Source organism: Bradyrhizobium sp. Unk1 (assembly GCF_059512345.1).
Genome location: NZ_JCAMOP010000038.1, coordinates 1 through 57,671, shown reverse-complemented (window position 1 = coordinate 57,671; position 57,671 = coordinate 1). Strand labels below are relative to the sequence as shown.

Below are 57,671 nucleotides of genomic sequence, written 5' to 3'. Positions count from 1 at the left end.
TCACACTGACGTATACCTTCCCCATGAGGATAGCGTCATTGCCGACACGATCAGATCAGATCGACCAGCTAGCTTCACGCTTCAAAACGGCCTGCAGGTGGTCGTGATCCCGGATCATCGCACACCCGTTGTGACTCAGATGATCTGGTATAAGGTCGGTTCCGCCGATGAGCCGCCTGGCAAATCGGGGCTTGCGCATTTCCTCGAACACCTGATGTTCAAGGGCACCTCCAAACATCCGGCGAACGAATTCTCCGAGGCCGTGCTGCGCGCGGGCGGCAATCAGAACGCCTTCACCGGATTCGACTACACCAGCTACTTCCAGCACGTGCCGCGCGAGCACCTTGGCAAGATGATGGAATTTGAAGCCGACCGCATAACCGGCCTCAGTCTCAAAGATGAGAACGGGCTGTCCGAGCGGGACGTCGTGCTGGAGGAATTCAACAAGCGCGTCGCCAACCATCCAGGCGAACGGCTCGCTGAGCAGATGATGGCGGCGCTTTAGCTTAACCACCCTACGGTCGCCCCCATTCTCGGGTGGCGCCAGGAAATCGAAAAGCTTACCCGGGAGGACGCGCTTACCTTCTACCAGCGCTTCTATGCACCGAACAACGCGATCCTGATTGTCGCTGGCGACATCGCCTCCAAGGAAGTCTGCTCGATGGTCAAGGAGACGTTTGGCGGCATCCCCAGGCAACCATCGATTCCCCTGGAACGCCTGCGGCCGCAGGTTGGCCGATTCCCGCGTCGAGCAGCCAGCCCTGCACCGCTATTATCTCGTACCGTCGGCTCGCACCGCGGCCGCAGGCGAGGGTCCAGTGCTTGACGTGCTCGAGCAGTTGATGGGCGGCGGCGTCAACTCATATCTCTATCGCTCGCTGGTGGTCGAAAACCAGCTCGCGGTCACTGCCAGAGCGCGCTACCACTCTGCCGCGCTCGATCCCTCGCTATTCGAGATTTCTGCCATACCAAAACCTGGCGTCAAACTCAGCCAGATCGAGCGCTCCATCGACGGGGTAATCGCCGACCTTGCGCGTAACCCCGCGAGCGACGAAGATCTCGCGCGGGTCAAGACGCGGTTGATCGCGCAGGTAACCTACGACCAGGACGATCAGGAGATGCTCGCGCGCTGGTATGGCCGCGGCCTGACAACGGGACTATGCATCGACGATATTCGAGGCTGGTCGGACGGCATCCGCGCGATCGGTGCACAGCAGGTGCACGGGGCCGTGCGGAAATGGCTCGACAAGAAACGATCGGTGACCGGCTATCTCATCAGAGAGTCTACGCCAAAAGACGGGGAGAAGCCCTAGTGATCCATCCTTGCACACGACGTGGGATCCTCCTCGGGGGCGCTTCGCTCTCAATCGCGATGCTCGCTTAGCCAAATTCGCTTGCGGCCATGAGGACGCTTGCGCGGACCAGGATCACGCGCCTGGTTTCGCCTTGCGGTATCGAAGCCTGGTTCGTGCAGGATTCCACTGTCCCGTTGATCGCGATGGAATTTGCCTTCACTGGCGGCGCGACTCGGGATCCCCCTCAAAAACCTGGCGTAGGCCACATGGTTGCTGGCCTGCTCAGGGAAGGTTCCGGCGACCTTGACTTCAGACCTTTCATGAGCGGCTCGACCGTCGTGCCATTGAGCTGCGTTTTCGCTCGACCCATGATCACTTCCGCGGTGCCTTGCGCACGCTCGAGGACAATGCGGACGAGGCCTTCGACCTTTTACGGATGGCGCTAACCTCGCCGCGTTTCGACGCGGCCGATGTCGAACGGACCCGTGCCAAGTGCTTGCGCGCCTTCGGCACGACTCGACCGATCCTTCGTCTCTGGCCCATCGCAAGTTCCTCGAAGGCGCCTTTAGCGATCATCCTTATGCTCGCCCAGCCGGCGGCTCGCTCGAAGATCGAGGCCGCGGATCTCAAGGGTTATGTTCGACGCGTGATCGCAAAAGACACGCTCAAGATCGCGGTGGTCGGCGACGTCGATCCAGGGGTGCTCTGCAAACTGCTCGACAAGTCCTTTGGCAGCCTGCCGACCAAAGCGGAAGCGACGTCGGTTCCCGAAGTCGTGGCAGCAAAGCCGCCGCAGCGGGTCTTTATTCCGCTCGACGTGCCGCAGACAGTTGTGACTTTTGGCGGTCCAGTCGTCCGTCGCAGCGAGCCCGATTTCATGGCCGCTTATGTCGTCAACCACATCCTCGGCGGCGCCGGCCTGACGTCGCGCCTGTTCCGCGAAGTCCGCGAGAAGCGCGGACTGGCCTATTCCGTCCGTGAGCACCTGGTCTGGTTGGATCATTCAGCCATGTTTCTCGGCAATAGCGGCACCTGCGCCGATCGTGCCGGCCAAACGGTCGAAGAAATCGAGAAGCAGGTCCCCACATCGCCGAGGAAGGACCGACTCAGCAGGAACTCGATGATGCAAAGTCCTACCTGAAGGGCTTGCAAGTGCTGGCTCTGAACACATCATCAAAGCTTGCGCGAACGCTGCTGCAGCTTCAGCTTGACAAGCTGCCCATCGACTATGTCGAAAAGCACAACGCCGTGGTCGATGGGGTGACGTTGGAGGACGCCAAGAGAGCAGCGCGGCGGCTGTGGGGCGAGGGTCTGCTCACAATTATCGTCGGCCGCTCCCCCAAAAGGACGCAGCGCAGCCGACCACCATGCCATCGGGGACCACACCCGCGCCAGGCGCCGAGCAGCTAGACGCCGCCCTGACGGCGCCACCCAATTAACCTTCTAGCAGCCCGGGCGCTTAGCAAGCGCCTCCCTGTTGCGCGCAGAGTGCGTCTAGCCACCCGCCTTGAGCGCGGAGATATTCGCTCGTCGGGCAGTTACCATCCCGCCGCTCGAGTGCCGCTTTTGCTCAATCGCGTTGCCAAAAAGGCGGCAGTCCGGCTTGATGTCTTCAGGGTAGCGATATGCAAGTAGCGATATCACCAAGAAAACGGCCCTAGCGAGGGCTACGCTGAGGCCGAGCTTCCACTGTGGTCGTGCCATTAGGGAATGGCTCAGACGTAGAGATAACCGCTTACCAAATGGCTTGGTCCTCATTCTTTTCCGTTCCGGCTTAACCAGCGATGCCCGGATCGGAGCTCTTCGCAGTCCCAGGGGATCGCTACTTTCGGCGGCCTTCAACGGCAGCTATGAGGTTGATGCTTCCTGTTTCCACGCCTCCCTTCATTTGCAGTAAGTATCCGCCTTAGTCGCGTTCAGTTGTGCTCGAGCTGCCTTGCCCTGGTAGGCTGGCGCTCTGTACCGTGGCGCCAGCGGGATCGACGCCTACAGCACAAACTCAAGGGGGCGCCTGGCACGCTTCGGTGATTGTCCGATATGAAAGCGAGCGTGATGTCGCTTTATGCCGAGGCCGAATATGCAGACCAATTATCTTAAAGCGCGACCGACCAGAAGAACGAGAACTGGACGCGCACCTAGCAACCCAGTTCAGGCGGGCTTGCCTAGTAGTGGTGATCAGAGTGGGCGCTTTAAAAATGTACACCGCCCCCCAAGGAAGCGGCGCAGCGAGAGCCGCACATGCGCCAACCCATCGTTCATCCCCTAAAGGTTCTTCTGAACCCGCACCACGCAGCGTCATCGGCGAAATCTGCGCCCAAGACAAAGATTACCGGTTCCGGTCGCACGACGCCGGCTTCTTTTGACGGAGCGTCCTCGATATCTCTCGCCACCGATGTTGAGCCGGCCGACGCCCCCCCTCACCCTTCGATCTTGTTCTCCATGACACTTTAACTTCGCCTCGGCGCGAGCAGACGCATGCCTTCTATTTGCGTCACCAGCCCGCTTCAGCGCCCGCATATCTCGATATTCTTCAGCAGAGTGAGAGCTCGTCGTTCAGGGTCATCTCTCGGTAATTGACCAGCCACTTCGCTATCTGCCGAAACGACGATCTGATCCAGCAGACCTTTGATGATCTCCCAAGCCATAGCCGAACCGCGTAGCACCGCCTCGATTGCGCTTCCACCAGCTCGCAGTCTGACGCTACGTAAGATTTGGTCGCTTCATACCAATCTAGATAGCGGCAGCGATATATAACCTTTGGCAATCGCAACGACCACCACAGGCACATAGTTGATTCTTGGTGGTGCGCATTTTCAGCTGCCCACAAACCTCACGTAGATCACCAGTACAAGTGATTTACTCCCACTCTCAGCCTGCATCGTCGTTTCGATCCAACGACGTCACTCGCTTGATGTTGATAAAGTTCATCGGTTGCAGAGCTCTCGCATCGAAGGTTCATTGCCCCTTCTTTCTGCCATGTTCGCACCCAAAGCAGAGACGCGCCGGTTGCGCACTTTGCGCGCGGCAACAGCGAGTATCTCAGGAGATTTCCATGGTGAAGCCAGTTGTAATTGTGGTCGGTGCGGACAAGGGAGGAGTCGGCAAGACGACCGTATCACGAACGCTACTGGACTACTTCAGCGTCAACAACGTGCAAATACGCGCATTCGACACGGAGTCGCCGCGGGGAACGCTGAAGCGCTTTTATCCCGAGATTACCGAGATCGTCGACATGACGACGACGGCGGATCAGATGAAGATCTTCGATACCCTGAACTCAGGGCTATCCGTCACTGTCATCGATGCTCGTGCAGGATTACTGTCCTCTGCGCTGGCTTCCTTGCGCGACATCGGATTTCTGGACTCGGCACGGTCTGGCCAGATCACGTTTGCCGTATTCCATATCCTGGGATCATCCATCGCTTCGCTAGACGAGATCGCGGAAACCGCGACCTTCATGAGCGGCGCAAAGTACTACCTAGTCAAGAACTTCATCAACGACACTCAATTCTTCCAGTGGGATCAAGCGACCTATAATTCCTATTTTCACCGCATCAAACATGCGACTGAGTTGGTCATACCGAAGCTTAACGAGATGGCTTATGAGCAGGTGGAAGTCGCATCCGTCCCATTCGTAGACTTTGTCGCAAACAAGGGGCGGAACGATGAACCCACGAACAACTCGTTCGTGCTGCGCGGCTATGTCCGGCACTGGCTGGCAAACGTCTGGAGCGAGTTTGATCGCATCAACTTGACGGAATTGGCCGGCGCCAAGTCCGCAACCCGGGCCGGCGAAAAGTAGTCGCATATTCGGCGGGCTCAGGTTGGGCCCACGTACAAACAAAATTGATCTGCTGGCTATGTTAGCGACCCCCATCTACATCATCTGCTCTCCTAGCCCGCAGGTCGGTAAAACTCTCATCGCTCGGGCCATGAGCGAGTTCTTGTTGCTGAAAAACGGCGCAGCGCTGTCGTTTGATGTCAACTTGAAAGAGCCGTCATTGCTCGACTACCTCCCCAATATCACGGAGACCGCGGATGTGATCGACACTTACGGAAAGATGCAGCTGATGGACCCTCTTATCATCCACGATCGGGTACCCAAGGTAATCGATCTCGGCTTTCACGCCTTCGACGAATTCTTCAAAATGTGCGAGGAGATCGGCTTCATGAAGGAGACGGCCCGCTGCTATGTCGCTCCTATCATCCTCTTCGTCGCGGGCGCTGACCGCATCTCCTTTCGCGGTTATGAAATGCTGCGGCGGCGAATTCCGCCGGCGTCGCTGGTCACCGTCCACAATGAATTCGTGCTGCGCGGCGAATTACCTGAAGCGATGGATGGCGAGCGGGTACTTCGGATTCCCGCGCTTCCGCTGTTCCTCAAAAGATATATAGACCGGCTTAGCTTTTCCTTCACTGGATATCTGCGCAACGAGAAGGACTGGTCCACCGAGCTGCATCAATGGATCCGACGGAACTACAGCATCTTTCGCGATCTGGATACGAGTGTGATGCTGCGAAACGCCTATCGATCTCGGGGCACGGATATCGACAGCCTACGTTGCACAAGGGCTACTTGAGATTCCGATCTGCTTGCCAGCTATTCGTCCGGCTATGAGCAGTCTTCAATAGCGTTCTCAACGGGACGCGAACGCATGAATTGCGGTGTACGAATCTGCAGTGGATTGCCCATCTTTACCGTGATCGTCCGCACCGATCACGCGACCGGCAGGACGGCAGCTCATTGGCCGAATAGCTCATGCAGACACGCCCGTCCTCGAAAGGATCGATGACTGTCTTCACCTTGTGAGCGGCTAGGCGGATCGACGCGCCCTTCCATCAGAGGAGCTCATAGATCAAGGCCGAGTTTCCCGAGCACCCGGTGCATGACCGCGCTTTTGATCTCGCGGGCGATCTCGTTTCGGATCTGGGCTCCGAGCACCCGCTCAGCATCGGCATCGCCTGTCAAACCTTCCTCGGCCAGTCGGAGATTCAGACGGGTTTGAAACTCTTCGCCCATCGCGTCGACGAGCCGCTCCTGCATGGCAGCATAATCTTCGGGCGCGATGCGCCTTGTCACGCTTTCCCACGGTTGCCAGCGTGTTGCCAGATAATCGGCAAATCCCGCCGCTTCCTGATTCCGCACCGATGCCCCAGCGCTGGCTACATCATCCTCGGTCACGTGAGAGACGTTCATGAAGCGCATGTCGGGAGCGATGTGCCGCAGCTCGAGCTGGTCGCGCAGCTGGGTCTGGTAGGCAAGGTAGACCTCGATTTCATCGACGTCCGCGTCGGGATCGGCACGACGAAGCGAGTTGACCCTCTTGCGCGCGATTTCGTCTAGCGCTTCCAAGCGAAACATGACGCGGCCGTGCTGGAGCAGTTCGCCCAATCGCCCGTCATAGACGCCGTCCTCGACATCAGCGTTCAGGCGTGCGGTCTGCATGCCGTTCCAGCCCAAAGTAACGCGATCCTCGCAACTCGCGTTCGCTCCCGAAGCCAACTCGAAATATTGCTCGCGCAAACGCGGCCTGACGGCTGCCTGCCGCAAATCTTCGGCGACCGCCTGGCGGAACGCCTCGTTGCCATAATTCACGGTGCCACGGAGCCTGTCGAGGAAGCGTGCATAGTCCGCGGCCCCCGCTTCATGACCGAAGTGCTGCCAAGCGGCCATTGCCATGGGCTCGTCCTCGAGCCAGTCCGCGGCAACCTCTTGCAGGGACCGCGGCTGAACTTCCACCGCTCCATCCGCCGTCGAGAAGAAAACCTGCGGGCCGGCATAGTGTCCGGCATGCATCGCTGTTGCAAGGCCGGCCTGCACCCAATCGGCGAGCGGATTATTCTCCAGATCAACGCTCGAATCACGACTTAGCTGCGTCAGCAGGGTCTCGGGCACGCTGGTCAGCTGGTTGTTGCTGGCGCCGAGCCACAGCAGCTCGGGCGGGACCGTCTGAGGCAGGCTGGTCAGCCGGTTGTGGCTGGCGCTGAGCCATTCGAGCTCGGCCGGAAGAGGCTCGGGCAGGTCCGTCAGCTGATTGTAGTCGACGTTCAGACGCTGGAGCCCGGCTGGAAGCCCGGGCAGGTGGGTCAGGCGGTTGCCGCTGACGTCCAACTCCTGAAGCGTTGCTGGAAGGCGTTCAGGCAAGCTGGTCAGCTGATTGTTGTCGACATTCAGCCGCCGCAATCCCGGCGGCAGCTCTGCGGGCAGGCGCGTCAGCCCATTGCTGATGGCATAGAGCCGCCGCAGCCCAGGTGGAAGCTCGGGTAGGCTGGTCAGCCGATTATTGCTGGCGTAGAGCCGTTGGAGGCTCGCCGGAAGGGTCTCGGGCAGGCTGTTAAGCTGATTATCGTCGACATTCAGGCGGCGCAACCCGGCCGGAATGGACGCCGACAAGGCGGTCAGGGACAGAGACGACAGATCTAACGGCTCATTGAGATCACCCGCGCCCCGCCAAGCCCTCGTTACCGCCTGTTGCCGATCCTCATGTTGCCCCTGCCCGTTTTCGGCAGCCCAGTCCGTCAACATCTCGTCCTGCGAGGCAGCCGCCTCGGCAGCGGACGCCTGAACGTCCGTTAAGGCCTCTCCCCAATGCGATGCGGCCGGAGAGCCCGGTTCGGAGCTTTCCGAATCGGACGTTGCGGAAGGAGTACCAGCGCCGAGCTGTTCTGCATTCATCGATGTCGTCTCTTCGGTAGCAAAATGAAGCAAACGCGCCGGGGCGGCGCATCTTAGAACTGGTAACCGGCCATGGAGAGCGCTCCACCGGCTAACTGCAATGAGGTGCGATCACACAGCGGGGCCGTCACACACCGCTGGCGCGAATACGCTGCTGCGAGTGCTACCGAGTAACTTCAGACGGGGCAGCGAACCCAGGCGAAGTCTCGCTCGTGGATCAGTTGATATTGGAGTCTATCCCGGTGTCCCCTGCCAGATCTAGCCCTTTGAGAAGGCTCTGCCAGCGAGTAGCGATGTTCATGATACGACAGCCAGCTGTCGACAAGCTGACAGACCGCGGAGCGACGAAACTGGACGGCTCCCATCAATTACACAACCTTAGGCTCAGCGCTACGCAGATGAATTACTTCGAGCTGGGCCGACTGGTGCCGGGTGCCGGCACCCTGGCAGCGGGACGCTTAGGCCGGCAACTTTGCTGTCGCTTGCGGAGGCGGGCCCACTGCCCCCTGCGTTCAAACGCTTATGTTAAATAGCTGAGCTAAAAGCTTGCAGCCACATCGCGCCTAATGCGCTCGGCCTTCTACGAGACGCGGCGCGCACCCGATGTTAACAAACACGGGCTCGCTAAATTTCTCCGATGACGAGCTCCCAGCCATTGACATCGGCCACAAAGACCGCCCCTCCCCTCTCGGCTCACCGTCGCGGATCTCGACGGGCAAGCGCTGATGAGACGGCACTCGACCCGTACGCGATCGACTGAATGATCGAACAGCTGCATCCGCACTGGTGCGACTAAGAATTTCTGTATGCCGAGCTCAATTTAGTCGATCCGCGCCGCGATCAATGAACTTGAGCATCGACTGCGCCTCGTTGATCTCGCGTGAAACACGTTTCAATATCCGTATTGCCATCTCCTCCGTCGCGATCAGTTCCGCTCTCTCGCAGGCTAGCCCAAAATGATGCATCACCTGCTCGTCAGAGGGCGCGATACGGTTCTGCAATAAGCTGGTCGTCAATGACGAGAGCATGTGCTCGACGACGTCATTCTCCGCCTGGCTCAAGTCCGTGTCCTTCTGATTTTTTGGTCAGTTCTGTAATCTTTGGCCACCACATCGCGTTGCGGCGAAGGATAGTCATCTTCGAAACTGCAGCTTCATGCCCGTTGAACGCTGCTATCAGAGATTCATTTGGTCGGTTACCTCACTGCTTGGACCTCTTCTCCTCAGCACAGGCGCACGGCTTCAGATAGCGTGAGTTGCGCGATTATGATAGCTCCACAGCGACATTCCGCCCCTTTGGAGTGCCGATCGAATGATGCTGCAAATATGGAAAGGACCCCTAACTCCGACCTTCCCAATCAGAACGTCGTCAAGTTGCGACACACGAGAAGCTATTCTCTCGCAAACGTCCCGTCCGGCCTGACCTCCGGCCTTTCGGCTCAACGCATTGCATATCGTGGCGCAGCCCCACGATCGTCCGGCGCGGATGCTTTCCTCGAAACTCGGCAGGAATAGATTGAAGCTCAACCGCCGCCTTTTGCTGGAACACCGAATGGTCGACGTTGCGCAGCTTCTTCGCGCGTGACCACCACTATTGAGAATGCAACGATGTCGCTGGCGCGATCGATTTCGCCTAGCGCCCCCGTGAGGCTGGTTTGAGAGGACATAACGACCTTCCGAGCTTTCACCGCAGCGCTCTGTGCGGCCGTCAGTGCTGCCGGTCATCGCCTCTGACCGGATATGAACAGTCTATTCGTTGAAGTATTTGCCTGCGAGCGCGGGCTGTTCACCCAGCACGCTTTCGCTGGACCGGTAAAAACGCGAATACGGCTGGGGTCAGCCATATTCTGCTGCCTGTATCGTTCCACCATCTAGGCCATCTCGCGACTCCAACTGGTCAGTGTACTTTAGCCCGACGTCCCGTGCGGACGATGCAAATGGCTCCCTGGCCATCGCCCGCAAGCGAGAAAACTGGCAATCAGCGCGCCGTCCCCATCGGTCTCCACTTGCGATGCGCCATCAACGCCTGCCAAGTGGGCCTTTTATCTTTTACGCATCAGCAAGCCTACAACCTGTCGCAGCGTGAGATTCAAGCTATTAAATCGGTCTTTTGAGGCAGACTGTGCACAGCGGATGTCGATAGCAATACTGTCCATGGAATGCTCAGTTGGCTCGACACTGCGTCTAGCCGACATTTGCCTCGCCCCAATCCCGGCGCGTGCGTCTCTTTGATTGGATGGCGCGTGCCGGGGATCGCAGTCAGGCTGGCTCGCCTTCCTAGAGCAATCGTCCCCATGGCTTTCTCATATTGTTGATGTGGTCCACCTCGCTCATAAATTATTTATCGGGTAAGCGATTGCGAATGCCGGGTACCACCGCGGGACTGACCAGCATCAGAGAGGAGGCGTTCGCAAGAAGCCGCCGCTCTACGCCTCTTGGGCCGCTAGAGCCCGACATCGCTACGGTCCGACTCGAGAGCTGTGACCCAAGTCATGTCGCGCCCAGCGACTCAACAGGCAACAAAGCCGTCAAGCCCTTGCAAGTTCCGCCGCCATCGACCATGGGTTGTGCGTTAATAGTTCCTGCTTGAGCCGTCTGCGTGTCGGACATGAATTTAACTGCTCCGGTTCTCGGTTTTTCTTCGCGCACCAATCAATCCTGTGGAGCGCAGGAATTGTGCAAGGCACACGATCGCAGCGCCGTGAAAACGCGAGGATCTGCTTCGATTTCTCGTCGCGCGCGCGATGTAGGGTGATACTGATGATAAGAGTGGCAAACATCGAACTGCTCGCCGAAAGACGGGCGTGAAGTCGCAAGTCCTCGGATGCAGTTGTTCGGCAGGAGTGCGGAGCCAAGGAATGGCCGCTCGATGACGATCGCCATAATTGATACTCCAGGGACGAAAGTGAACTATATCTGTGATGACTTCAATTGATGATACATTGAGTGAGATCAGATGGCTGCGGAACGAAATCTGGCGCTGCCGTCGATTCCTTAAAAGGGACCTACCTGGCACGGAGCGCAAGGCCGTTGAGAAGCGTCTGCTTGAACAGCTTTCTGCCTTTGAACGGCTCTTGTCGACGGCGTTTCCTTTGGCCTTGAGCCCTAAAGTGTATTCGGCCAAGAGCACCACGATCGGGCGAAGCGACTCGCCTGAAGCGCCCATCGAGAACGCCGCAATGGCATCAAACGGTTCCTTCGAGAAGTCGATGGGCGGCTAGCAAAAGAAGTTTCCTAGATCTATCTGCACCTTGAGCCCGGCAGTCGAGACGAAACTAATCCCCAGCTGAGAAATCTGAAGACCGCGAACAAACCTCCAACGCTCACATTTCGCCGGTCTTTTGCAAGTTATAGCCGATTTGGCCACCTGCCGGAAAATACTTGGTTGCCGACCACAACGCCGCAGATTGATGGGCAGCACGGGTTCCTGCAGATGTCCGGCTGTACCCACCACAGTTTACGCAGATGGTCATCTGGACCAGTTACAGCGGAGCCGATGGCAATCTCACGACGGCCTCAAAGTCGGCGGATGGCTGCAGCGGTGAACAAAGCAACTGCTGCAGTACGAAATCGAGGTTCAGAGCGCATTTCAACCTCGTAACACGCATAGGCGCACTATCGATCGCTGATTGAGGCCAATCGATCCACCGAGCTAGCCCACTGATAAATGAACTGCGGCTCGGCAGGCTGATGCTTCCAGCCCGACGACTTTCGGCCACCAAGCTGGCCAAACTCCGGCGCCCGTCAGTCTGAACACCTCACTGTCGCTCGATTTGTGCAACTGCCGCTCGGACGCCTCACTCTCGATGAAGGACGACCGGAAGCCTGTTGAGACGTCGTCTCGGTCCGTCGTTTCTGTCCGCCGCGGTTGGCACCATGCGGCGGCATTCGCCGCGCAAGTTCTTGAAATTGTCCCTAAGACAAAACATGGCTACGTCCACATCGCTACGCCCTGTAAAGCGGTCACAGAAGCGGATCACGTCTGGTCTGCACGACATCAAGACTTCCTCGGCCCGCCGATCTCGCGCGCGAGCGTGTCCTGTGCACCACGTCGCTGCGATCGCGATCGCGGCGAGGGCGGCTGCACAGCGATGCGCATTGCAAGTCCAGCCCATTCGTCGCTCTTGATTCACCAAACCTCTCTTAAGCCGCATATCCTTCACTATTGTTCTCTGCCCCGCGAGCATAACCTGTTTACCGGATTGGGCCGCCTCGGCAGCCACTGTCTCGCTGTTGGGGGGCCGACGCAATGATTACCGGCTTCCGAATCATTGCCCCGCCACGCGCAGCACGCTGATTGCGAAGACCGAAATACAGCAGAGATCGGCCGTTTAGCGCTCGTGTGGCGATGCTGGCTGCCAATACGGCGTTCTGCTTCGCAAGGCTACAACCTGACGCCACGGCTGATTCAAGCACTTTGAGCATCGTCAAGTGTGTGAATACGTTCTGAGACGGGCAGCATACCCACATTGGGGGCAGTAGGACGAACTCCCGACAACTGGACGCCTGACCGGCTGCCCCCGGGACGAACGTCCCCGATGTTGGTCGGTGACGCTCAGCCTGGTGTTGGGGTTGAGGGCGTCAAGGGCACGCATCGAGACGATCAGCGACAAGCTGCGTCGACGCAGCTCGCTTGTTCGCGGTCCCAACCAACTGACCTGCAGTGTCAAAGAGTTCCGTGCGATGGGTTTCCGAGAAGCACAGCCGTTTGGACCGACGGCCAGGATACCATGGCTGCATGGTGATTGTCGTAACTGTCACGTACGGTCGATTCCACGGCCTCCAGCCGCCTGCTGCTATTCACGGTGGGCAACTGCTCCAAACCAGCTCAGCGGCCTCGAGCCGCTGGCATGCCGGTTGCTACTAACACCGGCAGCGCGTCAGCCTGGGTGCAGCCTAGCCGGAACACGGAAGACACCATGCGTCGTCGACTGTTGCAGGTCTTTCGCGGACGGTCGCGGACCGCGCGTTACGTTCGCGATTCCACGATCTAGGACAAAAACGAGACATCACATGAGTAAATTAGCGGTACGCGAGCTTTCCTTGGCCGCCAGGTTAAGTGTTGTGGCCGCAGCTATTCTGGTTTCGCCAGCAGCAGGCGCCAATGAGGATTTGATGAGCGCAGCCAACCGGATTTTCAAACCGATTCCCTCAATCGTTCCAGCGGTGAAGGACAATCCTATCACCCATGAAAAGGTCACACTCGGCAAATCCTTGTTTTTCGATCCGAGGCTATCGGCGAGCGGGGTTATTAGCTGCAACACGTGTCATAATCTTGGGACGGGCGGGGTAGATGCCGGCCCGACGTCGATTGGTCATCGCTGGCAGCTGGGGTCACGTCGTGCGCCAACCGTCTATAACGCGGTCTTCAACGTGGCGCAGTTCTGGGATGGACGCGCGGCGGATCTTAAGGCGCAGGCCGCAGGCCCTGTCCAGTCCAGCGTCGAAATGAATGCGACGCCCGAACGCGTGCTCAGCACATTGAATTCAATGACCGACTATGTCGTTATGTTCAGTAAGGCTTTTCCCAATGATGCGGCGCCCGTGACGTTTGAAAATTTCGCCAAGGCCATCGAGGCTTTCGAGGCGACCTTGACTACTCCTGCCGCCCCCTTCGATCAGTATCTCGATGGCGACGGATATGCTCTCACTGATCAGCAGAAAGCCGGGCTGAAGCTATTCATCGAAAAGGGATGCTCCTCTTGCCACAACGGAATCAACGTCGGTGGACAGGATTACTTCCCGTTCGGCATGATTGAAAGGCCAGCCGAAAGCCTGCTTCCGAGGAAAGACAAGGGTCGTTTTTCCGTCACCAAGGATCTCGGCGACGAGTATGTTTTCCGCTCGGCGCCGTTGCGCAACGTCGCATTGCGCCCCCCCTACTTCCATTCTGGTCAGGTTTGGAGTCTTAAGCAAGCGGTTGGCGTGATGAGTGAGGTTCAGCTTGGCGCAAAGCTCAGCGATGAAGAAGCTGACGAGATTGTGGCCTTTCTGAATTCGCTCACAGGGCAGCTGCCAAAGATCGATTACCCTTTACTGCCCACGCGGACCATTGCAACCCCAAAGCCCTCCTTAGACAAATAGGCCTTCACGATAGCGACACGCTAGGTTGTGATTAACGAGGAAGATAGCGCTACCGCAACGAAATCAGGCGATGTCGCGGTCCAAGCTAGAGCATTCAACGGGCCCACATTGCGAGCCTCGAGCCCCAACCTGTTGGTCGCTGACGGAAGAATTCCTTAGAGGGCCTGTCAAATTATCCATCTTTGGAAGCTCAATCCTGGGTCACCTGGCATTGCAACGAAGGTCTGCGCGCCCTGAAATGCGCTCGCAATCGGTGCTGCTAGGAAGACGCTCTGCCGTAGCTCGCGGGCACCGCATATCATCTCACGTCAGCCCTTTTTCCAAGCGCCCGGCTGCCGACCTTCTCCTCCGCGCAGATCGGAAGGTGCCAAATCGGATGGCATGGACTTGTGCATCATTGACGAGTTTTACGGCCGCATATTCGCCAAAGCACCATCCCCAATCCAAGAGGCGATGGATCATCCTCAGCTTCCATCTGGTAGCTCCTGCATGTGCGGTTGCTGACGCGAGCGTCCAAAGTCCTACAATAAGATGCGGCGATTAAAGACGCTGGGTGGAGGCCGATACAAAGCCTCCCTTACCGCTAGGCGCGCAGAATCCTTGAAACGGCACGCGGATTGCTGGGCAGGGATCAACCAGTCGCCGCGAAGCAAGCCGTCGCGGCGAAACCGGAGTTCCAATGAGGTTTATCCGTTTCATCCTGATCGATCTGGCTTTGATGCTGCTCGCACCCGAGAATGCAGAGGCCATGACCATGGCTACCGGCGCAAACTTCAAATCGGCCACCAAAGCTGTGGGACCCTTGATGCGAATTTCCGGCTCCGAGCCAGTATTCAGCTCTGGCGCGAGCCGACATGTTTATCGCCAAACCTCTCAAGCCGCGCCATTTGGACATTCAGCAGAAGCCCTCCGCCCGGAGGAGCAGGCTGAGAACCTCGCGCTGCTGGACAGGCGCTTTGCCTCTCATTGGCAAGCGCACTGGGCAGCGTCCGATTGTCACGATCCTCGCGGCGCGGGGATACTCAACAAGCCTCTGGTCTTAACACCGATCTGCAGTCCGCCGCCGCACCTTATGCCCTCACGCGAGCAGAGACGCCGTTCTGGAGCGGCACAGGCTCGATTGTCGGAGGCATGGCCGTCATCTGCATTGCAGCGATTGTGCTCGTGACTTGGATAGGACGATACAGCACAGGCGCAGGTTCATGAGAGAAGCAAAAACGGGCTATATTGAGGTTGCCTTCAACGACTCTCTAGCAAACATCCCGCTTGATGCGCAATTCAGCCTGCCAGCCAAAGGCGTCACAGCGATTTTTGGTCCGCCCGGGTGCGGCAAGACCACACTCGCGCGCTGCATCGCTGGCGTGCAGCGTCTGCCCAGAGGATTTTGTGCGGTCGATGGAGAGATTTGGCAGGATGAGACGACGTTTCGACCGCCTCATCTGCGTCCCGTCGCATATGTATTCCAGCTATCAATTCTCCCTTCTCATTGGTCTGTACGGCGCACCCTCCTATACAAGGCGTCAAAATCGACACCGACACTGATCGATTTTGATGGTGTGGTCGAATTGCTCGCCTTGGCGCCACTGCTCGAGCGCTCCCCATCACATCTGTCCGCGGCCGAGCGACAGCGACTTGCCCTTGGCAGAGCGCTGTTAGGCCAGCCTCGGCTACTTTTGCTGGACGATCCACTCACTGTGCTCGACAGCTCCGCCAAATGCGAGATCCTGCCATTTCTCGAGCGCATGCGGGAACAGCTCCTATTGCCGATGATCTACATCAGTCATGATATCGCTGATATCGAGCGTTTTGCCGATCATCTTGTCATGATGAAAGATGGCTTCGTGACTGCGGCCGGGCCGCTCAATGTCGTTCAGAGCGATCCGGCGCTTGCCAGGCGCGGCGAAGCGGCAGTCTGTCTTGATACCTTGGTCGGCGGCTATGACGGACGCTATGGGCTGATCATGCTCCGCCTCAACGGGGCGCGGCTTCTGATACCTGGAGTGCCGCTTAGACCGGGCGCGCAGCTGCGGCTGCGCATCGCAGCCAGCGATGTCAGCATCGCGTGCGAGCCCCCACGTGCAAGCTCTATCCTCAATGTATTTCCGGCACGCATCAAAGCCTCTCTGCCGTTCGACGAGGCGGAGGTCACCTTGGTTCTGGCTCTTGAAACTGGCCGTTCTGGCATGCCGCTTTTGGCGCGCATCACGCGCCGCTCCTTTGATGCGCTACGGCTCAGCAATGGAGCGGACGTTTTTGCGGAGGTCGCGCGCGCCGTTCCGCTCGGGGCTGCCGAGCGGTGCTTGCAACGTCTGCCACGATCCGCATGAGAGCGTTCGACAGCTCTGCCCCGATACGAGAAACACATCAACAGGAACCCGGCCGTGATCGATAATCTGGATGAGATAGATCCGAATAGTGTGCGGGCTATTCTCTACCGTCCAAAAGACGATGTGGATAGGCTACTCGCCGATTTCGCTCAGGATATCGCGCAGCAAGGCGTACGCATCGGCGGCATCGTGCAGCGACACTCGAGGTGCGCAAATGGCACGCAGGTCATGCTCGCAGTCGACGTTGCGACAGGACAAGAGATCTCGATTTCCCAGCCACTCGGCAGCGGAGCTATGTCCTGTAATCTCGATACAAATGGGCTTGCCGAGGCCGCAGCCGTCGTTTCCCAGGCACTTCGCAACGAGATCGATCTTCTCGTGATCAACAAATTCGCCAAACAAGAAACCGCCGGCCGGGACCTGCGCGCCGAATTCGTTGACGCGATCACCCGAGGCGTACCAGTCCTGACAGCCGTTCCGAAGAAATGCCTTGCCGACTGGCGAACCTTCACCGCGCGCGTTGGCACGCTGCTGCCTTGTGATCGTCAATCCTTGGAGCAGTGGTGGCGCGAGATCTCAACGCGCGTGGCGCGCAGCGGGGCCTTCAGCCCCAGCTGCGGTTATTTGGGGACGACGATACCGGACCGCTTGATGACGACAGTGAGACTGTCGAGCACGTCGTCTCCGAAATCGCCCATCAAACTCTTTCACCGCCTGCGAAAACAGCCTTAGCTCTGGCGTCCGCTCCCACGCTCTGTGCCACGTGATGCCTCGCGAACGGCTGATTGCGGACCTTCAATGGCGAGACGTCGCAGTTCAACCAGCCGCACGCGCTAACCAGTTCAAGCCGACATCAACCCCTCAGTCGGTTGTGCAGTGCCCGCCGGTCGACTACGAGATTGCTAGGGTTCAGGTCTGGCTGTCGTCTCCCCGCCAACCGCCTGGCCAGCGCCCGCGTACCGTGGAGCACAAAGACACCGCAATCGTAGCCGTTCCTCTGATGGCGTATGGATGCGTTTTGCAGGTTGGCCCCCACGCGTTGTGCGAGCATTGCTGCAGGCCTATCATTGTGCCCCCTGGAGGAGTCGTCGTGGTAGGCAACGGGATTGTTGCGATCGCGGCGGTTCGCCAGCAGCAGCGACCAATGGGAGCCGCGGTGATTGAGGTCCGTAGCGCTGGCATCGTTCACCGGATGAACAGGAAGTCGGCTCTATCATTCTCATTCCGATCATCGACAATGCGATGGAATGCGCGGAGCGCGTCCGCCTCGGTACCCTGGTCCACCCGAAAGGCCATGAGAAGATCTACAAATCGTATCCGGCGGGCGAGTTGGAATTGCTTCCCCGCAACTCCTGCGACAGGAGCTCGTAGTCCCGCTGGATATGCTCGTCCCCCAGCCAGTCCCTGGCTCCGAGCACCCGCCCGCTGCGGTCGCCGGCAGAGGGACTCGCACTGGAAGCGGCGACCTGGGCATTAGGAACCGAGGATGGGCCAGGATGATGAATAAGCTGAGCGTCGCGGCGTTCTCGCAGACCCAATGTGATGGAGTAGGTCTGACCGTTGATGGAGACCGGCTGCGGTGCCATTCGCGAACTCGGCAATAGCATTTTATTGTCCAATACATCGAGCAGGAAATCCGGCACCGGCTGTGAGCCATGCTGCCAATCCTCGCCGACGAGATATCCTATATCCTCGAGCTCTTGCGGCATGCCTGACGGCCCGATGAAGAACGGGGGTCTGCCGGCAGGGTCAGCACCGGCCCTGACTGGGCAGCGTCACGCATGTCCTGCGGTGTGGACGGCAGGTCAACCAAAGAACCAAGACCGCGGTAGATATCTGAGGACCGAGCTGGCTCGCCCTTCGGCGTTGGAAAGTCGAAATAGGACGGCAGTTGCGGGGACCAAGTCGGGCTCGACCCAGCCTGCTCCCGCAAGCCGGCCTGACCAAACGGGCCTAACACCGGCGGCCACTCACTTTCGGACGGCGGCGTCGGCAAATCTCGCATCCAAGTCGGGGAACCTGCTCTTTGAGGAAAGGGTACACCCAGGGCTCTGTTTGCCTCGACGACTTGCACATACTGCCTGGGCTTATTGAGAGTCACGCCAGATTTCGCTTGGCCTCGGCGTAAGCCCGGTAGTCTGCATCCAGCGAGCGTTGCTGCTCATTATTGCCGTTGATTCGGCTCGCGATGCTCTCCTTGCCCTCTGTGCTGAGCCAATCACTGAACTTGCGTTGCGCCGAAGCAGTACTTTGAATGGTTTTTCTCCTATGCTGGGAACTCGGGTCGAGCTTGCTCAGCTCTTCGTTGGCAAGGCCGCGATGAGGCTGTCGTCGTCGTCGTAAGGACGAAATCCTTGTTGGGGCTCGAGACCTAGGTTCTCTAAAGGGATCGAGTGGGGCCGTCCGCTTTGTGGCTTTATTGAACGCCGCATAATCTGCGTTCAATGACGATTTCTACGAATTGCCGTCGATTCTGTCCATGATGCTTGGCCTGCCCTCCCTCTGAAGCCAATCACTAAAGGAGCGTAGCCGGGAAACCATCGTCGAAACGGCGGCTTTCTCTTGGTCGCATCAGATCCAAGCTTGGACAGAGCGTCGGTCAAAAAGTCATCGATGGTGGAGATGTCCTCCGGATGAGCCGACAATGTTTCGCGTCCCATCAGTCGGGCCCCGGCACCGACAGCTTGGAGCCCGTCAGCCCCGATCCTGCGCAGATGAGAAGTGCCGTGCTGGGGCGGTCACGATCATCGCCGCCAGCTTCGGCGTACTCGTCGATGTCGGCGGCGAGCGACCTTGGTTCATTGAACGCCCGAAGAGCCAATGGCCCCTTATGATGTGCTCGGAGCCAACGAGCAAACGTGTTGAGCGCCTGCACATTGGACTTGATCGTAGCAGCCGGGACCTTTCCATTCCCCCGGCCTCTGGTACCATCGGGAGCAATTCTGTAGTCTTTGACGTTTTCCACGAACTGGCGGATCATCCGCTCGTCCTGAGACTGTACAACCTGACGCTACGTAGAGTTCAAGCCCCAATCGCCGCCGACGGCGAGCTTGGTTGGCTTTCAAGCGTTTCAGGATCCGGCAAACCCTCGAGCCTGGTGATCTACCGCCGCTTCAAGCGCCTCAATGCGCGAAGCGCCGTAGCCTATGATTACTCGCACCTTGTTTGGCAACGGCGAGCAACTGGTCTTACTAGCGCAATCTGTCGTCTCGGTAATACAGCCGCTCTTGTTTGCGCCAGATGCTACGAACCTCGCCCTTCGTCAGGTTCAGTATTTCCATTAGATCTCGGCAGGCCGACAGTCATTTGGCACATTGATGGCGAGATGCGGCAGTTTGCTCTAAGGGACGCAGAAGGGGCTTTGACCAGACGCTTGCAGGCGAAGATCTCAGGCGGTCGCGCAAAGCAAGACTGTTTTCATGAGTTTTGGCAAGGAAGCGCTTGGCTGCACATTTTTCGCTGATCGACCACTCCTGAGAACGGATGGCATATAGCTTGCTTCAACAATGAAGTCACCTTCTACAGAAAGAAAATTTGTGAGGACAGCATGCTCGGAATTGGAAGTCAGTTGCCGCCGTTCGAAATCACAGGGGTGAAACCCGGTTTTCAAGCGCAGGAGGAAGGAGGACAGAGTGCATTCGAGACGCTGACCGAAGCGAGCTTTCCAGAACAATGGAAGATCATCTTCTTCTATCCCAAGGATTTTACCTTCGTATGCCCGACAGAGATCGCTGAGTTTGCCCGGCTGTCCAAGGAATTCGCCGACCGCGATGCGGTTGTACTGGGTGGTTCGACTGACAATGAGTTCTGCAAGCTCGCTTGGCGGCGCTCACATGTCGACCTGCACAATCTGCCAATCTGGCAGTTTGCCGACACAAAGGGAACGCTCGTCGATGGTCTTGGCGTGCGTTCACCCGAAGGGGTTGCCTATCGTTACACCTTTATTGTTGACCCCCAAAATACGATCCAGCACGTCTATGCGACCAATCTCAGTGTCGGGCGCAGTCCTAAGGACACGCTCCGCGTTCTGGACGCGCTGCAAACTGACGAGCTCTGTCCTTGCAGCCGCGAAATCGGCGGCGAAACCTTGAAGGTTGCTTGAGGCAGCATGTCGTCGATCGAACAACTAAGCGACAGGATTCCCGATTTCGCGAAGGATGTCAGGCTTAACTTGACCTCCTTGGTGGCCGATGAGACGCTTTCGCCGCAAAGAAAATACGGGCTGCTGCTGGCGAGCGCGATTGCCACCCGCAATGCAGCCCTGATTGCCGCCATGGAATCGGCTGCGTCCGCTGTGATGACATCTGTGGCGATCGCCGCAGCGAAAGCCGCAGCCTCCCTGATGCCAATGAACAACGTCTACTACCGCTTCGCTCACCTCGTTTCCAACCCGGAATACAAGACGATGCCGCCACGGCTGCGTATGAACGTGATCGGTAATCCCGGCGTGGACAAGTCCGATTTCGAGCTGTGGTCGCTTGCGGTCTCCGCCATAAACGGCTGCGGTGCCTGCATCGATGCCCATGAGAAGACACTGAGAGCCGCGGGCGTCAATTCCGAAGCGATCCAGACCGCCGTGCGGTTTGCCGCGATCATGCAGTCAGTGGCGATCGCAATCGAGGCCGCTGGGCCCAACCCCTCTCAGGCGAGGGGTTGATCCCTCCTCTGCCATCCGATCGACTGCGTTGTGGCGCCATTCAGTGACGCCACAACCAGTCCTTCGCGGCTCCCGAACGACATCTGCAAGTCATGTCTTGCGCAGCGTCCCCACGAAAGAGTGTCTTGCTCGAATTCCAGGTGCCGTGCAAGTGACGCGGAATGCGCCACAGATGCGGTGAGACCCTATCACCTACTCCGTCGCACCACGGCCCTGTTCCACCATCACCCAAACTTAAACTGCACTCCATATCCGCCGCGCGGATGGCTCCATTCGATGTCGCCGGTGGGCTCGGCGATCACGCGGCAGGTACCGCACTCGATGCAGCCGTCAACTGTTATCTCGACCTGGCCGTCGTCGTTGAGCTCGTAGCATCGCGCGGGGCAGGCTTTCAAAAGTGCAAGTAGCTGCGGCGATGGCGTCGTGTGCGCACGGACTTTGACGTGAGGGTGACCGATGTCGACAAGATAGCGGTTGTAATACAGCTTGTCTTCGACGCGCACTGGGGGTTCGACATTCATGCTTTGACCTTCCATTGTTGGGCTTCACACTGTCGCGGTCAGCGCCAGGCCCGGGCAAAACGACAAGCATCGCCGAACAGACCTGTCCATGACCGCGCCTTGACAAAGGATTTCAGAGTCGCCTTCTCCTTCTCAACCTTAGGCGTACCATCGACGCGCACAAAGTTTTGCATCGCCTTGGAGATGAGCTGCGGATAGGTGAGAAAGAAGTTTTGTGACTGGGTATGCATTAGGGGCGGCATATCCTTGTACTTCTTTAGATCTTTGATGACGAAGGAATCGTCTAGCATCTTCTTGTAGATCGACAGATTTGTTGCACTCATCGGCTCGCCGCGCGATTTCACCAGGCCTATCGCTTCGGCGGCGATGCGGCCGGAAGTCATCGCGAGATTGGAACCCTCACGATGAATGGCATTGTTGAGTTGTGCTGCATCGCCCACTACGACCCAGCCTTCCCCATAAAGCTGCGGGATCGACTTGTACCCGCCTTCAGGAATGAGATGCGCCGAATACTCCTTGACTTCCGACCCTGCTATCAGGGGCGCCACAGAGGGATGGCTCTTGAATTGATCGAGCAGGCCGTAGGGCGTCTGGCCCGTGCGCTGGAAGTCGGCGACGAGACAACCCATGCCGAGCGAAATGCACTCTTTGTTGGCATAGATGAAACCCATTCCGGTCATGCCGCGGGAAATGGTACCGGCCGCCTCGATCACGACGCCTTCATCGCCCTTGAGATTGAAGCGCGCCTCGATGGTCTCGCGAGGCAAGAAGTGCATCTCCTTCACCGCGAGCGCAACGTTATCGGGGCTCGGCCGCGCGCGCAGGCCCGCGCGCGTCCCGAGCAGGCCATTGACCCCCTCGGCCAGCACGACGACATCGGCATGTATTTCGCCGTCTCGGCGATCTGTACGAACACCGACGATCCTTTCACGCTCATCCCGTACGAGCTCCGTGACTGTCGTCTCGCACAGCAAGGTCGCGCCAGCCTCCCGCACCTTGGAAGAGAACCATTTGTCAAACTGGGCGCGTATAATCGTGTACCGGTTCGGCCGTTCCTCGTTGAAGTCGTCTGAACGGTAATGCATGCCGACATGGGAGCGATCGTCCATCATCCAGAAACGCTGCTCAATCAGGTGACGTTCGAGCGGCGCCTCCTCTCGAAACTCGGGGACCAGCTTTTCCATCATGTCGGCATAGAGGATGGCGCCCTGCACATTCTTCGATCCAGGATATTCGCCCCGCTCGAGCTGCAGCACCTTCATGCCGCGTTTAGCCATGGTCAATGCCGCCGCGTTGCCGGCCATACCGGCTCCGACCACGATCGCATCGAATCTCTCTTCAATCATCATCATCTCCTCTAGACCGCGATCCGGGCGCGCGAATTCGGCAAAAGCCGGGCGCGAAATGCGGTCGTCAGCGCCGGCAGCAATTGGATGGCGTCACTGACGATCGCGAGATGGGCAAAGTCGAAGATCGGAGCGTTCTTGTCAGTATTGACGGCGACGATCAGATCCGCGCCCTCCACGCCAACCCGGTGCTGGATCGCGCCGGAAATGCCGGCGGCGATATAAAGCTTTGGCCGGATGGTTTTCCCCGTCTGGCCGATTTGCCGGTCAGACGTAACCCACCCTTTTTGTACCAGAGGACGCGAGCAGCCATATTCAGCGCCAAGCAGAGTCGCGAGCTCGCGCACCAACCGAAAGTTCTCAGGCGATCCCAGTCCCAGGCCGCCCGCAACCACGACATCGGCATAGGCCAGATTGGACGTTTCTGCATCGCGGTCGGGTAGGAACGACAATACTTTTGTGACAATATCGTCTTCGACAAGGCCGAGCGGATGGACGATGATACGAGCGGCATCGCGTACGACGCGCTCAGGCATCGGCATGACCCGCGGGCGGATGGTTGCCATCTGCGGACGATAATTCAAGGTATAGATCGTGCAGAGCAGCGAGCCGCCAAAGGTCGGACGCGTCGCCGCAAGTGAACCATCGGCGTCGACGTCCAGCGCGGTGCAGTCGGCAGTGAGCCCCGTCGACAGGGTCGTCGCCACGGAACCTGCGAGATCGCGACCGAGCGTCGTCGCCCCCAACAGTAGGATCTCGGGCTTGTAGGTATTGACGAGTTCGGTTAGCGCTTTGGTATAGGATTCGTTGCGGTAATCCGACAAAACATTGTCGCTCACGAGATAGGCCAAATCGGCGCCGTAGCAAAAGGCGTCAAGCGCGGCGTTACGTGTGTGCTGCCCCTCCGGACCGATAACGACAGCGGCAAGATTTACCTTTAGCCTGTCGGCAAGCCTGCGCCCCGCACCCATGAGCTCCCATGAAACCGGATGCACCTGGCCACGCTCCAGCTCGACGAAGACCCAGACGTGCTTATACGCCTTGAAGTGCTCCGGCAGTTCTTTTTTGGCTGCTGCGCGCCCGGCCGGCGCCGACATGGCCGTTCTGGTGACATTGCTCATACTCTAAATTCCCCTCAAAGATAGGCGCGCCCGCGCCACAGGTTGCTTTGTAGCTTCCTTAACTGAAGATCACTTTTGGTCAGCAAGTGGCCGGCTGCTCTGCCCCATCTGCTTGGTCAGACCGGCCTCACAACAAGACGCGTCGTCGCGATAGACGTACCGGTCCGGCGGGATTTGGCTAGGTCTTCCACACTGAACGCTTGCGCGCCGCGTTTGACGAGCGCCACCGCGGTGGCCAGGGCGCCGCGGTGATTCTGACCGTTCGCTTCCATGCCTGAGTTGGCGATTCCGTTCGCTGCGCAATACCTGCGCCTCACTTTCGGCCCACCAGCTCCACATTGACTGTGACGACCAGCGCGATCCTGGCAACGCACCTGTCACGCGATCCATGCCGAGCCTCCAGCGCGGACAGCCCGTATGGGCCGACGTTGGCCCTCTTCCTGACGCATGTTGCTATCCGCCATGAGATGGATACAAATCTGAGCGGAATCCGGGGCCGATTTGATGCGGACGACGCTGTGCATACCCTCTCCAGGTGTAGCGCGAACGGGCGACTTATCCATTGACCACCATCTCACCGTCCATACGGAGCCTTGATCGCGTCAAAGACCGTTTCGAACGGACCTGGCGCGATCGTAAGCCACGAGATGATGGCGCAGGGCTCGGCAGGCACTAAAAGCAGCATAATGGGTCTTCCTTCAATCTCACCTCGGACGACTACCATCTGTCGGCATCGATGATCGGATCGGCAGGACAACAGCAAGTGTCGTACCAGTTGCAAAAAACACTGAAAGTCAGTCGAAAGTAATGGTTTCGCAGACACTTGAAATATCCGCTGATACCGTGGACACGACCACTCCAGACATGGGTCGGGAATACGACAGCCGCCGCTCGGGTGATAGCTGCAGAGAGTTGACCCGGATAAAGACGAAGGCCGCACATCGGGTTGCCACGGTGCTCCATCGGGCACACCTTGCCTGCAGTGGAACGCTAGATCACTTCAGCTCGCTCAATGGGACAAAGGCCGCCGCCTTCTTAGGGTCTGCGACCGCTTCCTTCAAAACCTTGAACACTCGCTGGTCGATCGGTGACGATGCCACGAAATCGGCATAGGCCTGCTCCAGCATCGCCTTGCACCGAGCTCTGATTTCCGGCTCTGCGGCACCAGCAAATTGCTCTTTTGCAAAATATTGTCCCATGCGCTTTAAGATGTGAAGGCGCGCGACATTCACGATTTTAGGGTCGTAATCGACGCCAAGTAGCGAAAAAAAGTCCTCCGCCGATGAGGCCTTGCTGAGCCGATCCAGGATACCGGCTGCCGGGGATGAGTTGATCATGGAAATTCTCCTTCGGATTAGCTCTGGACGGTAAATGAGATGAGATGGCGCCTGTTGACTGCTGGCGGGATCAATGGCCAAACCACGATCGAGGCTGACGCTCGTCAGGACGGTCGCCGGACCGGAACTCAGCGCGAGAAGACGCCGATTGGCAGTGCGGGGCGGCTCGCCATGGGGTAGGAGATGACAGCATGTATGCGGAACGGGAAGTAAGATCTGGAGGTGAGATCGCGCCAGGGGATCTGACGTGCGAAAGCTGGACACCGTTCGGGCCCATCAGCGATATCGGACGCCGTCCTTGCGGCGCGTCTGTTTACGTAAACGCTGCTGGACACGGCTTTTCACGCGGGGTGGGTTGCCAGGCATCCGCACACGTCGCGCCAGATCGCCGCCACGGTTTCGCGCTCGACCGGCCGCTTGTGCTCGATGGCATATTTGCGGACTTGCGACAGAATCTGTCTGGCTTGATCGGCGCTGGCGACGAGCTGCAGTTCATCGAGTAACGCGGTGATCGCCCCAAGTCCGGAATGCTTGCCGATCACAAAGCGGTTGCAGCGGCCAAACAAAACGGGATCAAGCGATTGATAGGTGCGTTGATCCTTCAAAAGGCCATCGACATGAATGCCGGATTCGTGCGTAAATACATGCTCTCCGACGATGGCCTTATTCATAGGAATCACACGTGCGGCCGCGGCTGCTACCACCGCAGCGACGTTCTCGAGCTCCGGGAGTATGATGCCGGTCTCGCGACCGTAGAGCTGCTTGAGTGCGACCGCGATTTCCTCGAGCGGGGCATTTCCGGCCCGCTCGCCCAGCCCGATGACGGTCACTGAGGCGTGGCTCACGCCGGCCTTGATAGCGGAGAGCGTGTTGGCGGTCGCGAGTCCGAGATCATCGTGACCGTGAAATTCGAGTTCGAGATCGGTGGTCGCGCGCAAATTCCTTACCAGCACGTAGGTTGCGTCGGGATCGAGCACACTGAGCGTATCTGCAATACGAAAGCGACGCGCGCCCGCGGCTTTTGCAGTTGCCATCAGTCTGATGAGAAAATCGATGTCGGCGCGAGAGGAGTCCTCACCACCGACGGCGACTTCAAGTCCGCGCGCACAGGCATAGCCTACCAATCGCTTCACCCGTTCCAGCGCCAGGTCGCGATGACCACCTAGCTTGGCCGCGATCTGGACATCGGAGGTCGGGATCGACATATTGATCATGGACACCTTTGCTTCGATCGCCGCGTCGACATCCGATTCCCGCATCCGGCACCAGCCTATGGTGGTCAGCGGAAGATCTGCTTCGACAATGGCGCGAATGGCGGCGATCTCCTCGTTGCCCATCGCCGGCGTTCCCGCCTCGATCTCCGTGACTCCGGCCCGTGCCAGCGCCTGCGCGATCGCTAGCTTTTCCTCTGCGGTGAACGCAACGCCGGGTGCCTGCTCGCCGTCGCGTAATGTCGTGTCGTTGAGCACGGTGGGCTTGGCGCGCACCTGGTCGGACCAAGACGACTTTGCGGCGGTGCTAGCGGCAATCACGCGAGAGCTCCTCATTGTTTGACCTACCTAAGCTTCAGCAAATGGATTGTCGTAAATGACGCCTTGCCTATTGCCCCGCCGAGTTCGAACTTTAATGCAGTTGCGGCGCGCCAGGAGGTGAGAATTGTTGCGGAGCACTTGAGCCCGCCGCCGCCTTGGACACATGGTCACTCGCTCGAAACGGCGTCAGCCGCGCCCTCAACCTTCCGCGCGGCTTACCAAATCCTGCGAGGCTTTCTCCGATGATGGTGCGATCGCGGACCCTTGTGGCAGTTCAGATGGCCAGTCGCCGGCAACGACCGGCCGAGCCGCCTGCAACAGAAAGTCGCGCCGGCGCTCGGCCATCCGGCTCTCACCGCTTTCTTCGCCGAAGCAGAGGTTGAAGTCGACACATTGCGTGCACACGGGTGTCGTGCACATCACGAGGCCTTCATCCTCGCAAAGCATGCGGTAGAAGAAGCGCTTCCAGCGCATATTGTTGACATTGCGCAAGGCGAGCGGCGCGAAATGGCGGCCCAGCAGCCGAGAGAGTTCGCCACGATTGCGCAAGCCGAGAGCTTCCCACAGATGGTCTGGCTCAATGGCGCGGCGCGCGATCATCGCAGCCAGCCATCGGCCGATATCCCCTTCAGTCGAGCGTTGCTTGAGCAAGAAATCGCGCAGCATTGCGATCTCGTCGTCCTCTTCGCACTTGAAAGCCGAGAGCTGCTCCGCGAGCTTGATCTCAAGGGAGGGAAAGTACTGCTCCAGCAAGGCCGCCAGTTCAAGGCCCGACAGGCCGGCCTTCTCGGGAAGGGAGCCACCATCCATTGTGGCAGCCGCAAGGATGGACGCCAGGACATGGCGATCGAGATTGCTGTCGACGGCAATATCGGCATCTGCTGGAGGCACACCGGTGAGCAGGCTGTAGATTGCAATTCCCCTGTGCATCTGACTGTTGGCATCAACGGCACAAGCAGCCATCAACGGAAGGAAGTGCGCTTCGGACATAATTTTACGAGTTTCCACAATGGTCAGGCTTGCGCTGCCGCATCCTGGTTTTGATCAGGGTCGATCGTCAGAATGCCGGCCTCCCGGGATGGGGGGTGAGGGAGACCGGCATTCGTCGCGCGCCTTCGCAAGGCCGCGACTCGCGACCTTTACGAGGCCGCGAGCTCGGCGGCGGTCTTGCCGACGATGGCTTCGTCCACGGGCTTCATAATGCCATGCTCCATCAGCATGTCCTCGAGCTCGTCCATGGAGATTGGAGTCGGGATGATGCCCTTGCCGCCATTTTTGTGAACCTTGGTCGCAAGATTGCGATAGTGATCGGCCTGCTTGGAATCGGGTGCATATTCGAGCACCGTCATGCGGCGTAACTCGGCATGCTGCACCACGTTGTCGCGCGGCACGAAGTAGATCAGTTGAGTGCCTAGCTTTTTGGCCAACGCTTCCGCCAGTTCCAGCTCCTTGTCGGTCTGCCGCTCATTGCAGATCAGACCGCCCAGCCGCACGCCGCCAGAGTTTGCGTACTTCAGGATTCCCTTCGAAATGTTGTTCGCGGCATACATCGCCATCATTTCACCAGACATCACGATATAGATTTCCTGCGCCTTGTTCTCGCGGATCGGCATCGCAAAGCCACCGCAAACGACGTCGCCGAGCACGTCGTATGAGACATAGTCAATGTTTTCGTAGGCACCGTTCTCCTCCAGGAAATTGATCGAGGTAATGACGCCGCGGCCGGCGCAGCCGACACCCGGCTCAGGACCACCGGACTCCACGCAGCGAATGTCCTTGTAGCCGACCTTCATTACGTCCTCGAGCTCGAGGTCCTCCACGCTGCCGGCGCTCGCTGCAAGGCTCAAGATCGTGTCTTGCGCCTTGGCGTGCAGAATCAGGCGGGTCGAGTCCGCTTTCGGGTCGCACCCTACAATCAGGATTTTCTGACCCATCTCGGCCAGCGCCGCCAGCGTGTTCTGCGAAGTGGTCGACTTGCCGATGCCGCCCTTCCCGTAGAACGCGATTTGTCTCAGTGAAGACATGTTGCTCTCCATCAACCGGTTTGCCAAAAGTTGCGCGCTTGTTGCGCGCGAGCTTGTTTCTCTCTCAGAAACGGACGCACACGGGTTCAAGGGAAGGAGCACATCGCTCGTCTTACGCGTCGGCGTGCACTCAGCCCTCACTCAGTGTTGCTGCCACTTATTAGCAACCGCCGTGCCAACGCTTGACCACGCTCCTTAAGCTTCTGATTACGTTTCTGAAAACCAACTAGCCGGTGAGCAAGGTACTGGCTGTTTTGGATCTAACAGGATCTGCGCGGCTGTCAGAAAGCTAACAAAGGACCACAACCATCAACGCGAAAAACCTGTTCCGATGCCTTCAGGTGTGGAATGGAACTTGCTCCGATTTGACGACCGTGAATATGCCGGTCGGGCCCGAAACCTGGCGCATCAGCGGCGAGGTTGCATACATTGGTACGGGGCTTGGGCTGACTTTGGAGATGATCGGCAAGAAATTGAACAGGCTCCCGAAGCAGCCGCGCCGTACGAATCGTTCAGCTCAGCGCGCCGACATAGGTATGTCGTGACGACAATCATCTTCTATCAGAAGCCCGGCTGCGCCACTAACGCGCGTCAGATTCAAGCGCTGAAGTCAGCCGGGCACGACGTGATCCCCCAAGACATCTTGAAGGAGCCATGGGATGCGGAGGAATTAAGCGGCTTCTTCGGCAATATGCCCGTCGGCTCCTGGTTCAACCGAGCTGCAGCACGTATCAAGTCAGGCGAAGTCAATCCCGACACTATCGACGCGGCAAGCGCACTCGCATTGATGGTGGGCGATCCGCTCCTGATACGACGACCGCTGATCGACGTAGACGGGGCACGATGTGCCGGACTCGATCATGAGCCCGTGCTGTCGCTGCTTGGCCGCAAGATGCAAGATGATCTCGAGGGATGCTTGCACGAAGCAAACCCCACGCCCTGTCCGCAGACCTGAGGAAACCAAGGAGCGTCCCCCAGCCCCATCAAACAAGCCAAAGATGACGTTTCCCACTTCCGGCTTCCTTAACGGGCAATAGGCGACGGCACCCTCGCTGAGACGGCGCGCGCGAGTGGCTGCTCCGTTCGCCTATGTTGCGCTCGAATGCCGCGCTTCTCGCCGTTGTGAGAGGCCGCGACAGTTCCCGCCCTTATCGCGCATCACGTCCGCGGCCTGGATCCGATCAGAGCACCAGGCCGAGAGGCGGTTTCTTGAAGAGACTCGGCGCTCTTGACTTGAATAACGATCAGAACAGATATCCAGGCTTCGCGGCCGTGATCCTTATGCAACTTAGCGGCATAATTTCGCTCTGCCCATTCCCATTTTGATCGGCATCAAATCCTCCGCCATTCCCCGTGTGTGACAGAGATCTCGCGCGGCTCTTCGCGCGACTTTTGGAATGGAGAATTCGATGAGAACAAGGACAGTTCTGACGAGGGCATCACTCCTCGCGTTAGCAACCTCGTTGGCCAGCATCCCGGCACAGGCTGCAGATCTGGGCCGGGCGCCGATCTACTATAAAGCGCCCCCGATCGAACCCTTCAATCCATGGATGATCCGCCTGCGCGTGCTTGGCGTTTTGCCGAATACTGCAGGCAGCTCAGTCAGCGTCGCCGGGGCGCCCTCGCTGTCCTCACCAAGTTCTGGGCTTTCCATCAGCGATCAAGCCATACCCGAGCTCGACATCACCTATTTCTTCACAAAAAACGTTGCCGCCGAACTCATTCTCGGCGTGACTAGCCATCACATCAGCGGCAATGGCGTGCTCACTGGCCTCGATATCGGCAACGCCTGGCTGTTGCCGCCAACACTGACCCTGCAATATCACTTCACCGATTTCGGCGCGCTCAAGCCCTATATCGGCGCGGGCATCAACTACACCGCATTCTTCAACCAATCGGCAGCCAATACGTCGCTCGCCGGGCTTGCCGTTACGGATTTGCGCATCAGCAACCAATTCGGCGCGGCGGTCCAATTCGGCTTCGATTACATGCTTGATCGTAACTGGGGCCTCAACTTTGACGTGAAGAAGCTATGGCTGCGGCCGGAGTACTCTGCGACCGTAAACAATGCGATTGCCGTCACCGGGCGCGCCAACATCGACCCATGGCTCGTCAGCGGCGGCGTCGCTTACAAGTTCTGACGCTAAAACAGGATCAGAAAGGGGACTCCGTTTCATCAACCCGGCCGCTGCGAGCTCATCGAGCGCGTACCATAACCTGAGTAGTGCAAGCAGAGCGAGATGACGCGTCAAGGACGCGTCATTTCGCAAGACGCGGGAAGCCATTCGCAGCACTGCTCTCGTTGTGAGCTACGGATCACGCAGCATGGAGTGCCGGTACACAAACAGATCGACCCAGCATATGTTCATATTATTATCTAGTCGCGCGTTGCAAAGGCGCCATTTGCCGACTGGGCCGAAGAAGAAAGGCGGCACGCCGCGCAAAGTCAATGACTCGCTATTCTCCCATCCGGGGCGTGATGGCTACGCACAACCTCAGACGATCTGAGCTCTGAGCGGCCAGCTCATCGCCGGACAAGCCGTCGATGCTTGCTAGTCCGGGTAAGTGGCCGCTAATCGAAGCCTCTAGCTTCGCTTTAGCACCATCACAAGGCGGTCGACACGTTTGCCTTGCTTGAGGTGGGAGTCTACGATTTCGTCAACATCCTCAGGCGTGGTCGCGCGATACCACACTCCGTCGGGATAGACGACCATCAAGGGACCAGAGTTACAAAAGCCAAGGCAGCCTGCCATCGTGAAGCCAATATCGTTGAGGCCTTGCGCTTCGATCGCCTTGGCCATTCGATCCCACAGGGCTTGCGCGCCGGCGGCGCCACAGCTGCCGTGCGGATGAGTTGGCGGACGCTGCGTGTTGCAGGCAAAGACATGATGCCTATAAAGTTGAGGAAGCTCGAATTCGGTTTCTGAGTTCATGCGCCTATCCTGTGATCAATGGAATTCAGCTGAGCAGAGACAAGATGCGAGCACATCGCCCCCACAATCTCTTACGATTAAACGCCGCATCGACCAATTGATGCTAATGATTCCCACTCGCGCTTGCCAAAGCAGGCGAAATGAGCGGGCGCCATAGTGATTGTCGTCGTTGAAGATCAGCGATAGATATCTTCGCGTCCAGAGCAGCCTCCTAGATCAATTCCAACCTCTTCTGCCCTCATCGCGATCTTTCTGCTCCCTCATCACTTCCTCACCATCCAACTTCTCCAAAGCAAGTTGCACACCAGATGCGTAACGTTCGTTTCTGCAACGATCCCTTGCTTTGCGCGACTCACAATTATTGCGAAGGTTGCGACAATGTCGTTCGCTTCTGTTTCGGACACGACAAACCTCGCATAGCGTTTGACCCTTCACCCTTCTGCAGTTCGTACGCAGACTAACGGAGAATCTCAGTTATTTTGCCCAGCTCTTGCGCTATCATATCTTGGAATGAGCAGTGATCTTCGTGGCACTCGAGCCGCCTAGTGAGGAGATCGAACGTGCGGTGAATCGAGCGCCGTGTTCTGCCATGGGTGATCGGCTGGCCGCATTGACCGGCGCGAGCCCACCGCATCTTCCTCGCCCTGAAGCTGGACGTTGCGTTCCGCCGCTGCCCATCTATCGTTTGCTCAAGAGATAGCGCTGTCGCGAGAGCCCAACGAGGCAGGGATGAATCGCCGAGCCACCTTTGAAGCTGCAGACCAAGCCGGTCGCAATCCCCGTCGGCAGCAACGTTAAACCGCAACACAGCGGCCCCAGATTGGGACCACGCTTCGCACGATACGCGTCAAGACGCGCTTGCAGCGGCAAATGCGGAACAAAGAACACGTGCCCATGAATGCATTTGCTCCTAACCGGCCCTAACTGACGATGGTGGCGCCATTCGGTAAGAGCCTAGCACGAACCGAGGTTTGGCATGGCAGTTGAAGCGGAGGCAATAACGCCAGCTGCGCCGGCCGGCCTTCTGACGCAGGATCATCATTCCTCCTGTCCAAACGGACCTGTCGGCCCTGGTCCCCATTCTCCAAGCCCAGACGATACCCTCGGCGAACTTCCTGCCGCCGGGGGCATTTCCCGCTCAAACATATCGCCGGGGTAGAAAGCATGTCCCGCCTGCCGGCTCGATTTGACGAGCCAGCGCAAGAGCAGCTTGTTGGTGCTGCGGAGGTCGCGGAGTACAAGGTCGCAATCCGACGAGGTGCCCGTTTTGTCTCACAAATCACACACTGTGACACGCATCCGCCAACGCTCACGAGTACAATGGCCTCATCCGAAGGCAAAGCGCCTCAGGCAGCTTGAGCACAACAAAGCGATAGGCCCGTTAGTCCGGATGGATCGTGATATCCATCATTTCGTCGCTGTCCCCGAAGGGGTCGGCAAACCGATCGTCCTCGAGCAGCTTGACGCCGCACAGGCAGACGTCACCTTCGATTACGGCGAGCGCTACCGGCTCAAGCGATTGTCCATCGCAAGGGCCGTCGATGCACATCCCAGTGTCGATCTCAAATCTTGCACCGTGCCGGCCGCATCTGAGAAAGGAGCGATCCGCCGAGAAAAACGCACCGGAGCCGATGTTGAGCCAGACGCTCTCATGCGGACAGCGATTGACGTAACCGAAATAGTCATTGCCGAAGGTGCGCACCACAATAATTGGAAACGGTCGGCTCTCGCCCCAATCATCAATCCGCAACAGGCTAAAGCCCATGGCCTCACTCCGCTCGATGGCATCGGCCGGACAGACGGCAAAAACCTCGATGTGACCGCTCATCAGGTTGCCGATTATAGGTTCGCTCATCCCGGCCTCGCAGTTTCCTGCTTGAAGGCTTGGATCGCAGTCCGGCTCAGCTGAAACATCCCACGGCCACGAGCGAGAGGTCGGTAAGCTGAGTTGGCACGGGTGTTGAGGACGTCAAACCACTGGTTCGGCGTGAGCTTCGCCGGACGCTCGCTGATTTGGATCACTCTTCCGTTCGGAGCGAAGCGGACGTGGATGATGACTTGTTGCGAGTTCATACCGATCCCCTGTTTTGGTAACTAAAGATCCTGAGCGACACCGAGAATCTCGACCGTGATGTGCTTGGTTTGGGGCACCTTGACGCGTAGGCTCTCAAGCCGCGCCTTGAACGCCCGCCTTCTCCGCTATCGAGTAGATCTTCTTCGCGCTCGCTTGGAGCATTTCTCTTGCGGCTTTAAGACGAGTGCATGCCGCCAGCGGCATCCGGGGCGCTCCAGCCATGTGGATCACGATGTCTCCGACGACGCAGCGACAAACGACGTATCCTCGGTCCGGTTGCTCATCTCTCGCGATGAGAAACACCACGCTCATCGCAATTCAATCCTCGTTCTTCCGCGTCGTGGATGACGAGCATCTCAGTAAATCGCGGCACCCGCTCCCACGTTTATCGACGCATCTTTCATGGTCTCGACGATGAACTCGATCTGCTTGTTCGTGAGATGGGTGTGAAACGGAAGGGCAAGAGCGCGATCTGCTATTTTTTCCGCAACCAGGAAATCGCCACGCCGATAGCCGAAGTCAAAGTAGTATCGTTGCAAGTGCAGGGGTTGGCTATAGGCGGCGGATTCAACCTGCGCGACGCGCAGATCATCGATAATGGCGTCGCGCCCCGATCGCGTGAAGCGTGTCCCCAGATGAACGAGATAAAGCAACCAGTTCACCTCGCTCACATTGGGGCCAACATAAGGCGGCTTGATGCCCTCAAATGATTGCATATGCGCGTTATAAAGCTGCTCGATGAACCGACGCCGCTCCAGGATTTCATCGAGACGCTTGAGCTGCGCTAGGCCCAAGGCAGCCGTGAGATCGCTCATGCCGGCCTGATAAGGCGCCGTGCTACCGACAACAACGGAAGAGCGCTCGTCCAGGCGATGGGCGCAATGGCGACGCAAGCCGAGCGCGATGTCGATATCGTCGGTCACCACCATTGCGCCTTCGCCACAGGTTAGGGCCACCGGCTGAGCAAAGTCGAACACCGCGAGGTCGCCAAACCGGCCGACGAGCTCACCCTTGTAGCTCGATCCGATCGCCTCGGTGGAATCCTCCAAAAGCAGCAGCTGATGGCGCCGCGCGACCGCGCGCAGCTCCGACCATGGCGCTGGATGACCGTTGGGATTGCCGGCGACAATCGCCCGCGTGTTGGCCGTGATGCGCTCTTCGGCCTTCGCTGGGACTAATGCTCCCGACCAATAGTCGACATCTGCAAATACCGCTCGTGCGCCTGCGAGACTGATGGCATGCGCGGTCTCACGAAAGGAGTATGGCGAGGCGATAACCTCATGCCCCGGGCCAATGCCGAGCGCCCTCAGCGCAAGGAGAAGCCCGATGGTACCACTCGAGACCGCAACAGCATATTTGCGGCCAAGATAGGCGGCGAAAGCGCGCTCAAACGCCTCAGTAATCCGCCCGTTGGAGATTTGCGGCGAACACAGCAGCGTTTCAACGGCAGAAAGCTCGGCGAAGGTGATATCGGGATCGGACAGTGGAATGAATGATGTATTCTCCTCCACAGTGAGCGCGCCATCAAGCCGATACTCTGCTAGTTCAGTGCTCACCGCCCAACATTCCTTTTGGCCAATACGATGCCGGTCGCCCGCGTCGGATCGGCCGTAATCTGCACGCAGTGATCCGATCGATCGATCAGATGAAGGTCGAAACGCGGAAACTGCCGGAACGGCTGATCCGCCACATCCGACGCATCACAGCGCACCCAAGCAAGCTGCGGAAAGCGGCGCCGCAGCTCGACAAACGGATCCATCTCGGCGACATCGGCTGCAAGCAGCCGCTCGATTTCGATCACTTCCTCCGCGGTGAGCGCCATCGTGGCTCCTCTATGACTGCTGAAAGGCGGGCCATCATTGCCAAAACAGACGCTCCGGATCCGCATTCAATTCGTCAATTGCAGAGGTCAGCCGATGGTAAAGGCTGTAAAATTCCCAGATCCCTCGCGCGTGGTTCTTGCGAAACAGCTTCCAGACTCCGCTCACGCCATCATAAAGAATCAGCGCGACATCGATGAGAGCGCCATCCTTGTTGATGTTGCGCGAGCAACATGGGCTCTCGACGAGATAGCCGCCCCTCACCGGCGTCACGTTCGGCGAGACGTAGAGATAGCACTTGCGCGAGCTCAAGCCGCGCTCGATCCGTTTGCGATCGAGCTCGTTGGGGTGAGGCACCAGCCCGGCCTTTATCTTTCTCATCAGCGCAGCATTCATGGCGAAAGCCTCCATTCAAAGTACTGCGATTTCATCTTCAAGACAGCCGATGAGCAGCTGCTTACCAAAATCCACAATGTAGATCGGCACGTTCGCTTCGGTATGGATCGCGACGTTGGTGATCTCACCGGTCGCTCCAGCGGCGAGCAAGACTCCTTCGGGCTCCGTATCAGGAAATGAGTCGTCGTTGATGAGGTCGACTGCGGTCTTGACCCGCTGGCCACGTCGATATTTCGGAAAGCCGGGCTGCGTCATGACTCCTCCGGCAGTGGCAGATCATCGATCTCCTCGCAGGCGTCCACCGGCTCTAGTTCCTTGCGCTTCATGCCAACGCGGTAGCCGCTTTCCAGATACTCGACGCCGTAGATGTAGAATTGCTGCAGGAACGTGCCGATCGATACGACGTAACCCACCTCTCCCTTCTTGACTAAAACGTCGCCAATCTCCTTGCCGCGATAGGTGCCATCATTGCGGATGGTGCGACTGGCTCGCACCTTTTGGCCAAAGCTGAAGATAGGCGGCTCGCTGAGCTCGATGACGTCGCTGTCGCGAACGATGCTGTTCATGTATCGCTCCTCATGGATCGCTCCTTTAGAGATGCGGGGAGCCGCCTCGCCCACCGCAGGCGAGATCCTGCATCACTTCATCCTCGCGCGGCATCGTCGGTCACATCGACGATGGCAGCGCTGCCGAAGGCCGCTTTCGGCATCGCGAAGCGCCTTTGGACCACCGCGCGGAATGCAATGCCCGCTAGGCCCGTGCTGCCGACCGGCTACAGCACGATCGCAGGGCAATCCAGCGCAGTCCTCGTCCGTGATGGAAGATCGCACGTCGGCGCCTGCGCCGCCGCCAACGCGCAGCACGAAGCTTATGACGCTTTCAGAACCAGCTCTTGTCATGCCACTCATGGGCCTCACGCTTTAGGTTGGCGCCTGGTAGCGAGGCAAGGATGTGTCAACCACGCAGGTATTGTCGACCGGACAGGCGGCGAGACATTGCGGCTCGTCGAAATGGCCAACACATTCAGTGCATTTCGCCGCCTCAATGACGAAGCTCGCCCCCTTCTCCGAGATGGCAACGTTCGGGCATAAGGATTCGCAGGCTGAGCAGCTCGTACACTGCGAGGCGATGATCTTGAATGGCACATATTTCCCCTTACGCTACGGAGATCAGAGATCCTTGCCGGACCGCGGCGTCGCCGCGCTGCACGTGCTGGATCTCCCCGCGTTTCACCTTGTCCAGATAGGATTTGAACCAGGCGATCGCCGACTTCTCAATGAACTCATGGGCGTATTGATCGACCGGCTCGATCCCCGCCCTGATCAGACTGCTTTTCGGACAGCCGCCGATCTTGGACACGAAGACCGCATGGCAGTCATGGATGCCACGCATGATGGCAGAAAGCCTGTCCTCCTCGCCATAACCGCCCTGGCAGTAAACGTCCACGCGGCGGTGGCCGACGAATTTGGCGCCAGATGTAGAAAGTTCGTACACCTGAAATTCCTTTGCATGCCCAAAGTGCTCGTTGATCAACCCCGAGCCCTTGGTTGCGACGGCAACTAAAAGAGTGATCGCGCTCATCTCTCCGGCAAATTCCGCAAGCTCCTTTTGGGTGGCCGCGACTTTGGCGGCACGCTCATCCTCTACCCTGTCCTGATAACCCTTGCGCATCTCTAAGTCATATTGGACGTCCATTTTCATGACCTGATCGGTGGTGAACTCTGCGCTGCGATCCTCTCCGAGTAGACCAACCGCATCGGCGCGGCACTGGCGGCAATGCCGCATCATTTTTATCTCCCCTTCACAAGCATCTTGCAGCGCCTTCAATTCCCACGCAGTCGGTCCGCGCTGACCGTTGAGGCCAAATGCCGTGCCGTGCTCGGGCGCGGAGATCAGTGGCATGATATTGTGAAGGAAGGCACCGCGCGACTTCACCGCCTTGTTGACCTCGACCAAGTGGCGGTCGTTGATGTTTGGGATCATCACCGAGTTGACCTTGCACAGGATGCCCCGTTCGCTAAGCATCTCGAGGCCTTGCAGCTGGCGATCGGTGAGTATCCTTGCCGCGTCCATGCCGGTGTAGCGCTTGTGGTTGAAGAAGATCCACGGGTAGATCTTGGCGCCGATTTCGGGATCGACCATGTTGATAGTGATGGTGACGTGGTCAATTTTCGACCTGGCGATGGTATCAACGTGGTCCGGCAGAGCCAGTCCATTGGTTGACAGGCACAGCTTGATGTCCGGAGCCGCCTTGGCGACCAGCTCGAACGTCTTGAACGTCTTTGCTGGATTGGCCAGGGGGTCGCCGGGGCCAGCGATGCCAAGGACCGTCATCTGCGGAATGGTGGTCGCGACCGCGAGCACTTTTCTTACCGCCTGCTCAGGCGTGAGCTTCTCGCTCACCACACCCGGACGCGATTCATTGGCGCAGTCGTATTTTCGGTTGCAGTAATTGCACTGGATGTTGCAGGCAGGCGCGACCGCGACATGCATTCGGGCGTAATGATGATGCGCTTCTTCGCTGTAGCAGGGATGGTTCTTGACCTTTTCCCAGATTTCGATCGGCAGATCGCCTTGCCCTGCCTGCGAGCCGCAGCTCGCCTGCCCGGTCTTGGCCGAAGCGCGGCAGCCCTTATGCTCGGCGGCGGGCTTCATCTTGCCGTTATCCCCTGCAGCTTTGACATATTTTCCGCGTCCGACGACCGCGTTCATTTTCATTTTTCCCTGCAGGCATCATCGGCCTCCCAGGACCATCCGTGAGCGAGCCTCAAGAAGCTGGGTAGCAACTTGCATGCCATGGCGGAGACGATGAAATTGCAGCCATACGCCAACGAGTTAGCGGAAACGATCGGCGCTAGCGCATGTAAGAACATGCAATGATGCGCTTGTTGACAATGCGACAGTTACGTCGTCATTCTCACGCAGCGCTCCATGGCTTGCGCATTCTTCTCGCGCTGCGCTCGCCGGAACCCGGCTCCATCTGAAGGGGTCTTCTCGCGTTGCGGCTCTCGCAAATAAGTCGATACAAGCTGGGGGATTCGGGCTTCACAAGGACGCTAATGGGTGATCAGTATCTCAACCGCGCAAGGGATCTCAATCGCAAGCGGTGTAAGGCCTTGCTCGAGTAGAAACCGGAGCTCGTTGCGAGAGAGCGCGTCTGGATCAACGATCGCATAGTGGGTGTCGGCCGAGCGCTTGATGATCTGCCGGGCATAGCTACGCAACAGCTGGTCATTGAAGCGACAGCCGATGAACAGAAAGGTCTGTCCGATTCGCCTTTCCTTGATGATGTCCGGAATTGGCGTCTGAATGTCGATTTCGGTCAACGCCTCGACATAGTCAGCGTCGGAGATAAGGAAGTTGTTGGCCGGCTGCACGCTGCCATGCGGCTTGTACAACACCGTCGCCCAGCTGCCGGCCACGGCACTGTCGACCTCTTGGCCAAGTGAATCGTAAAAGCGATACCAGCGATTCTCGCCAATGCCGATGCGGGTGATACCCTGCACTTCGCCCCATCCATCGCGCTTACCCAGCGCCGCGCGCATGGCGGCATCATACCAGGCGTCGACTATGACGGGCAGCGACAGGGACGCAAGATGATGGTGCAACCGCGTCGGCTCGACCGGCCGAGCGAAGGCCTGCGTCATCAATGCCGTCACGGAGGACCGGTGTTTGCTGATCTCGACATGCTGCGCCGACGCCCACGCATTGCCCCTAGCCCGCCGCGGCAGCGCAACCTTGCTCGCGAAGAAGCTGGCCAACGCCTCTGGCGTGGTCGGCATATCGGATCTGCACAATTCGGCGAGGCCAGGACCGAGATAGGGAATGACGCTCGCGGCCCTCAGGCCGGCAGCGATGTCCACGAGCGTCGCCTTTGCATCGGCAGCATCGACAAAGTCGATCTGCGGGGGCGCCTTCACGGATCGCCCCCGTTTTCGCCCCGTTTTTTAGCGTTGATTGTGATCGGTAGTGGTGTGTCGCTCGCCATCTCGGGCAAATCGAGCACCCAGCCATTAGCTACTTTGATCCAGCCGCCCCATAGCGTCTCGTACTCGGATTCCACGATCGGCTCTTCGAGATCCTTTTTTGGCACGTAGATCGACAGGCCCGCGTCCGGAGACCGGCGGATCATGATTTTCACGAGGTCTACTCCCTGACTGCGACGGGGGAGGTGGCGCGCAGGCGAGCCGCGATGTCGGACACTGCGCACACGACCTCATCGACCTCCGCGAAGGAGGTTTCACGCGACAGGGAAAAGCGCACCGCGCCACGCATCCGCCACGCGGGCACCTGCATGGCCCGCAGAACATGGGATGGCTGCATTGAGCCGGCGTTGCAGGCTGATCCGAGCGACACGGCAATGCCCGCCCTATCGAGATGGTGGGCGATGGCTTCGCCTTCGAGATGATCGAAAGCAATATTGGCCGTGTTCGCTAATCGATTGCTGATATCGCCGAGCGCGACGCACTCGCCATTGTGCAAAATTCCCTGCTCAAGGCGATCGCGCAATGCGCCAATGCGAACGCGCTCCGGTTCGAGCCGCTCCGCCGCAAGCTCGGCGGCCTTTCCCAGGCCGACAATGCCAGGAATATTCTCAGTTCCGCCACGGCGCCCTCGTTCCTGTGATCCGCCGCAGATCAGCGGCCGGAATTTTGTCCCTGTGCGCAAATATAGCGCGCCGATCCCCTTGGGGCCGTGCAGTTTGTGCCCGGATAGCGACAGCATGTCGATCGCACTGTCCTTTAGGTTCACGGGCACCTTGCCGACGGCCTGGACCGCATCGGTGTGAAACAGCGCGCCCGCCTCACGGGTCAACCCGGCCAGAAACTCCACGGGAAACAGCGTTCCGGTCTCGTTGTTGGCCCACATAACCGAGGCAATCGCGGTGCGTGGCCCGAGTGCGCCGCGAAACGCCCCGATGTCGAGCCGGCCGCGGGCATCTACGGGTACGATGTGCGTCTTGACTCCTCTTGTCGCCAATTGCTCGGTTAGCGCAAGAACGGCGGAGTGCTCTACCGAGGTGGTGACGATCTCGTCGCGGTCTTCCTGCATCGCAAGCGCAGAGAGGACCGCGGCATTATTGGCCTCGGTCCCTCCCGAAGTGAAAACAATTTCATGATCGTATGCGTTCCCTAGCAGGGTGCGCAAGCTACGCCGGGCCTGCCTCACAGCGACTGCGACCTCGCTGCCAAAGGCATGCGTGGACGAAGCATTGCCGAATTGCTCGGTGAAGAACGGCAACATGGCTTGCACCACGGATGGATCGGTCCGCGTCGTTGCATTGTTATCGAGGTAAATCGGCACTCGATTTTCGCTCAATCCACTGCCTCGCCTGCAGCAGCGACGGGGATTAGGCGGACAAATTCGCCGAGTTTATCGACCAGCCGAGCCTGAATGCCTTTCAGCGTCACGCTCGAAAGCTTACACAACGTGCGGGCACCGGTCTGGCTGACCATGCCCCTGCTGCCATCGATCCCGATCAGGTGACAGTCGCCACCGTCGCGTTGCAGATTGGGTCGGATCTCTTCGATTGCGCCGCGAATGCGACGCTCTCGGTCTGTCGCAGTGGACGACGACTGCCTCAGTTCTCCTGGTTCGGCCGGCATGCTTCGATGTCTCCTTCTCATCAGCTGAGCGATTTGTTTCATCAGCTGAACGATTTTCCGCATGAGCAGTTCGCGCTAGCGTTCGGGTTGTGAAAGGTAAAGCCAGAACTCTCCAGTGCCATCACGAAATCGATGGTCGTGCCGATCAGATGCTCACAGCTCTTGTTATCGACGAACACCTTCAGCCCGTTGCATTCGAGCACGGTGTCGTCAGGCTTCGGTTCTTCGACCAGACCCATCTTGTATTTCAATCCATTGCAGCCGCCCGCTTCGATCATGACGCGCAGACCGCCGGTCGGGTGCGTCGACGATGAAATCGCGCTCTTGATTGCATTCACCGCGCTATCCGTCAGGTTGATCACGACTTTCCCTCATCAGCTTGGATCTAGCTGCTAGGGGCAAGTCACGTGCCAGCGCGCAGACGCTTGATGATGCTCACTTTTTCGGATCGCGCCTGTTGGCGTCGAAACCGGTGTCGGGTTCCCGACAAGGCTCCTTGAGGTGATCGCAGCCACTGACGCGTTTTCTTTCTAAGCTACGGCGAAGGCCCCTATTCATGCGGCGGCAAGCAATTTGCATCGCATCTGCCACCGGCCAAGGCGTCGGAGAAGAGCTAGATCGAGGCAGACTTTAATGACTGCAATCGAGAACACCGCACTCGGCAAACTTGAGAAGGAGGGCCGCCTGCTCAACGCCGTACTCAAAGGCGGGACTACCAAGCCGGGCCGGTTCGGCTTTCGCGGCGACGTGGCACTAAAATTCCAGACTCAGGTCGCGGACGAGAAACGGCCGCCAGACTATTCGATTGAGCAGGTGTTGACGATCGCGCAGGACGGCGAACGCACTATTCCGGTGCTGGCCGGCTACCTGCATTCCTTCGCCTATCTTGCTGACATCGCAACCGTCCTTGACGGCGCCTTAAGCCCAACCGGCAGCTACTTCATGTTCTGCAACAACATTGATTTATTGGCGAAGTACCGAGTGAAGTTGGGTGATATTAGCTTCAACGTCCTACCGTGCGATGAATCCACGGTTTGGAAGGAGATGATGGACCTGGTCGGGCTCAACAAGGACGAGATCAAGAAGCTCGATCCGGGCGGCAAGCTTGATTACCTCCTCGATGCCGCAAAGGATCTCGACCTGTCCTATGAGGAGATCTCGTACGACGACGGGCTAAAGAGGATGGAGCCCGTGAAAAACCGCAACGAGAACCGGCCGGTCTGAGCGCGGTCTTCAGTTGTTGGCCGATGCATCGTCTTCGACAAGATGCACACCAACGACGCAGATATCACCATCCAGAACTGCCAACGCTATCGGCGTGAGCGCTCTACCTTGACATGGACCTTCGACGCACCGGCCGGTGCCGAGTTCGAAGGTCGAACCATGCTTGCCGCACATCAGCCGGATACCGTATGGATCGAGGAATTCGTTCCGCTCCCAGTCCAAATTGACGCCGTTGTGCGGGCATTTATTGGCGTAGCCAAGCACCTTTTTGCCCCAGCGCACCACAATGATGGACCAGGGCCGGTGATTGCCGTGATCATCGACGACTATAAGGTGGAATCCCATGGCCTGGCGGCTCGGAATGTCGTTAAAGCCGCAAATCGCATAGATGGCATCTGGCTGCATTCATCGCTCGTTTATTGCAAGAGTTTCTTCATTGTCGTTGTGCAATCAACGTGCAAGGACCGTACTCAAGCATTCTGCACCATTTGCCGAATGACTACATGCGGTAGCTGGTCGTTGCTGCGCGTTCTGGCCACGGCAGTGGCAAGCCCGTTACGGGCCTCGTGTCGCGTATCCCACCGCGGCATCGTGAGTGCCTTCGGAGAAAGGTTGGACGGTCGTTTCAGCCGCCAGGGCGCCGCGGCGAGCGTGCGCCCCCGTTGAAGTAACACCGTTGGGCCCGGCATAGAACGGTCGAATGTCCTTCCTTTCAGGCCCGGTCCTGCTATTGCAGCCAATTTATTCCATGTGCATTCCACTAAGAGCGCGCTCCAGGTAAAATGAAGGGTCGTCGTCCGAGGAATCCGTCTGAGGACCGCCATCACTGCCCTCCGCTTTCGAAAGATACTTCGTAGGCTTGCCTACACGCTGCCACTCGTCGTTCTCGTTCTTCGTCCACACTTCGGGATGTTGGTTGGGATCAAGCGCCCAGTGGTTACGACCCACGTGAACAAAACCCATCTCCGCTAGACGAGGTTCCACGCCCGTTAGGGCCGGTCGCGACAAGATCAGCGGATGGTCCCCGTCCTCTCGCAGTTGATGTTCTAGCAAGATATCGCCAGCGTTCTCGACAAGCGGATGAGTCACCCGAAGATCTACCACGGATGTGATATCGTTGCGCCCAAACTGCTGCTGAAAATGGTCTCCTTTAATCCGAGCCGGGCCTCCTGCTCTGAGAAGCCCGACAATTTCGTCGCCCAACCGGTAGCTGTAAAATCGTGCTGGCTTATTTGGATCGTCGTAGGTGTTGGCGTAACTTCCAGCAACCGTCGCTGCGCGCTCAGCCTTCTGGGAGACGAAGTCCGAGTACTCTTCTGGGTTCTCGGAGATGTGCCTGATATCACTGCGCAAGAATCTCTCAACTCCGCGCAAGAAGGAATCTCGGTCTATCTCTCTAATGGGCGCTTCGGAAACGAGAGAGTATGACGCCGCTGGTTCGGATGACGACCCACCTCGCTCCATTCCTGCAACTGTTTCCGCGAACCGGGGACTATCTCCCGCTTCTGACGAATCGTCAGTTTGGTTACCGGTTGTAAACTGGCTGGATGACCCAACGCTTCTGCCATACATGAGAGCGCTCTCCTATCGGCAAAGTTGCACGCAATTGAGCTCGTGCCGTGCAAGCTCTGCCGGCTAGGATATAATTCCTAGCTGACCACAACCTGACCAGAGCACTCTGCCGCTTCGCCGTGACTACCCGACGCACTCTGCGCGTGAGTTACAGATAGTCGCTGCGACAAGCCGCGATCTGTGGGTAGAATCGCACGTAAGATCGCCGGCTGCCGATCGCTCAAAGAGACCGACCTAACTATGCTCTTCGGACTCCATCATGACAGCCACTTCGATGTACTTAGCGCTGAGGGATGCGCGGCTCGCCTTCTACGAATAGACGGACCTTGGAGACGAGTGGTTTGTGAGCAACGGCTATTGTATCGGCATAACATAGCCGGCGCCCAACCATCACCGGGCAATGCTTGCGCTTTAGCTCGCTCGATCTTGCTATTCGATGTTTAATCGAGATCCTTCTGGCGCGCCGTCCTCACCATGAGTTCACCTGACCAAAATTGCACCTTTCCTCCACCTATATCTCGCCTGCCGCGACAGGACGAGTGTGTTCGCTCACGCCGCTTCAGGTACGGCTGAAGTGTGAGTCTGGCAGTTGGCCGGGCAAACCCGGGCGCATGCACCGCAGCCAATGCAAGCGCCTTGATCATTCAGAACCATAATCTTCTTTTCGATCTCATCGTCATCGTCATCGAGGTTGACAAATTCGCCATCCTCGCTGATTCCTATCAACGTCATGACATCTCGGCCGCACACCTTGAAACAGCGGCCGCAGCCGATGCACTTCTTGGCATCGATCGAGATCAGGTATTGTGGCGTCCAGTCCCGTCCGTCTCGTGTTTGAAACGACATGCATTGCCCCTTTAAGTCTTTTCATGCGCCTTCAATTCGAGGCCCTTGCGCTCAAGTTCGGCATAGGCATCGTACGCCTTCTGCGCCACCACCATGATCGAGGTCCAGTTGATGGGTAATTCTTCCGAAAGGTCGTGCAAATCCATCTTGGCTTGCGTCGCCTTGGCGGACACTTTCCTTAGCTCGGCCTTCAGTGTTTCGCGATCGCCCATGAGTGAGTATCCTCAATAGTTCGCCACGTCTGGGAACTTCCGAATTAGGTCAATTCCGTCGCTGACATATTTATCCCCCTCCTGAGCCAGATTGGCGAAATTATCGAATCCAAAGCGATGCACGTCGCGCAGCTGCTTGTTCACGGCGATCAGCCGGCCTGCGATGAGCACTACCCGCCCGAAGCCTTCATGATGCAGCTTCAGAATCGGCTGAATCATAACGCCGGTCTCCCTCTCGATCGACAGCGCAACCGCATCGAAGAACAGCTCAAGCCGCCACAGTGTATCGGGATCGGGATCACCGATAATCGGCAATGCCCGCCGTTTCTTCTTGTCCAGGATGTAGGGGTCGAGCAGGTCAAGATCGCTCTTCCCGTCCCAAGCTCCGTTGGCATCCTGAGCACGCCAAATCTTGACCAATTCGATAAGGAATGGCGCATCGACCGCGCTGCCCTGCTGCTCCATTTTTGCCGTCATATCACCTCATTCGTCGAACTCGAACGTTCGCCGTTGGTCTTTTGCCATAGCCTTTCGTAGCCAAGGAGGTGGCGTGCCCTTCAGTACGCGCTCGAGTTTTTCGAGCAACGCCAGAATGCTTTCTGGCTTGTTCACCTTGATAGGATGGATCTTGTTGGCCACCACCCGCGCAGCCCCGGCACCGCCAATGGCGGCGACGTAAAGAATCGCGCAATCCTTGATAGCCTCGATTTTCGGCGCCAACTTATCCTCGTTGCCGTCTTCCTTAAGGTCGCCCTCAAACTCAATCGCTTTGAGAAACACGTGCCCGCCAGGCGCGACATCGTAGATTGCGATATTCTTTGCCCAACCAAAATGGGCATCGACTCGTCTCAGGTCCTGAGTGGCAAACGCGACCTTCATCCAATCGCCCTCCCAGCCGCGCCGGTGGAGCTGCGATACCCCGAGCAACGCGGCGGTCCGGACCCAGTCCGCCATCTATCGGGCGTAGGCTGATCGTTCTCCTCGCGGTGCGCGATCACGAGGTTGGCGATTTCGAAGATCAGATTGCGGGTACCACGATAGCCCACCAATAGTCGGTGTCCCGCACCAAGTCGATCGAACATCGGAAAACCCGTACGATAGAACGGCAATTTAAGCCGAGCCGCTGCTTGCCTGCCATGAGAATGCGTGATCAGCAGGTCGCAATGGTGTGTGTTGGCAAGCCCTTCCAGATCCTCGAGATCGCCAATGAGTACCTCCTTGGTCTTGATCCGCTCGATCACCTTCGACTGGGTGGTCGTCACGGCCGCTGTCACCTGCGCGCCCATGTCGTGCAGCATCCCGGACAGATCGAACAGAAGGTCTGGCTCAGCGCCGATAGCAACTTTGCGACCGCCAATATGGAAGTGCGCGTCCAGCATTGCATCGGCGAGCTGACTGCGCTGGCGCCGATATTTCAAGGGTATGGGGCGGCCGCTGATCTCGCCCAAGAACGTCATGAATTCGTCGTTCGGACAGAGACCACACAGCCGCTCGAAGACACGAAAAGGCACGCCGGTCTTGACCTGCATGACCTCTGCCGCTCGCTGCATCTGCGCCCCGATTGCAATCGTCCATCCGGCGCGGCCCATGCTCGCGATTTCGTCGACGCCGATGCCGCCGATGGTCGTGGGCGTAAACTCATCGGGGATATGCCCATCGAGCGATCCCGCCAGGTCAGGGAGGAAGGACGGGCACAAGCCGAAATCCTCCACTATGACACGGAGTTCATCAAGGTCGCCGGGCGTGAGGTGACATCCCGGCAGAATATTCACTTTCGAGGGGTCCCGCAGGCCATTGGTGCTGGGCCCTTCCACCAGCACCTCCACAATGCGCGCCACAGCCTTCTCCCAGCCGTCCTGGAACGCGCCCTTGAAATCAGGCGTCGAGACATACACCAGTGGCAACTTTGCGAGTTGCGGATGCTTGTTTCGGATTAGCTTGAGGTAGGCATCCACATCGTCGCCATTGGTTTCGGTGACACCGGTCGAGCAGATTCCGATGATCTTTGGCTTGGTACGGTTGGAGATGTTCAGTATCGCCTGCTCGAGATTCTCATAACCGCCGAGTACGGTAGCGACCTCGCTCATCGCGGTGGTCTGCAGCGGTACTGCCTCTTTGAAGTGCCGGACGAAGAGCGTGAGCCCGAAGGATGTGCATCCCTGAGAGCCGTGCAGAAGCGGCATCGCCCCACGCAGTCCCATGAAGGCGAATGCGCCGCCGATCGGCTGACTCATCTTCAGCGGGTTGACAGCGCAGGCTTTCGTCGGCGCCGTGACGATGGCCATGACGCCTCCCTATTCTGCGGCCTGTCGCATGGCAGACGGCTCGGACACCAAGATACCTTCGATGCGTCTCTGGCAGCAGCCACCGACCGCATTGGTATGCTCTTTCACCGCTGCGACGCTCCTCAGGCCGTGCGCGTATATTGCATCCTCAATCGTGCCCAGATCGACCGTGTTACACACGCAGATCTTCCTCGCGCGGCGCGCGATTTCGGCGAGCGCCGGATCGCAGGCGATCGCCGCCACCGGCGATTGCATCTGCTCCATCGCCTTGGCCAATGCCTCCCATGGTGCCGGTCGACGTAGCTGCTCCCACATCGGACTGGAGAGCGACTTATCGATCTCCTCCACCAGCTTGACCATGCCGACATAGCCCATATAGGCGTGGCAACGCTCCTGGTTGATATCGAGCCAGGGCATCGCCGCTTTCAGCGCGACGAACTGCGACTTGCCGCCCGATAGCATGATGTCCGCTTTTGCCTCCTTCAACATCTTATACATTTCGCGCGGCGTCATGTCCTCAATCATGTGGGCATCCTGCCCCATGAGCTCCTTGATGCGCTCCTTGTCTTTCCTGGTTGATTTCTTGATGCTGGTTCCGACTAACTCAAGCCCGGCTTCCTGGAGTGCCGCAACGACCGACCATGACTTGACGCCGCCGGTAATCAACAAGGCCTTCTTGCCTTCGAATCGAGGCTTGTACGGCGCTATCGCAGCCCAGGCCCACGCTTCCTCGCGCGCTATCACCGCTTCTGTGCGTCCGAGCAGATCTGTCGGCGCGCCGCGTTCAACCAATAAGCGGGCAAGCTGACGCAGCGATTCGCTCGAATCTTGAATACCGTAGAACGACCCCTCGAAGAACGGGATCCCGTAGCGTTGCTCCATCTTGCGTGCGACGTTAATCATGGACTTTGAGCACACCAACATCGCCGCCCGCGCGCGATGAGATGAAGCGACTTCGCGATATTTGCCATCACCGGAGATACAGGAGAGAATCCGTACTCCAAGCTCGTCTAGCAATGGCTTCACTTGCCAGAGCTCTCCCGAAAGGTTGTATTCCCCGATCAGGTTGATATCGTAGGGCGTAGTGTAGTCTGGTTCTTGCGTCCCGATCACATAGTCGAGCAACGCCTCGCCGGCGAGCTTGTTACCGAGGTTCTTCGAGCCGACGAAGCCCGGGGAATTGATCGGGATCACCGGCTTTGCGAACCTTTGAGATGCTGCCTTACAGACTGCGTTGATGTCGTCGCCGATCATCGCCGGGATGCAGGTTTGATAGACGAAGATGGCGGGCGGGTCGCACTTGTCGATGATCTCCTTGATCGCTTTGCACAGCCGCTTCTCGCCCCCGAATACAATATCGGTTTCGCTCAAATCGGTTGTGAACGAGGTACGCCACAGATTCGAGCCTGACGACGCCGCGCCGCGATTGTCCCAGGAATTACCTTCGCACGCGATCGGACCATGCACCAAGTGAGCGACATCGGTGAACGGCTGCAGCGCAACCTTGGCGCCATCGAAAGCACAGCCGCCGGCAGCGCTACCCGGCTGCAGTTGTTTGGTGCAGCCGTTCTTGCGTTCAGCCTCCGACTTGCTGCCGTTCTTGGCGCAGCTCGGCTCGTCGAAAACATTCTGGACCGTGGCCGCTAGTGAACTCATCCCTTTTTCCTCTCAGCGCAAAGTAATTGCATGGTCAACCGTTGTGTGCTTGTGCCATCGTCGAGTGCTTGGGCGATGGCGCGCACGGTCGCTCATCAACGAATGATGTCGAAGCTGTAGTCAGTTTTGCCAAGAACGTTTGTCTTCTTGTCGATCTCATCGAAGATCTTGTCCAGGATCTTCACCAGCACATTCAGGCCGCCCTGATAGCCCCATAGGGGGGAGCGGTGATGGTGATGCCGATCGAAAACCGGAAAGCCGATGCGGATCAGTGGCGTTCCAGTATCGCGCTCCAGATACTTGCCGTAGGTGTTGCCAATCAGAAAATCGACTGGCTCGGTGAACAGGAGTGAGCGCATGTGCCAGAGGTCTCGGCCCGGATAGGCTTGGCAGCCCTGCCCAAATGGCGAGCTTGCAAGCAGCACCTTCATTTTTTCGTGCCAGGCCTTGTTGCCGTTGGTGGATAGCACATGGGTCGGTTCGGCGCCGAGTTCGAGCAGAAACGCAGCCAACCCATAGCAAAGATCCGGATCGCCATAGATCGCGAACTTCTTGCCATGGATATGCGCGCTGGAGTCAGCGATGGCGTCGACTAGGCGGCCACGTTCTCGCGCGAGTTGCTCGGGAATCTCATTGCCGCTGATGCGTGACAGCGCCACGATAAAGTCATCCGTTGCGGATAAGCCCACCGGGTAGTTGAAGGATACGACGTCCTGCCCATGCCCAGCCACGTATGGCAGCGTTTTTTCGGTGCACCACTGTTGCATGGAGATTGTCGCCTTGGCGTGAACCGCGTTGGCCGCATCTTCCAGCGTCGTGCCGCCGTCATACATCCGGAATTCGCCGTCTGTCGGAGTATCGAAAACTTCAGAATTATCCGCGAGAATCGTGTGCTGGATGCCCATCAACGCCAAGATTCGCTTGATCTCGCGAAGGTTTCCGACGGTATAGCCATCGAACCCACCGATGATGTTGATCGCCCCGTTCTGCTTGCGCTCCAGCTTCGGCGCTGTTCCGGCCTTACCGTCCCAAAAATGCTCCAGAATGCCCTTGAGCGCATTGTCATAACCGGTGACGTGGCTGCCGACGAACGCCGGCGTATGGGCGAATGGCACGTCGAAGTCCGCCGGAACCGAGCCTTTTTCTTTCGACGTCTTGATGAAGGCGTTGAGGTCGTCGCCGATCACCTCGGCCATGCAGGTCGTAGAGACCGCAATCATCTTGGGTTTGTACATGTTATAGCTGTTCGCGAGCCCGTCGATCATGTTGTTCAGCCCGCCGAACACGGCAGCGTCTTCCGTCATCGACGAAGAGACGCAAGAAGAAGGCTCCTTGAAGTGCCGCGACAGATGGCTGCGGTAATAAGCCACGCAGCCTTGCGAGCCGTGGACGAAGGGCAGCGTGCCCTCAAAGCCAACAGAGGCGAACACGGCGCCAAGCGGCTGGCATGCCTTGGCCGGATTTACCGCTAGCGCCTCCCGCGCAAAGTTCTTTTCGCGATATTCGGCCGTCTTCGTCCATTCCTTGATGCGTTCGACCTCGGCGGGATCGCGAGGATTCTCGAACATCTTCTTCTTGGCCAGCATCTGCTGGTATTCTGGACCGCGGAACAGCTCGAGATGATCGAGCACGTGTTCGGCACTCTGCGCCATTGTTGAAATCCTTCACTATCGAGATTGGTGTCGCCCCGGCTTTCTCACAGAGCGAGGTGAGTTGGTTTATTCTGCAGCCAGGAGCTTGGCTCTCGAAGCTTCCTTCCAGGGGGCCTTCGTTTTCTTCCAGACCGGCGAGTTGATGGCCATGTCCATGTCGCGCGCAAAGATCGCAAAGCCGTCATAGCCGTGATATGGCCCCGAATAGTCCCAGGAGTGCATCTGCCGGAACGGCACACCCATCTTTTGAAAAATGTATTTTTCCTTGATGCCCGAGCCGACGAGGTCAGGCTGGAGCTTTTCGACGAAGCGCTCGAACTCGTAGCCATTGACGTCATCGTAGATGAGCGTGCTGTCCTTTACGTAGTGCTGAGCTGTGCGCTGATAGTCGTCGTTGTGACCGAATTCGTATCCGGTGCCAATGACTTCCATCCCGAGGTCCTCATATGCGCCAATCACATGACGGGGACGGAGCCCGCCGACGTACAGCATCACCGTCTTGCCCTCCAGGCGCGGGCGATATTTTGCGATCACAGCGTTCACCAGCGCTTGGTACTTTTCAATCACCCGCTCGGCGCCTTCCTTGATCTTGTCGTCGAAATAGCCCGCAATCTTGCGCAGCGACTCTGCGATCTTTGAAGGTCCGAAGAAGTTGTACTCGCACCAGGGGATACCGAACTTTTCTTCCATGTGGCGTGAGATGTAGTTCATGGAACGGTAGCAATGCAGAATGTTGAGCTTTGCCTTCGGCGTTGCCTCGAGCTCAGCCAGTGAACCGTCGCCGGACCACTGCGCGATCACCCGCAGGCCCATCTCCTCTAGCAGAATTCGTGATGACCAGGCGTCGCCGCCAATATTGTAGTCTCCGATGATCGCAACATCGTACGGCGTCGGCTCAAACTTTGGTTTACCATCGGACTCGAGCTGGTCGAAAATCCAATCGCGCACCGCATCGTTGGCAATGTGATGGCCTAGTGACTGCGAAACGCCCCGAAAGCCCTCACAACGGACCGGCACGATGGTCTTGCCGCCATATTCCTTGGATTTCGCTCTCGACACGGCCTCGATGTCGTCACCGATCAATCCGATCGGGCATTCCGATTGGATCGTGATGCCGTTGTTGAGCGGAAACAGCTCCTGGATTTCGTCAAGGATTTTGCCCAGCTTTTTGTCGCCACCGAATACGATATCCTTTTCCTGGAAGTCGGAGGTGAACTGCAGGGTCACGAAGCTATCGATGCCCGTCGTGCCAACGTAATAATTGCGTCGCGAGCCCCACGAATACTGACCGCAGCCTACCGGGCCATGGCTGATATGGACCATGTCCTTGATCGGTCCCCAGACCACCCCCTTTGACCCTGCATAGGCGCAGCCTCTGATCGTCATCACGCCAGGTATGGATTTGATGTTGGACTTCACCCCGCAATCTGACTTGCCGGTTTGGTGAACGTTGAGGTGCTTGGCACGCCGTTTCGCGGTTTTCTCCGGATAGACCTTCAGCACCTCCTCGATCAGCTCTTTGTTGCGAGCCCTGATTTCTGCGATGCTCTGGGTCGTGGCGAGACTCATCTGATGTCCTTCGAAGGTTAGCTGTTGCGAGGGCGGGTTCTTGAGCAAGACTTTTGCAACCAACATGCCAGCGCTTCGTGAGCACTAAAAAACATAGCAATCAAAATCGCTTAGCGCGCCTCGCGCGGTGACGGGCGGTGTTGTTGCGAACCCGACATTACACTTTGAGCAGAGAACGCTTGGTTTGGCCCTGTTCGAAATGGAACAAGGGCCGGCTATGCGTGAAAATGCCCGCCCAATTCTCGAGCGTGTCCGTGATCGCAGTACTCTGCGATCGCGCTCGCCGAAGGCGCCGCACAGGAAGACCGGCCGCAAGCGGCGGCTGGCCGACACAGGCCTGCCATGCTATCTATGCTTGCTGCGACCTACAGGTTCTTACCTGCTGCGATGGGATGAGGTGCATGACCTCATCCTCCAGACCGCAATGCGAGCTGCCTTGCCACCTGGACATCGTAGGCTCACCGGATCACGAGAACAGCTGCCGCGCCTTGATAAGCGCACGCAGGAGCACATCGATCTCTTCACGTGTATTGTAAAGTCCGAGGGACGCCCGGCACGTCGCCAGCACGCCGAAGCGCTTGAGCAGCGGCATCGCACAATGGGTCCCCGCCCGCACCGCTACACCGGCGCGGTCGATGACGGTGGCAATATCATGCGCATGCGTACCCTTCACATCAAAGGAAATGATCGGTCCCTTGTCGGCCGGGGTCCCGATCATGCGCACGAAATTGATCCCCGCCAGCCTCTCTTGCGCGTAAGCGAGCAGTACGCTCTCGTGCCTGCGGATCTGCACCTTGCCTATTGAATTGATGTAATCGATAGCCGCCCCTAAACCGATGGCTTCGACGATCGGCGGCGTACCCGCTTCGAACCGGTGTGGCGGATCAGCATAAATGACGCCGGAACGCGAGACCTCGCGGATCATCTCCCCGCCGCCATTGAAGGGCGGCATCGATGCCAGATGCTCAGACTTGCCGTAAAGCACACCGATCCCAGTCGGACCATAGAGTTTGTGGCCCGTCATGACGTAGAAATCGCAATCAATGTCACAGACGTCGGCGCTCAGATGGACGCAAGCTTGCGAGCCGTCGACCAGCACCGGGATACCACGAGCATGCGCGACCCTCACCACGTCTTTCACCGGCAATACCGTGCCGAGCACGTTCGACATTTGTGTGATTGCAACCATCTTGGTGCGCGGGGTCAGCAGTCGCTCAAAATCATCGAGCAAGAAGTTTCCGTCATCATCCACTGGTGCCCATTTGATCACTGCACCGAGTCGTTCCCTGAGAAGGTGCCATGGCACAATGTTGGAGTGGTGTTCCAAAATCGAGAGAACGATCTCATCACCCGGGGTTATGCGTTCACGGCCAAAAGTCTGGGCCACCAGATTGATTGCCTCCGTGGCGCTCCGGGTAAAGATGATCTCTTCGTTTGAACGCGCGTTCACAAATTGGGCCACCTTGGTACGGGCGCCTTCATACGCCTCGGTCGCCGCGTTAGCGAGGTAGTGCAAGCCGCGATGAACGTTGGCGTATTCGCTGGAGTACACCTGCATCATACGGTCAAGCACCGCGTTGGGCTTTTGCGCGGATGCAGCGTTATCGAGATAAACAAGCGGCTTTCCGTACACCGTCATGGCGAGCGCAGGAAAGTCCGTACGCAGACGGTTGACCTCGTAACTACCATTGCTCACGGCGGGATGTGCGCTCATCGTCCCGCCTGCAGCCAGTGTTCAGCTTGCGCTGTCACAAAATCGCGCAGTTTCTCAGAAGTGATCTCCTCAATCGACTCGCCAAAAAACGCTTTAATCAGCAACATCTGCGCGTCCTTCTCGGATAGCCCCCGAGCGCGCAGATAGAATACGAGCGTGTCGTCCAGCGCGCCCGATGTCGCTCCGTGGCCGCAGGTCACGTCGTCAGCCAAGATTTTAAGTTCGGGCTTATTGTCGGCCTCGGCCTGGTCGGATAGGAGCAACGCTCGCGTCGTCAGGGTGGCGTCCGTCTTCCGGGCGGCGGGACGAACGACGATTCGGCCCTGAAATACCGAGCGGCCGCAATCGTCGACGACCGCGCGGAACTTCTCCCGACTGGTGCAATGTGGCCCGGCGTGGTCGACCACGATCGTTGTGTCGGCGCGCAGCTTGTCCCTGATGAGATTAACCCCATTTGCCGAGAGCTTGGTTCCTTCGCCGGCCAGCGTGATGAATCCCTGATAGCGGCTGATGGAGCCGCTGCAGGTCATGCTGAAGAGGTCAAGCTTAGCCCTGGCGCCGACTGCGATGATCGCCGACGAGATGTTCACGGCGTCAGAGGCATCGGCTGCCACGCGGATATGCGAAAGGCTCGCCTCGTCACCAACCAGGGCGATTATCGCATCGTTGGCTTGATAGCCGCTCGCGCCTTCAGCCGGGACGAAACTTTCCACGATGGCCGCATGCGCTCCTTTACCGAGCTGCAGATAGGAGCGTGTAAAGGTGGACACCGACAGTCCTGTTGCGACGTGAACGATCTGAATTGGACGCTTCACCGCATTGCCATCGGCGACCGTAATCACCAGGCCATCTGTCGCCATTGCGGCATTGAGCGAGATCGCCGAATCGTTCGTCGTCGACAGCACCAGACCGGCGATGGCCTCAGTGGCCGAATTCTCCAGAACCTCTCGCAGCGACCGCACAACAACTTCATTTTCCAGCCTGCCGAGATCGGATAGCTCCGGCGCGAATATGCCATCCACCAAAACCAGTTTGACCGCCTGATCGGCAGACACTTGCTCGGCCGACACCTTTGCGCGCACCAGCGCCTCCGCATTCGGTCGCGGAGCGAGTGGCAGCACCTCGCCGATCAGGGCGCGCAGATCTGTGTATTTCCAGTCCTCCATGCCCCGATGCGGAAGGCCGGTACGCTCGTAGACCTCGAATGCCCTCGCCCGGATTTGGGGGACAAGGCCTGCACCAGGCATCCGTCCACGCGCCGCAGCGAAAACATTGTCAATTGCGCGTTCGGTGTCGGCTTTGGGCAAAACCTGCTTCATCGGGGAATCCCTAGAGCCGTCAGGCCGCGTCTTCGAATTGGGCGTAGCCACAAGCCTCGAGCTCCAGCGCGAGTTCCTTGCCGCCGCTCTTCATGACCCGCCCTTTCGACATCACGTGTACAATTTCCGGCTCGATATGGTCGAGAAGCCGCCGATAGTGCGTGATCACGATCATCGCTCGTTTCGGCGAGCGCAAGGCGTTGATGCCGCTGGCGACGATACGCAGCGCGTCGATGTCGAGGCCGGAATCGATCTCGTCCAGGATGCACAGACTCGGCTCGAACAAAGCCATCTGCAAAATTTCGTTGCGCTTCTTCTCGCCGCCTGAGAAGCCGACATTGACGCCGCGCTTGAGCATGTCCTGCGGAATGTTGAGCGAATCGGCCACATCGCGGACTCTTTTCAGAAATTCGGGGGTGGAGAATTCCTGTTGGTCGCGCGCCTTGCGCTGAGCGTTCAGTGCCGCCCGCAGGAAGTTCATGGTGGTCACGCCGGGGATCTCGACCGGATACTGGAATGCCAGGAACACGCCCTTGGCGGCGCGTTCATTTGGCTCCATCCGCAACAGGTTCTCGCCCCTGAACAGGATTTGTCCGCCGGTGATCTCATAACCGGGCTTGCCGGCGATAACATGCGAGAGCGTCGATTTGCCGGAGCCGTTCGGCCCCATGATCGCGTGCACCTCACCCGCATTGACGTTAAGATCGAGGCCGCGAATAACTTCGCGGTCTTCGACACCAACACGCAAATCTCGGATTTCGAGTAGCGCCATTCTGATCTGATCCCTGAAATGTCATCTGACGAGCCGCATTCGAGGGGGCTCGCGGGATGTTTGGTTACCCGACAGATCCGTCGAGCGAGATCGAGATCAGCTTCTGCGCTTCCACCGCGAATTCCATCGGCAGTTTTTGCAGAACTTGCTTGACGAAGCCGTTGACGACGAGGCCAACGGCTTCTTCCTGCGAGAGACCGCGCTGGATGCAGTAGAACAGCACGTCCTCGGAGATCTTCGAGGTCGTAGCCTCGTGCTCGAAGGTCGCGGACGAGTTCTTCGCCTCGATATACGGCACGGTGTGCGCGCCGCATTTGTCGCCGATCAGCAGGGAATCGCAGGCGGTGAAATTGCGCGCGCCGGTCGCTTTCCGGTGCGCGGTGACGAGACCGCGATAGGTGTTCTGCGACTTGCCGGCCGCGATGCCCTTCGAGATGATCCGGCTCGACGTGTTCTTGCCGAGGTGGATCATCTTGGTGCCCGAATCGACCTGCTGGAAGCCGTTCGAGATCGCGATCGAGTAGAACTCGCCGCGCGAATTGTCGCCGCGCAGGATGCAGCTCGGATACTTCCAGGTGATCGCCGAACCGGTCTCGACCTGGGTCCAGGAGATCTTGGAATTGTTGCCGCGGCAGTCGCCACGCTTGGTGACGAAATTGTAGATACCGCCCTTGCCTTCCGAATTGCCCGGGTACCAGTTCTGGACCGTCGAATATTTGATCTCGGCGTCGTCATGCGCGACGAGCTCGACCACGGCGGCATGCAGCTGGTTCTCGTCGCGCTGCGGCGCAGTGCAGCCTTCGAGATAGGAGACGTAGGAGCCCTTGTCGGCGATGATCAGCGTCCGCTCGAACTGGCCGGTGTTGCGCTCGTTGATGCGGAAATAGGTCGACAGCTCCATCGGGCAGCGCACGCCCGGCGGCACGTAGACGAACGAGCCGTCGGAGAACACCGCGGAGTTCAGCGTCGCGTAGAAATTGTCCGAGGTCGGAACCACCGAGCCCAGATATTTCTGCACCAGCTCGGGATGCTCGCGGATCGCCTCCGAGATCGGCATGAAGATCACGCCGGCCTTCTTCAGCTCGGCCTTGAACGTGGTCGC

At 58.3% G+C, this 57,671-nt stretch carries 51 protein-coding genes and 2 pseudogenes (1 of these 53 running past the window's edge); 14 read left to right on the top strand and 39 right to left on the bottom strand.

What is annotated here, in order from left to right:
* The 4 genes and pseudogenes from AC5ZFO_RS36050 to AC5ZFO_RS36035 all read left to right on the top strand — a co-directional run.
* Window positions 1–1,313: pseudogene (locus tag AC5ZFO_RS36050) on the top strand (M16 family metallopeptidase) (it extends 104 nt beyond the left edge of the window).
* 89 nt (window positions 1,314–1,402) lie between these two features.
* Window positions 1,403–2,734, top strand: a pseudogene (locus tag AC5ZFO_RS36045) (M16 family metallopeptidase).
* A 1,613-nt stretch (window positions 2,735–4,347) separates the two neighbouring features.
* Window positions 4,348–5,097: a P-loop NTPase family protein gene (locus tag AC5ZFO_RS36040; protein WP_282524042.1), complete on the top strand. Its 750-nt coding sequence runs from the start codon at window positions 4,348–4,350 to the stop codon at window positions 5,095–5,097.
* A 58-nt stretch (window positions 5,098–5,155) separates the two neighbouring features.
* Window positions 5,156–5,875, top strand: coding sequence for a hypothetical protein (locus AC5ZFO_RS36035; protein WP_282524043.1), 720 nt, complete (start codon window positions 5,156–5,158; stop codon window positions 5,873–5,875).
* Window positions 5,876–6,144: 269 nt separating this feature from the next.
* Here AC5ZFO_RS36035 and AC5ZFO_RS36030 read toward each other — a convergent pair whose 3' ends face one another.
* On the bottom strand, window positions 6,145–7,971 hold the full coding sequence (locus tag AC5ZFO_RS36030) for an NEL-type E3 ubiquitin ligase domain-containing protein (protein WP_282524044.1): 1,827 nt from the start codon (window positions 7,969–7,971) through the stop codon (window positions 6,145–6,147).
* Between the two features lie 815 nt (window positions 7,972–8,786).
* Window positions 8,787–9,032: a hypothetical protein gene (locus AC5ZFO_RS36025; RefSeq protein ID WP_246788856.1), complete on the bottom strand. Its 246-nt coding sequence runs from the start codon at window positions 9,030–9,032 to the stop codon at window positions 8,787–8,789.
* A gap of 1,880 nt (window positions 9,033–10,912) precedes the next feature.
* On the opposite strand from AC5ZFO_RS36025, the gene AC5ZFO_RS36020 reads away from it, so the two are divergent.
* The 5 genes from AC5ZFO_RS36020 to AC5ZFO_RS36000 all read left to right on the top strand — a co-directional run bounded on the left by AC5ZFO_RS36020 (window position 10,913) and on the right by AC5ZFO_RS36000 (window position 17,113).
* Window positions 10,913–11,191, top strand: coding sequence for a hypothetical protein (locus AC5ZFO_RS36020; RefSeq protein ID WP_496123265.1), 279 nt, complete (start codon window positions 10,913–10,915; stop codon window positions 11,189–11,191).
* A 1,792-nt stretch (window positions 11,192–12,983) separates the two neighbouring features.
* Window positions 12,984–14,054 carry a cytochrome-c peroxidase gene (locus tag AC5ZFO_RS36015; protein ID WP_282524047.1) on the top strand — a complete coding sequence of 357 codons (1,071 nt, stop codon included), beginning with the start codon at window positions 12,984–12,986 and terminating at the stop codon, window positions 14,052–14,054.
* Window positions 14,055–14,733: 679 nt separating this feature from the next.
* Window positions 14,734–15,222, top strand: a complete 489-nt coding sequence (locus AC5ZFO_RS36010; protein WP_282524048.1) for a hypothetical protein — start codon at window positions 14,734–14,736, stop codon at window positions 15,220–15,222.
* A gap of 34 nt (window positions 15,223–15,256) precedes the next feature.
* The gene (gene modC, locus AC5ZFO_RS36005) at window positions 15,257–16,381 is read left to right on the top strand and encodes a molybdenum ABC transporter ATP-binding protein (protein ID WP_496123264.1); all 1,125 of its coding nucleotides are present in this window, start codon (window positions 15,257–15,259) and stop codon (window positions 16,379–16,381) included.
* A 54-nt stretch (window positions 16,382–16,435) separates the two neighbouring features.
* Complete coding sequence (locus tag AC5ZFO_RS36000; protein ID WP_496123263.1) at window positions 16,436–17,113, top strand: DUF2478 domain-containing protein; 678 nt, start codon at window positions 16,436–16,438, stop codon at window positions 17,111–17,113.
* Between the two features lie 572 nt (window positions 17,114–17,685).
* Here the strand turns inward: AC5ZFO_RS36000 and AC5ZFO_RS35995 are convergent.
* Both AC5ZFO_RS35995 and AC5ZFO_RS35990 read right to left on the bottom strand, forming a co-directional pair.
* Complete coding sequence (locus AC5ZFO_RS35995; RefSeq protein ID WP_496123262.1) at window positions 17,686–18,090, bottom strand: hypothetical protein; 405 nt, start codon at window positions 18,088–18,090, stop codon at window positions 17,686–17,688.
* 950 nt (window positions 18,091–19,040) lie between these two features.
* On the bottom strand, window positions 19,041–19,361 hold the full coding sequence (locus AC5ZFO_RS35990) for a hypothetical protein (protein ID WP_496123261.1): 321 nt from the start codon (window positions 19,359–19,361) through the stop codon (window positions 19,041–19,043).
* Between the two features lie 567 nt (window positions 19,362–19,928).
* On the opposite strand from AC5ZFO_RS35990, the gene AC5ZFO_RS35985 reads away from it, so the two are divergent.
* Window positions 19,929–20,483 carry a peroxiredoxin gene (locus tag AC5ZFO_RS35985; RefSeq protein ID WP_282524052.1) on the top strand — a complete coding sequence of 185 codons (555 nt, stop codon included), beginning with the start codon at window positions 19,929–19,931 and terminating at the stop codon, window positions 20,481–20,483.
* 6 nt (window positions 20,484–20,489) lie between these two features.
* Window positions 20,490–21,038, top strand: coding sequence for an alkylhydroperoxidase, AhpD family (ahpD, locus tag AC5ZFO_RS35980; protein WP_282524053.1), 549 nt, complete (start codon window positions 20,490–20,492; stop codon window positions 21,036–21,038).
* Window positions 21,039–21,262: 224 nt separating this feature from the next.
* On the opposite strand, the gene AC5ZFO_RS35975 is transcribed toward ahpD, so the two are convergent.
* From AC5ZFO_RS35975 to nifH, 7 genes are all read right to left on the bottom strand, one after another.
* A complete protein-coding gene (locus AC5ZFO_RS35975) occupies window positions 21,263–21,559 on the bottom strand; it encodes a ferredoxin family protein (RefSeq protein ID WP_282524054.1) in 297 nt (98 codons plus the stop codon).
* A 38-nt stretch (window positions 21,560–21,597) separates the two neighbouring features.
* Complete coding sequence (locus tag AC5ZFO_RS35970; RefSeq protein WP_282524055.1) at window positions 21,598–22,905, bottom strand: FAD-dependent oxidoreductase; 1,308 nt, start codon at window positions 22,903–22,905, stop codon at window positions 21,598–21,600.
* Window positions 22,906–22,916: 11 nt separating this feature from the next.
* Window positions 22,917–24,026 (bottom strand): electron transfer flavoprotein subunit alpha/FixB family protein, encoded by a 1,110-nt coding sequence (locus tag AC5ZFO_RS35965; RefSeq protein WP_496123260.1) that lies wholly within the window; start codon window positions 24,024–24,026, stop codon window positions 22,917–22,919.
* A 995-nt stretch (window positions 24,027–25,021) separates the two neighbouring features.
* A complete protein-coding gene (gene nifW, locus AC5ZFO_RS35960; RefSeq protein WP_282524057.1) occupies window positions 25,022–25,363 on the bottom strand; it encodes a nitrogenase stabilizing/protective protein NifW in 342 nt (113 codons plus the stop codon).
* 341 nt (window positions 25,364–25,704) lie between these two features.
* Window positions 25,705–26,895, bottom strand: coding sequence for a homocitrate synthase (gene nifV, locus AC5ZFO_RS35955; protein WP_496123259.1), 1,191 nt, complete (start codon window positions 26,893–26,895; stop codon window positions 25,705–25,707).
* A 198-nt stretch (window positions 26,896–27,093) separates the two neighbouring features.
* A complete protein-coding gene (locus tag AC5ZFO_RS35950) occupies window positions 27,094–27,885 on the bottom strand; it encodes a nitrogen fixation protein NifQ (RefSeq protein ID WP_496123258.1) in 792 nt (263 codons plus the stop codon).
* Between the two features lie 149 nt (window positions 27,886–28,034).
* Window positions 28,035–28,919, bottom strand: a complete 885-nt coding sequence (gene nifH / locus AC5ZFO_RS35945) for a nitrogenase iron protein (RefSeq protein WP_091956652.1) — start codon at window positions 28,917–28,919, stop codon at window positions 28,035–28,037.
* 541 nt (window positions 28,920–29,460) lie between these two features.
* On the opposite strand from nifH, the gene AC5ZFO_RS35940 reads away from it, so the two are divergent.
* Window positions 29,461–29,874 carry an ArsC/Spx/MgsR family protein gene (locus AC5ZFO_RS35940; RefSeq protein WP_496123257.1) on the top strand — a complete coding sequence of 138 codons (414 nt, stop codon included), beginning with the start codon at window positions 29,461–29,463 and terminating at the stop codon, window positions 29,872–29,874.
* A 442-nt stretch (window positions 29,875–30,316) separates the two neighbouring features.
* Window positions 30,317–31,060 (top strand): OmpW/AlkL family protein, encoded by a 744-nt coding sequence (locus AC5ZFO_RS35935; protein WP_282524060.1) that lies wholly within the window; start codon window positions 30,317–30,319, stop codon window positions 31,058–31,060.
* Window positions 31,061–31,504: 444 nt separating this feature from the next.
* On the opposite strand, the gene AC5ZFO_RS35930 is transcribed toward AC5ZFO_RS35935, so the two are convergent.
* From AC5ZFO_RS35930 to AC5ZFO_RS35865, 14 genes are all read right to left on the bottom strand, one after another.
* The gene (locus AC5ZFO_RS35930) at window positions 31,505–31,852 is read right to left on the bottom strand and encodes a (2Fe-2S) ferredoxin domain-containing protein (RefSeq protein ID WP_282524061.1); all 348 of its coding nucleotides are present in this window, start codon (window positions 31,850–31,852) and stop codon (window positions 31,505–31,507) included.
* A 1,381-nt stretch (window positions 31,853–33,233) separates the two neighbouring features.
* The gene (locus AC5ZFO_RS35925) at window positions 33,234–33,680 is read right to left on the bottom strand and encodes a Rieske (2Fe-2S) protein (RefSeq protein WP_282524062.1); all 447 of its coding nucleotides are present in this window, start codon (window positions 33,678–33,680) and stop codon (window positions 33,234–33,236) included.
* 602 nt (window positions 33,681–34,282) lie between these two features.
* The gene (locus AC5ZFO_RS35920) at window positions 34,283–35,437 is read right to left on the bottom strand and encodes a DegT/DnrJ/EryC1/StrS family aminotransferase (protein WP_496123282.1); all 1,155 of its coding nucleotides are present in this window, start codon (window positions 35,435–35,437) and stop codon (window positions 34,283–34,285) included.
* A gap of 41 nt (window positions 35,438–35,478) precedes the next feature.
* Window positions 35,479–35,748, bottom strand: coding sequence for a DUF6129 family protein (locus AC5ZFO_RS35915; protein WP_282524064.1), 270 nt, complete (start codon window positions 35,746–35,748; stop codon window positions 35,479–35,481).
* A 34-nt stretch (window positions 35,749–35,782) separates the two neighbouring features.
* On the bottom strand, window positions 35,783–36,142 hold the full coding sequence (locus AC5ZFO_RS35910; RefSeq protein ID WP_496123256.1) for a DUF3024 domain-containing protein: 360 nt from the start codon (window positions 36,140–36,142) through the stop codon (window positions 35,783–35,785).
* A gap of 15 nt (window positions 36,143–36,157) precedes the next feature.
* Window positions 36,158–36,397, bottom strand: a complete 240-nt coding sequence (locus AC5ZFO_RS35905) for a nitrogen fixation protein NifZ (protein ID WP_282524066.1) — start codon at window positions 36,395–36,397, stop codon at window positions 36,158–36,160.
* Window positions 36,394–36,708: a nitrogen fixation protein NifZ gene (locus tag AC5ZFO_RS35900; RefSeq protein ID WP_282524067.1), complete on the bottom strand. Its 315-nt coding sequence runs from the start codon at window positions 36,706–36,708 to the stop codon at window positions 36,394–36,396. Before AC5ZFO_RS35900 ends, AC5ZFO_RS35905 begins: the two co-directional genes overlap by 4 nt.
* A 354-nt stretch (window positions 36,709–37,062) precedes the next feature.
* Window positions 37,063–37,287, bottom strand: coding sequence for a 4Fe-4S binding protein (locus AC5ZFO_RS35895; protein ID WP_282524068.1), 225 nt, complete (start codon window positions 37,285–37,287; stop codon window positions 37,063–37,065).
* 10 nt (window positions 37,288–37,297) lie between these two features.
* The gene (gene nifB, locus AC5ZFO_RS35890; protein ID WP_496123255.1) at window positions 37,298–38,854 is read right to left on the bottom strand and encodes a nitrogenase cofactor biosynthesis protein NifB; all 1,557 of its coding nucleotides are present in this window, start codon (window positions 38,852–38,854) and stop codon (window positions 37,298–37,300) included.
* A gap of 344 nt (window positions 38,855–39,198) precedes the next feature.
* The gene (locus tag AC5ZFO_RS35885; RefSeq protein WP_282524070.1) at window positions 39,199–40,062 is read right to left on the bottom strand and encodes an SIR2 family NAD-dependent protein deacylase; all 864 of its coding nucleotides are present in this window, start codon (window positions 40,060–40,062) and stop codon (window positions 39,199–39,201) included.
* Complete coding sequence (gene nifT / locus AC5ZFO_RS35880; protein WP_282524071.1) at window positions 40,059–40,283, bottom strand: putative nitrogen fixation protein NifT; 225 nt, start codon at window positions 40,281–40,283, stop codon at window positions 40,059–40,061. Before nifT ends, AC5ZFO_RS35885 begins: the two co-directional genes overlap by 4 nt.
* A gap of 5 nt (window positions 40,284–40,288) precedes the next feature.
* On the bottom strand, window positions 40,289–41,461 hold the full coding sequence (gene nifS, locus AC5ZFO_RS35875; protein ID WP_496123254.1) for a cysteine desulfurase NifS: 1,173 nt from the start codon (window positions 41,459–41,461) through the stop codon (window positions 40,289–40,291).
* Window positions 41,458–41,748, bottom strand: coding sequence for a NifU family protein (locus AC5ZFO_RS35870; protein ID WP_282524113.1), 291 nt, complete (start codon window positions 41,746–41,748; stop codon window positions 41,458–41,460). Before AC5ZFO_RS35870 ends, nifS begins: the two co-directional genes overlap by 4 nt.
* A gap of 41 nt (window positions 41,749–41,789) precedes the next feature.
* Window positions 41,790–42,110, bottom strand: a complete 321-nt coding sequence (locus AC5ZFO_RS35865; RefSeq protein WP_282524073.1) for a HesB/IscA family protein — start codon at window positions 42,108–42,110, stop codon at window positions 41,790–41,792.
* A gap of 271 nt (window positions 42,111–42,381) precedes the next feature.
* Between AC5ZFO_RS35865 and AC5ZFO_RS35860 the strand changes: the two genes are divergently transcribed.
* Entirely contained in the window at window positions 42,382–42,972 is a 591-nt protein-coding gene (locus AC5ZFO_RS35860) for a hypothetical protein (protein WP_282524074.1), read from the top strand.
* Window positions 42,973–42,981: 9 nt separating this feature from the next.
* On the opposite strand, the gene AC5ZFO_RS35855 is transcribed toward AC5ZFO_RS35860, so the two are convergent.
* From AC5ZFO_RS35855 to sufB, 14 genes are all read right to left on the bottom strand, one after another.
* Window positions 42,982–43,377 carry a Rieske (2Fe-2S) protein gene (locus AC5ZFO_RS35855; protein WP_496123253.1) on the bottom strand — a complete coding sequence of 132 codons (396 nt, stop codon included), beginning with the start codon at window positions 43,375–43,377 and terminating at the stop codon, window positions 42,982–42,984.
* 336 nt (window positions 43,378–43,713) lie between these two features.
* Window positions 43,714–44,436 carry a host specificity protein gene (locus tag AC5ZFO_RS35850; protein ID WP_496123281.1) on the bottom strand — a complete coding sequence of 241 codons (723 nt, stop codon included), beginning with the start codon at window positions 44,434–44,436 and terminating at the stop codon, window positions 43,714–43,716.
* Between the two features lie 657 nt (window positions 44,437–45,093).
* Complete coding sequence (fdxB, locus tag AC5ZFO_RS35845) at window positions 45,094–45,390, bottom strand: ferredoxin III, nif-specific (protein ID WP_282524077.1); 297 nt, start codon at window positions 45,388–45,390, stop codon at window positions 45,094–45,096.
* A gap of 11 nt (window positions 45,391–45,401) precedes the next feature.
* On the bottom strand, window positions 45,402–45,602 hold the full coding sequence (locus AC5ZFO_RS35840) for a CCE_0567 family metalloprotein (protein ID WP_282524078.1): 201 nt from the start codon (window positions 45,600–45,602) through the stop codon (window positions 45,402–45,404).
* A gap of 12 nt (window positions 45,603–45,614) precedes the next feature.
* Window positions 45,615–46,079 carry a NifX-associated nitrogen fixation protein gene (locus tag AC5ZFO_RS35835; protein WP_282524079.1) on the bottom strand — a complete coding sequence of 155 codons (465 nt, stop codon included), beginning with the start codon at window positions 46,077–46,079 and terminating at the stop codon, window positions 45,615–45,617.
* Window positions 46,080–46,085: 6 nt separating this feature from the next.
* A complete protein-coding gene (nifX, locus tag AC5ZFO_RS35830; protein ID WP_282524080.1) occupies window positions 46,086–46,481 on the bottom strand; it encodes a nitrogen fixation protein NifX in 396 nt (131 codons plus the stop codon).
* Window positions 46,478–47,887: a nitrogenase iron-molybdenum cofactor biosynthesis protein NifN gene (nifN, locus tag AC5ZFO_RS35825; protein WP_496123252.1), complete on the bottom strand. Its 1,410-nt coding sequence runs from the start codon at window positions 47,885–47,887 to the stop codon at window positions 46,478–46,480. The genes nifX and nifN overlap by 4 nt, the downstream gene beginning before the upstream one ends.
* Before the next feature lie 9 nt (window positions 47,888–47,896).
* A complete protein-coding gene (gene nifE / locus AC5ZFO_RS35820) occupies window positions 47,897–49,543 on the bottom strand; it encodes a nitrogenase iron-molybdenum cofactor biosynthesis protein NifE (RefSeq protein WP_282524082.1) in 1,647 nt (548 codons plus the stop codon).
* A 95-nt stretch (window positions 49,544–49,638) separates the two neighbouring features.
* Window positions 49,639–51,195 (bottom strand): nitrogenase molybdenum-iron protein subunit beta, encoded by a 1,557-nt coding sequence (nifK, locus tag AC5ZFO_RS35815; protein ID WP_282524083.1) that lies wholly within the window; start codon window positions 51,193–51,195, stop codon window positions 49,639–49,641.
* A 66-nt stretch (window positions 51,196–51,261) separates the two neighbouring features.
* A complete protein-coding gene (gene nifD / locus AC5ZFO_RS35810; protein ID WP_282524114.1) occupies window positions 51,262–52,764 on the bottom strand; it encodes a nitrogenase molybdenum-iron protein alpha chain in 1,503 nt (500 codons plus the stop codon).
* A gap of 466 nt (window positions 52,765–53,230) precedes the next feature.
* Window positions 53,231–54,478, bottom strand: a complete 1,248-nt coding sequence (locus tag AC5ZFO_RS35805; protein ID WP_282524084.1) for a cysteine desulfurase — start codon at window positions 54,476–54,478, stop codon at window positions 53,231–53,233.
* On the bottom strand, window positions 54,475–55,797 hold the full coding sequence (gene sufD / locus AC5ZFO_RS35800; protein WP_496123251.1) for a Fe-S cluster assembly protein SufD: 1,323 nt from the start codon (window positions 55,795–55,797) through the stop codon (window positions 54,475–54,477). The genes AC5ZFO_RS35805 and sufD overlap by 4 nt, the downstream gene beginning before the upstream one ends.
* 19 nt (window positions 55,798–55,816) lie before the next feature.
* The gene (gene sufC / locus AC5ZFO_RS35795; protein ID WP_496123250.1) at window positions 55,817–56,569 is read right to left on the bottom strand and encodes a Fe-S cluster assembly ATPase SufC; all 753 of its coding nucleotides are present in this window, start codon (window positions 56,567–56,569) and stop codon (window positions 55,817–55,819) included.
* Window positions 56,570–56,633: 64 nt separating this feature from the next.
* Window positions 56,634–57,671: Fe-S cluster assembly protein SufB (gene sufB, locus AC5ZFO_RS35790; RefSeq protein ID WP_496123249.1), on the bottom strand; the 1,038-nt coding region annotated here is incomplete at its 5' end.

Bases quoted from the DNA above. Each gene is read 5' to 3' on its own strand.
- AC5ZFO_RS36040 (WP_282524042.1), top strand. From the start codon at position 4,348: ATGGTGAAGCCAGTTGTAATTGTGGTCGGTGCGGACAAGGGAGGAGTC.
- AC5ZFO_RS36035 (WP_282524043.1), top strand. From the start codon at position 5,156: ATGTTAGCGACCCCCATCTACATCATCTGCTCTCCTAGCCCGCAGGTC.
- AC5ZFO_RS36030 (WP_282524044.1), bottom strand. From the start codon at position 7,971: ATGAATGCAGAACAGCTCGGCGCTGGTACTCCTTCCGCAACGTCCGAT.
- AC5ZFO_RS36015 (WP_282524047.1), top strand. From the start codon at position 12,984: ATGAGTAAATTAGCGGTACGCGAGCTTTCCTTGGCCGCCAGGTTAAGT.
- AC5ZFO_RS36010 (WP_282524048.1), top strand. From the start codon at position 14,734: ATGAGGTTTATCCGTTTCATCCTGATCGATCTGGCTTTGATGCTGCTC.
- modC (WP_496123264.1), top strand. From the start codon at position 15,257: ATGAGAGAAGCAAAAACGGGCTATATTGAGGTTGCCTTCAACGACTCT.
- AC5ZFO_RS35995 (WP_496123262.1), bottom strand. From the start codon at position 18,090: ATGCCGCAAGAGCTCGAGGATATAGGATATCTCGTCGGCGAGGATTGG.
- AC5ZFO_RS35990 (WP_496123261.1), bottom strand. From the start codon at position 19,361: ATGATCCGCCAGTTCGTGGAAAACGTCAAAGACTACAGAATTGCTCCC.
- AC5ZFO_RS35985 (WP_282524052.1), top strand. From the start codon at position 19,929: ATGCTCGGAATTGGAAGTCAGTTGCCGCCGTTCGAAATCACAGGGGTG.
- ahpD (WP_282524053.1), top strand. From the start codon at position 20,490: ATGTCGTCGATCGAACAACTAAGCGACAGGATTCCCGATTTCGCGAAG.
- AC5ZFO_RS35975 (WP_282524054.1), bottom strand. From the start codon at position 21,559: ATGAATGTCGAACCCCCAGTGCGCGTCGAAGACAAGCTGTATTACAAC.
- AC5ZFO_RS35970 (WP_282524055.1), bottom strand. From the start codon at position 22,905: ATGATTGAAGAGAGATTCGATGCGATCGTGGTCGGAGCCGGTATGGCC.
- AC5ZFO_RS35965 (WP_496123260.1), bottom strand. From the start codon at position 24,026: ATGAGCAATGTCACCAGAACGGCCATGTCGGCGCCGGCCGGGCGCGCA.
- nifW (WP_282524057.1), bottom strand. From the start codon at position 25,363: ATGATCAACTCATCCCCGGCAGCCGGTATCCTGGATCGGCTCAGCAAG.
- AC5ZFO_RS35950 (WP_496123258.1), bottom strand. From the start codon at position 27,885: ATGTCCGAAGCGCACTTCCTTCCGTTGATGGCTGCTTGTGCCGTTGAT.
- nifH (WP_091956652.1), bottom strand. From the start codon at position 28,919: ATGTCTTCACTGAGACAAATCGCGTTCTACGGGAAGGGCGGCATCGGC.
- AC5ZFO_RS35935 (WP_282524060.1), top strand. From the start codon at position 30,317: ATGGAGAATTCGATGAGAACAAGGACAGTTCTGACGAGGGCATCACTC.
- AC5ZFO_RS35930 (WP_282524061.1), bottom strand. From the start codon at position 31,852: ATGAACTCAGAAACCGAATTCGAGCTTCCTCAACTTTATAGGCATCAT.
- AC5ZFO_RS35925 (WP_282524062.1), bottom strand. From the start codon at position 33,680: ATGAGCGGTCACATCGAGGTTTTTGCCGTCTGTCCGGCCGATGCCATC.
- AC5ZFO_RS35915 (WP_282524064.1), bottom strand. From the start codon at position 35,748: ATGGCGCTCACCGCGGAGGAAGTGATCGAAATCGAGCGGCTGCTTGCA.
- AC5ZFO_RS35910 (WP_496123256.1), bottom strand. From the start codon at position 36,142: ATGAATGCTGCGCTGATGAGAAAGATAAAGGCCGGGCTGGTGCCTCAC.
- AC5ZFO_RS35905 (WP_282524066.1), bottom strand. From the start codon at position 36,397: ATGACGCAGCCCGGCTTTCCGAAATATCGACGTGGCCAGCGGGTCAAG.
- AC5ZFO_RS35900 (WP_282524067.1), bottom strand. From the start codon at position 36,708: ATGAACAGCATCGTTCGCGACAGCGACGTCATCGAGCTCAGCGAGCCG.
- nifB (WP_496123255.1), bottom strand. From the start codon at position 38,854: ATGAACGCGGTCGTCGGACGCGGAAAATATGTCAAAGCTGCAGGGGAT.
- AC5ZFO_RS35870 (WP_282524113.1), bottom strand. From the start codon at position 41,748: ATGCCGGCCGAACCAGGAGAACTGAGGCAGTCGTCGTCCACTGCGACA.
- AC5ZFO_RS35860 (WP_282524074.1), top strand. From the start codon at position 42,382: ATGACTGCAATCGAGAACACCGCACTCGGCAAACTTGAGAAGGAGGGC.
- AC5ZFO_RS35855 (WP_496123253.1), bottom strand. From the start codon at position 43,377: ATGCAGCCAGATGCCATCTATGCGATTTGCGGCTTTAACGACATTCCG.
- AC5ZFO_RS35850 (WP_496123281.1), bottom strand. From the start codon at position 44,436: ATGGAGCGAGGTGGGTCGTCATCCGAACCAGCGGCGTCATACTCTCTC.
- fdxB (WP_282524077.1), bottom strand. From the start codon at position 45,390: ATGTCGTTTCAAACACGAGACGGACGGGACTGGACGCCACAATACCTG.
- AC5ZFO_RS35840 (WP_282524078.1), bottom strand. From the start codon at position 45,602: ATGGGCGATCGCGAAACACTGAAGGCCGAGCTAAGGAAAGTGTCCGCC.
- AC5ZFO_RS35835 (WP_282524079.1), bottom strand. From the start codon at position 46,079: ATGACGGCAAAAATGGAGCAGCAGGGCAGCGCGGTCGATGCGCCATTC.
- nifX (WP_282524080.1), bottom strand. From the start codon at position 46,481: ATGAAGGTCGCGTTTGCCACTCAGGACCTGAGACGAGTCGATGCCCAT.
- nifN (WP_496123252.1), bottom strand. From the start codon at position 47,887: ATGGCCATCGTCACGGCGCCGACGAAAGCCTGCGCTGTCAACCCGCTG.
- nifE (WP_282524082.1), bottom strand. From the start codon at position 49,543: ATGAGTTCACTAGCGGCCACGGTCCAGAATGTTTTCGACGAGCCGAGC.
- nifK (WP_282524083.1), bottom strand. From the start codon at position 51,195: ATGGCGCAGAGTGCCGAACACGTGCTCGATCATCTCGAGCTGTTCCGC.
- nifD (WP_282524114.1), bottom strand. From the start codon at position 52,764: ATGAGTCTCGCCACGACCCAGAGCATCGCAGAAATCAGGGCTCGCAAC.
- AC5ZFO_RS35805 (WP_282524084.1), bottom strand. From the start codon at position 54,478: ATGAGCGCACATCCCGCCGTGAGCAATGGTAGTTACGAGGTCAACCGT.
- sufD (WP_496123251.1), bottom strand. From the start codon at position 55,797: ATGAAGCAGGTTTTGCCCAAAGCCGACACCGAACGCGCAATTGACAAT.
- sufC (WP_496123250.1), bottom strand. From the start codon at position 56,569: ATGGCGCTACTCGAAATCCGAGATTTGCGTGTTGGTGTCGAAGACCGC.